Annotated in this window: 52 protein-coding genes (2 of these 52 running past the window's edge); 22 read left to right on the top strand and 30 right to left on the bottom strand. The window is 65.3% G+C overall.

Features of this window, described 5'->3' with window-relative positions; translation table 11 throughout:
• A protein-coding gene (locus tag GQY20_RS18555; RefSeq protein WP_157218605.1) for a 2-dehydro-3-deoxygalactonokinase crosses the window boundary here: on the top strand, positions 1–47 show its final stretch. The gene continues 835 nt to the left of window position 1, outside the view; the window shows 47 of its 882 coding nt (coding positions 836–882); its start codon lies beyond the left edge, outside the window; it ends in the stop codon at positions 45–47.
• On the top strand, positions 31–681 hold the full coding sequence (locus tag GQY20_RS18550; protein ID WP_157218604.1) for a 2-dehydro-3-deoxy-6-phosphogalactonate aldolase: 651 nt from the start codon (positions 31–33) through the stop codon (positions 679–681). Before GQY20_RS18555 ends, GQY20_RS18550 begins: the two co-directional genes overlap by 17 nt.
• Before the next feature lie 64 nt (positions 682–745).
• Here GQY20_RS18550 and GQY20_RS18545 read toward each other — a convergent pair whose 3' ends face one another.
• Entirely contained in the window at positions 746–1,546 is an 801-nt protein-coding gene (locus tag GQY20_RS18545) for an IclR family transcriptional regulator domain-containing protein (protein WP_157218603.1), read from the bottom strand.
• Positions 1,547–1,760: 214 nt separating this feature from the next.
• Between GQY20_RS18545 and GQY20_RS18540 the strand changes: the two genes are divergently transcribed.
• Positions 1,761–2,849, top strand: a complete 1,089-nt coding sequence (locus GQY20_RS18540; RefSeq protein ID WP_157218602.1) for an ABC transporter substrate-binding protein — start codon at positions 1,761–1,763, stop codon at positions 2,847–2,849.
• On the opposite strand, the gene GQY20_RS18535 is transcribed toward GQY20_RS18540, so the two are convergent.
• Positions 2,836–4,041 carry a M20 family metallopeptidase gene (locus GQY20_RS18535; protein WP_157218601.1) on the bottom strand — a complete coding sequence of 402 codons (1,206 nt, stop codon included), beginning with the start codon at positions 4,039–4,041 and terminating at the stop codon, positions 2,836–2,838. The genes GQY20_RS18540 and GQY20_RS18535 overlap by 14 nt on opposite strands.
• Complete coding sequence (locus GQY20_RS18530) at positions 4,038–5,216, bottom strand: diaminopropionate ammonia-lyase (protein WP_157218600.1); 1,179 nt, start codon at positions 5,214–5,216, stop codon at positions 4,038–4,040. Before GQY20_RS18530 ends, GQY20_RS18535 begins: the two co-directional genes overlap by 4 nt.
• Positions 5,217–5,464: 248 nt before the next feature.
• Here GQY20_RS18530 and GQY20_RS18525 point away from each other — a divergent pair, with 248 nt between their 5' ends.
• Complete coding sequence (locus GQY20_RS18525) at positions 5,465–6,490, top strand: isopenicillin N synthase family dioxygenase (RefSeq protein ID WP_157218599.1); 1,026 nt, start codon at positions 5,465–5,467, stop codon at positions 6,488–6,490.
• A gap of 56 nt (positions 6,491–6,546) precedes the next feature.
• Here the strand turns inward: GQY20_RS18525 and GQY20_RS18520 are convergent, their stop codons facing one another.
• Entirely contained in the window at positions 6,547–7,353 is an 807-nt protein-coding gene (locus GQY20_RS18520; protein ID WP_157218598.1) for an N-acyl homoserine lactonase family protein, read from the bottom strand.
• Between the two features lie 78 nt (positions 7,354–7,431).
• Between GQY20_RS18520 and GQY20_RS18515 the strand changes: the two genes are divergently transcribed.
• The 9 genes from GQY20_RS18515 to GQY20_RS18475 all read left to right on the top strand — a co-directional run bounded on the left by GQY20_RS18515 (position 7,432) and on the right by GQY20_RS18475 (position 18,149).
• Positions 7,432–8,076 carry a helix-turn-helix domain-containing protein gene (locus tag GQY20_RS18515; RefSeq protein WP_157218597.1) on the top strand — a complete coding sequence of 215 codons (645 nt, stop codon included), beginning with the start codon at positions 7,432–7,434 and terminating at the stop codon, positions 8,074–8,076.
• Between the two features lie 82 nt (positions 8,077–8,158).
• Positions 8,159–9,313, top strand: coding sequence for a mandelate racemase/muconate lactonizing enzyme family protein (locus GQY20_RS18510; protein ID WP_157218596.1), 1,155 nt, complete (start codon positions 8,159–8,161; stop codon positions 9,311–9,313).
• 2 nt (positions 9,314–9,315) lie between these two features.
• Positions 9,316–11,415, top strand: a complete 2,100-nt coding sequence (locus GQY20_RS18505; protein ID WP_157218595.1) for a hydantoinase/oxoprolinase family protein — start codon at positions 9,316–9,318, stop codon at positions 11,413–11,415.
• A complete protein-coding gene (locus GQY20_RS18500; protein ID WP_157218594.1) occupies positions 11,412–13,142 on the top strand; it encodes a hydantoinase B/oxoprolinase family protein in 1,731 nt (576 codons plus the stop codon). Before GQY20_RS18505 ends, GQY20_RS18500 begins: the two co-directional genes overlap by 4 nt.
• The gene (locus GQY20_RS18495) at positions 13,139–14,338 is read left to right on the top strand and encodes a cytochrome P450 (protein ID WP_157218593.1); all 1,200 of its coding nucleotides are present in this window, start codon (positions 13,139–13,141) and stop codon (positions 14,336–14,338) included. Before GQY20_RS18500 ends, GQY20_RS18495 begins: the two co-directional genes overlap by 4 nt.
• A 48-nt stretch (positions 14,339–14,386) precedes the next feature.
• Positions 14,387–15,127, top strand: a complete 741-nt coding sequence (locus GQY20_RS18490) for an SDR family NAD(P)-dependent oxidoreductase (RefSeq protein ID WP_157218592.1) — start codon at positions 14,387–14,389, stop codon at positions 15,125–15,127.
• A gap of 2 nt (positions 15,128–15,129) precedes the next feature.
• Positions 15,130–16,605, top strand: a complete 1,476-nt coding sequence (locus tag GQY20_RS18485) for a gamma-glutamyltransferase (protein WP_157218591.1) — start codon at positions 15,130–15,132, stop codon at positions 16,603–16,605.
• Positions 16,606–16,975: 370 nt separating this feature from the next.
• Positions 16,976–17,548, top strand: a complete 573-nt coding sequence (locus GQY20_RS18480) for a hypothetical protein (RefSeq protein WP_157218590.1) — start codon at positions 16,976–16,978, stop codon at positions 17,546–17,548.
• A 28-nt stretch (positions 17,549–17,576) separates the two neighbouring features.
• Entirely contained in the window at positions 17,577–18,149 is a 573-nt protein-coding gene (locus tag GQY20_RS18475; RefSeq protein ID WP_157218589.1) for a sensor histidine kinase, read from the top strand.
• Positions 18,150–18,182: 33 nt separating this feature from the next.
• On the opposite strand, the gene GQY20_RS18470 is transcribed toward GQY20_RS18475, so the two are convergent.
• The 3 genes from GQY20_RS18470 to GQY20_RS18460 all read right to left on the bottom strand — a co-directional run bounded on the left by GQY20_RS18470 (position 18,183) and on the right by GQY20_RS18460 (position 20,218).
• Positions 18,183–18,863, bottom strand: a complete 681-nt coding sequence (locus GQY20_RS18470; RefSeq protein ID WP_157218588.1) for a hypothetical protein — start codon at positions 18,861–18,863, stop codon at positions 18,183–18,185.
• A gap of 184 nt (positions 18,864–19,047) precedes the next feature.
• On the bottom strand, positions 19,048–19,875 hold the full coding sequence (locus tag GQY20_RS18465; RefSeq protein WP_232476142.1) for a reverse transcriptase family protein: 828 nt from the start codon (positions 19,873–19,875) through the stop codon (positions 19,048–19,050).
• 37 nt (positions 19,876–19,912) lie between these two features.
• On the bottom strand, positions 19,913–20,218 hold the full coding sequence (locus tag GQY20_RS18460) for a helix-turn-helix transcriptional regulator (protein ID WP_157218586.1): 306 nt from the start codon (positions 20,216–20,218) through the stop codon (positions 19,913–19,915).
• Between the two features lie 681 nt (positions 20,219–20,899).
• Between GQY20_RS18460 and GQY20_RS18455 the strand changes: the two genes are divergently transcribed.
• The 3 genes from GQY20_RS18455 to GQY20_RS18445 all read left to right on the top strand — a co-directional run bounded on the left by GQY20_RS18455 (position 20,900) and on the right by GQY20_RS18445 (position 23,864).
• Positions 20,900–21,682 (top strand): hypothetical protein, encoded by a 783-nt coding sequence (locus tag GQY20_RS18455; RefSeq protein WP_157218585.1) that lies wholly within the window; start codon positions 20,900–20,902, stop codon positions 21,680–21,682.
• 148 nt (positions 21,683–21,830) lie between these two features.
• Positions 21,831–22,460: a hypothetical protein gene (locus tag GQY20_RS18450; protein WP_157218584.1), complete on the top strand. Its 630-nt coding sequence runs from the start codon at positions 21,831–21,833 to the stop codon at positions 22,458–22,460.
• Positions 22,461–22,577: 117 nt separating this feature from the next.
• Complete coding sequence (locus GQY20_RS18445; RefSeq protein WP_157218583.1) at positions 22,578–23,864, top strand: hypothetical protein; 1,287 nt, start codon at positions 22,578–22,580, stop codon at positions 23,862–23,864.
• A 159-nt stretch (positions 23,865–24,023) separates the two neighbouring features.
• Here GQY20_RS18445 and GQY20_RS18440 read toward each other — a convergent pair whose 3' ends face one another.
• The 7 genes from GQY20_RS18440 to copC all read right to left on the bottom strand — a co-directional run bounded on the left by GQY20_RS18440 (position 24,024) and on the right by copC (position 33,609).
• Positions 24,024–25,697 carry an arylsulfatase gene (locus GQY20_RS18440; RefSeq protein WP_157218582.1) on the bottom strand — a complete coding sequence of 558 codons (1,674 nt, stop codon included), beginning with the start codon at positions 25,695–25,697 and terminating at the stop codon, positions 24,024–24,026.
• Positions 25,698–25,754: 57 nt separating this feature from the next.
• Positions 25,755–26,693: a TauD/TfdA dioxygenase family protein gene (locus tag GQY20_RS18435; RefSeq protein ID WP_157218581.1), complete on the bottom strand. Its 939-nt coding sequence runs from the start codon at positions 26,691–26,693 to the stop codon at positions 25,755–25,757.
• Between the two features lie 23 nt (positions 26,694–26,716).
• Entirely contained in the window at positions 26,717–27,592 is an 876-nt protein-coding gene (locus tag GQY20_RS18430) for a TauD/TfdA dioxygenase family protein (protein ID WP_157218580.1), read from the bottom strand.
• 19 nt (positions 27,593–27,611) lie between these two features.
• The gene (locus tag GQY20_RS18425; RefSeq protein WP_157218579.1) at positions 27,612–29,006 is read right to left on the bottom strand and encodes an MFS transporter; all 1,395 of its coding nucleotides are present in this window, start codon (positions 29,004–29,006) and stop codon (positions 27,612–27,614) included.
• A 9-nt stretch (positions 29,007–29,015) separates the two neighbouring features.
• Positions 29,016–31,409, bottom strand: a complete 2,394-nt coding sequence (locus GQY20_RS18420) for a TonB-dependent receptor (protein ID WP_157218578.1) — start codon at positions 31,407–31,409, stop codon at positions 29,016–29,018.
• A 958-nt stretch (positions 31,410–32,367) separates the two neighbouring features.
• Positions 32,368–33,231 (bottom strand): copper homeostasis membrane protein CopD, encoded by an 864-nt coding sequence (copD, locus tag GQY20_RS18415; RefSeq protein WP_232476141.1) that lies wholly within the window; start codon positions 33,229–33,231, stop codon positions 32,368–32,370.
• A 6-nt stretch (positions 33,232–33,237) separates the two neighbouring features.
• Entirely contained in the window at positions 33,238–33,609 is a 372-nt protein-coding gene (gene copC, locus GQY20_RS18410) for a copper homeostasis periplasmic binding protein CopC (RefSeq protein ID WP_157218577.1), read from the bottom strand.
• Between the two features lie 111 nt (positions 33,610–33,720).
• Here copC and GQY20_RS18405 point away from each other — a divergent pair, with 111 nt between their 5' ends.
• The 6 genes from GQY20_RS18405 (at position 33,721) to GQY20_RS18380 (ending at position 38,525) form a co-directional block, all read left to right on the top strand.
• Positions 33,721–34,017, top strand: coding sequence for a hypothetical protein (locus tag GQY20_RS18405; protein ID WP_232476140.1), 297 nt, complete (start codon positions 33,721–33,723; stop codon positions 34,015–34,017).
• Complete coding sequence (locus GQY20_RS18400; protein ID WP_157218576.1) at positions 34,014–34,460, top strand: periplasmic heavy metal sensor; 447 nt, start codon at positions 34,014–34,016, stop codon at positions 34,458–34,460. Before GQY20_RS18405 ends, GQY20_RS18400 begins: the two co-directional genes overlap by 4 nt.
• Before the next feature lies 1 nt (position 34,461).
• The gene (locus GQY20_RS18395; protein WP_157218575.1) at positions 34,462–35,019 is read left to right on the top strand and encodes an RNA polymerase sigma factor; all 558 of its coding nucleotides are present in this window, start codon (positions 34,462–34,464) and stop codon (positions 35,017–35,019) included.
• A 24-nt stretch (positions 35,020–35,043) separates the two neighbouring features.
• On the top strand, positions 35,044–36,783 hold the full coding sequence (locus GQY20_RS18390) for a copper resistance system multicopper oxidase (RefSeq protein ID WP_157218574.1): 1,740 nt from the start codon (positions 35,044–35,046) through the stop codon (positions 36,781–36,783).
• Positions 36,780–37,688 carry a copper resistance protein B gene (locus GQY20_RS18385; RefSeq protein ID WP_157218573.1) on the top strand — a complete coding sequence of 303 codons (909 nt, stop codon included), beginning with the start codon at positions 36,780–36,782 and terminating at the stop codon, positions 37,686–37,688. The genes GQY20_RS18390 and GQY20_RS18385 overlap by 4 nt, the downstream gene beginning before the upstream one ends.
• Before the next feature lie 123 nt (positions 37,689–37,811).
• The gene (locus tag GQY20_RS18380; RefSeq protein ID WP_157218572.1) at positions 37,812–38,525 is read left to right on the top strand and encodes a copper resistance protein B; all 714 of its coding nucleotides are present in this window, start codon (positions 37,812–37,814) and stop codon (positions 38,523–38,525) included.
• A 10-nt stretch (positions 38,526–38,535) separates the two neighbouring features.
• On the opposite strand, the gene GQY20_RS18375 is transcribed toward GQY20_RS18380, so the two are convergent.
• The 16 genes from GQY20_RS18375 to GQY20_RS18300 form a co-directional block, all read right to left on the bottom strand.
• Positions 38,536–39,462 carry a 2-hydroxyacid dehydrogenase gene (locus GQY20_RS18375; RefSeq protein WP_157218571.1) on the bottom strand — a complete coding sequence of 309 codons (927 nt, stop codon included), beginning with the start codon at positions 39,460–39,462 and terminating at the stop codon, positions 38,536–38,538.
• Positions 39,459–40,499: a PepSY-associated TM helix domain-containing protein gene (locus GQY20_RS18370; RefSeq protein WP_157218570.1), complete on the bottom strand. Its 1,041-nt coding sequence runs from the start codon at positions 40,497–40,499 to the stop codon at positions 39,459–39,461. Before GQY20_RS18370 ends, GQY20_RS18375 begins: the two co-directional genes overlap by 4 nt.
• A gap of 71 nt (positions 40,500–40,570) precedes the next feature.
• Entirely contained in the window at positions 40,571–42,733 is a 2,163-nt protein-coding gene (locus GQY20_RS18365) for a TonB-dependent siderophore receptor (RefSeq protein ID WP_157218569.1), read from the bottom strand.
• Positions 42,734–43,298: 565 nt separating this feature from the next.
• The gene (locus GQY20_RS18360; RefSeq protein WP_198351050.1) at positions 43,299–44,504 is read right to left on the bottom strand and encodes a DUF1624 domain-containing protein; all 1,206 of its coding nucleotides are present in this window, start codon (positions 44,502–44,504) and stop codon (positions 43,299–43,301) included.
• Between the two features lie 123 nt (positions 44,505–44,627).
• Complete coding sequence (locus tag GQY20_RS18355) at positions 44,628–45,806, bottom strand: M20 aminoacylase family protein (RefSeq protein ID WP_157218649.1); 1,179 nt, start codon at positions 45,804–45,806, stop codon at positions 44,628–44,630.
• A gap of 4 nt (positions 45,807–45,810) precedes the next feature.
• On the bottom strand, positions 45,811–46,314 hold the full coding sequence (locus GQY20_RS18350; RefSeq protein ID WP_157218568.1) for an Lrp/AsnC family transcriptional regulator: 504 nt from the start codon (positions 46,312–46,314) through the stop codon (positions 45,811–45,813).
• A gap of 17 nt (positions 46,315–46,331) precedes the next feature.
• Complete coding sequence (locus GQY20_RS18345; RefSeq protein ID WP_157218567.1) at positions 46,332–47,720, bottom strand: aspartate aminotransferase family protein; 1,389 nt, start codon at positions 47,718–47,720, stop codon at positions 46,332–46,334.
• Between the two features lie 144 nt (positions 47,721–47,864).
• On the bottom strand, positions 47,865–48,935 hold the full coding sequence (locus GQY20_RS18340; RefSeq protein ID WP_157218566.1) for a tartrate dehydrogenase: 1,071 nt from the start codon (positions 48,933–48,935) through the stop codon (positions 47,865–47,867).
• An 11-nt stretch (positions 48,936–48,946) separates the two neighbouring features.
• Entirely contained in the window at positions 48,947–50,410 is a 1,464-nt protein-coding gene (locus GQY20_RS18335; RefSeq protein ID WP_157218565.1) for an NAD-dependent succinate-semialdehyde dehydrogenase, read from the bottom strand.
• Positions 50,407–51,264, bottom strand: coding sequence for a GNAT family N-acetyltransferase (locus tag GQY20_RS18330; RefSeq protein WP_157218564.1), 858 nt, complete (start codon positions 51,262–51,264; stop codon positions 50,407–50,409). The genes GQY20_RS18335 and GQY20_RS18330 overlap by 4 nt, the downstream gene beginning before the upstream one ends.
• Positions 51,265–51,722: 458 nt before the next feature.
• A complete protein-coding gene (locus tag GQY20_RS18325) occupies positions 51,723–53,045 on the bottom strand; it encodes an NAD(P)/FAD-dependent oxidoreductase (RefSeq protein WP_157218563.1) in 1,323 nt (440 codons plus the stop codon).
• A gap of 125 nt (positions 53,046–53,170) precedes the next feature.
• Positions 53,171–53,680 (bottom strand): Lrp/AsnC family transcriptional regulator, encoded by a 510-nt coding sequence (locus tag GQY20_RS18320; RefSeq protein WP_232476138.1) that lies wholly within the window; start codon positions 53,678–53,680, stop codon positions 53,171–53,173.
• A gap of 45 nt (positions 53,681–53,725) precedes the next feature.
• Positions 53,726–55,069, bottom strand: coding sequence for an aspartate aminotransferase family protein (locus tag GQY20_RS18315; RefSeq protein ID WP_157218561.1), 1,344 nt, complete (start codon positions 55,067–55,069; stop codon positions 53,726–53,728).
• Positions 55,066–56,139, bottom strand: a complete 1,074-nt coding sequence (locus GQY20_RS18310) for a phosphotransferase (RefSeq protein ID WP_157218560.1) — start codon at positions 56,137–56,139, stop codon at positions 55,066–55,068. Before GQY20_RS18310 ends, GQY20_RS18315 begins: the two co-directional genes overlap by 4 nt.
• 33 nt (positions 56,140–56,172) lie before the next feature.
• Positions 56,173–56,838, bottom strand: a complete 666-nt coding sequence (locus GQY20_RS18305; protein WP_157218559.1) for a haloacid dehalogenase type II — start codon at positions 56,836–56,838, stop codon at positions 56,173–56,175.
• A gap of 136 nt (positions 56,839–56,974) precedes the next feature.
• Positions 56,975–57,195, bottom strand: the 3' end of a protein-coding gene (locus tag GQY20_RS18300) for an NAD(P)/FAD-dependent oxidoreductase (RefSeq protein WP_157218558.1). It continues 1,105 nt past the right edge of the window; the window shows 221 of its 1,326 coding nt (coding positions 1,106–1,326); its start codon lies off the right edge, out of view; the stop codon is at positions 56,975–56,977.

Below are 57,195 nucleotides of genomic sequence, written 5' to 3'. Positions count from 1 at the left end.
CCGGCATAACCCATATCTGGAGACTGGCCGATGACCGTGCATCCTGACTTTGCCGACGCCATGACACGCTGCCCGCTCGTCGCGATCCTGCGGGGGGTGAAGCCCGAGGAGATCGAAGGCGTCGCCGATGCCCTGGTCGATGCCGGCTTCACCATGATCGAGGTGCCGCTCAACTCGCCTGATCCGCTCACCTCGATCGCCCGGATCGCAACGCGCTATGGCGAGGACATATTGGTCGGCGCCGGAACGGTGTTGACCCAAGACGCGGTGGATGCCGTACGCGATGCTGGCGGCCGCCTGATCGTGGCGCCCAATACAGACGCCGGCGTCATCCGTCATGGCGCGACGCGCGGCTTGATCTGCCTCCCCGGCTTCTGCACCGCGACCGAGGCTTTCACCGCGCTCGATGCCGGGGCGAGCGGATTGAAGCTCTTTCCCGCCGAAGGGGCGAGTCCTGCTGTGGTCAAGGCCTTGCGCGCCGTGCTTCCCATCGAAATCCCTCTGCTGGCGGTGGGTGGCGTGACGGTCGAAACCCTGCCGCAATGGTTCGCCGCCGGCGCGGCGGGTGCCGGTCTCGGGTCCGCGCTCTACCGGCCCGGCAAGAGCGTGGACGCCGTCGCCGAGGCCGCCCGGGCCTTCGTCGCGGCAGCGCGCGCGCATGCTTCCCACGCCACGACCTGACGCATGAGCGCTGCTCTCAGCCGCAAGTCCCGAACCAGCGGGGCGAGTCTGCTTTGAAATCGCTTCAGATCAGCAAGCGACCAAGCCGGTCCGCTTCGGCTCGCAAAACCGGCAGGAACCGTTCGCGCGCGGTTTCCATCGGCATGCTCATCGAAGCCATGCCGACGTTGATCGCAAACCCGACCCGTCCGTCGCGGCGCCAGACCGGAACGGCGAGCGAGCGGAAGCCGAGCTCCGCCTCGTCCTCGACGATGGCGAAGCCCTGGGCGGCGATCTCGGCCATCAGCGCCAGCAGCCGCCCCCGGTCGGTTATCGTGCGCGACGTGAGGGCTTCGATCGGCGCTTCTTCGAGAAATGCCGTGCGTGCCGCCTCGGCCAGGGAGGAAAGCATGACGCGGCCGACTGCAGTGCAATGAGCCGGGATCCGCAGGCCGATGCCGCCGCCCAGCATGTACATGCTGCGCGGGCGGGCGTAGGCAACCATCACCGCGTCGCTTCCATGCATCACCGCCATCGAGAAAGTCTCGCCATGTTCGGCCGACAACCGCTCGCAGGCCGGCTGCAGGATCGAGCTGGCAGTGCTCGATTCGAGATAGGCACCGGCCAGGGTCAGCACGTCGGGGGTCAAGCTGAACAGCCGGCCGCTGGCCTCGACATAGCCCAGATGAATGAGCGTCAGCAGCGTACGGCGCACCGTCGCACGCGGCAGATCGACCAGGCGAGCGATATCGCTGAGCGAGAGCGTGCGGGACGTGGCGTTGAAGGCGCGCAGGATGCGCAGCCCGCGCGCCAGCGCTTCGGAGAAATCCTTGCCGACCGGATTCAGCGCACGGGCTGCGGCATCTTCGTCGCGCAGTGCCGGCATAGGCTCAGGCCGTCCCGCTCGCGCCGCCGCGCATGCCCGTCCGATCGCCTGTTCCCATCGCGCTTCCTTCCGTCCGGCCGCACGGAGCGGCAGCGGAGAGTAGCGCGACTGTCGTGGCGCTCAATGGCATCCCGGCGTAGCCGATTTCGCAACGAAGCCGCGCGGGTTTAGCACCTCCCGATCTGCAGCGGCCGGGTTAGCGTCGTCCCTGCCTATGTCCACCCTCGCCAGCCCCGCCGCCGCCGTGCTCACCCGCCGCGAAACGCTCCGCCGGATCGGCCTTGCCGGCCTTGCGACCGCGACCGCCGGCGGTGTCGCCACGCTCTGGACGCGCGCGGCGATGGACATGCGGGCGCGCGAACGCCTTCACGCCGGACGGCCGGTCAGCCACCAGCTCGGCTGGCTCAAGGGCGTGCAGTTCGGCGGCGATTTCATGGCGGAGGAACAGGGTTATTTCCGGCGCGAGGGGCTGGACGTCACCCTTGCCGCGGGCGGCGTCAGCACCGACTATCGCACGCTGGTCGCCAGCGGCAGCAGCCTGATCAGCGAAAGCAACGTGATCGGCATGATCAATTCGCAGCTTCAGAAGCAGCCGCTGATCGCCTTTGCCGCCATATTGCAGCGAGATCCCTCCTGCATCGCCAGCCTCGCGCGCAATCCGATCACCAGCCTTGCCGACATGGTGGGCAAGACGATTTGTCTGCCCAATTCGGTGCGCGGACAGCTATCCGCGCTGATGCGGCGGCAAGGCCTCGACCCCGACCGGGTCCGCTTCGTACCCGGCGGCACCGATCCCAGCATCCTGATGGCGGGACAGGTGGACGGCTATTATGATTGGGCCACCCGGCTGAAGCCCGCACTCGACCAGGCAGGCGTCGGCGGCCACTTCCTGCATTTTTCCGATATCGGCGCGCCCGGCTATGGCGAGCTGCTGTTTGCCCGGCGCGATCGGCTGGAGGCGGATTTCGATCTGTTCGTCCGCTATGTCCGCGCCCTTATCGGCGGCTGGAGCTGGATGAACGCCCATCCGGTCGAGACCGCGCGGATCGTCTGCGACAAATATGCCGCGCCGGGCACCGACCTCGCGCGGCAGACCGCCGAGGCAAAGCTGATGCGCGACTATGTCGTGAACGGCGACGGCACGACGCGGGGGCTCCTCTGGGTGCAGCCGGAGCCGTTCGAGCACGCCATCCGCCTCGCCTATGACTCGGGCGACATCCCGCGCGGCACGCCGATCGATCCTGGCCGTTTCGTCACCAGCGCGGTCGTCGAGGCCGCGCACCGGCCCGTCAGCCGGCCATGAGCGCGATCGCCGACCGGGCGTAGATTTTCGCACAATCCACCACGTCCTGCTCATAGGCGAAATCGTCGATCCCTGCCGAAAGCGTCGGCTGCGGCCCGAAGCAGAGCGACGGCACGCCCAGGTCGCGCCAGCGCCGCGCGTCGCTTCCGGGAAGCCTAACGACCGGACGCGGCGCGACGCCGCGCACCTGTTCCGCCGCCGCGGCGACGGCCCGCGTCAGCGGATGATCGAGGCTGGTCCAATTGGCATCCCACGCCTTCACGCGAGCGAGGGTGACGGGCAGGCCGTCGGGGATATGGGCACGCACGCGTCCCTCCGCCTCATCGGCGGCGATACCGGGTGGCAGGCGGATATCGATCTGCGCCGTGGCGCGGGTCGCGATCTGGCTGCGCACCGTGCCCGCATTCAGCGTGCCGGCATTGAGCGAGAGACGCAGGCCGACCTCTCCTTCGCCACCACTCACTCCCTCGAGCTCCGGCGGCACCATCGCGAAGACCTCGTTCAGCCCGTCGAGCGCGGCAAGGAAGGCAGCGAGGCGCATCGTCGCCGTACAGCCGGCAAGAGCGCCCGACGAATGCCCCCCCTCGCCGCTCGTCTCCGCATCGAGCCACAACAGCCCCTTTTCCGCGACGGCCAGTTCCATGAAGCCCGGTCCTTCGCCGCTGATCAGATAGTCGCCCGCCAGGTCCGGCCGCTGGGCGAGCAGGTAGACCGTGCCGCGATCGCCGAACATCACCTCGTCCGACACGGCGGTGAGACTGAGCCGGCCGGACAGCGCGTCGCGATGGCGGTGGAGCAGCACCGTGGCGAGGCACATCGCGGCCAATGCGCCCTTCATATTGCCCATGCCGAGACCATAAGCGCGCCCGTCCCGACGCGTGAGCGTCAGGGGCGGCACCGTCCAGCGCGCAAGATCGCCAGCCTCCATCGTATCCATGTGGGCGTTGAAGACCACATGCCGACCGGCACCGGCGCCGACGACGCTGCCGACGATGTTGGGCGCCGTTACGTCGGCGGCGACCGTTTCCACCGCGACGCCGGCCTCCGCCAGCCAGTCCCGGACAATCGCCGCGACGCCCGCCGTGAGGCCCGGCGGGCTCACGCTCTCCGCCGCCACGAGCCGGGCACATAAGCCAAAGAGCGGCTCGCGCGCCGCCTCGATCTCGGTATCGATCGTGTCGGCGAGTTTCACGCGAGCAGCGCCTCGGCCGATCGGCCGACGATCGCGCGGTAGACGTCGGGATCGGTGGCGCCCTCGGTGCCGAACAGCAGCACGACGCTGTCATCGCCGAGCCCGAGCAGACGCCTGGCCTCGGCGTCGTCCCGAAGCGCGCGCAGGCCGGCGAGACCCGCGACCGCGGATTCACCGGCGATGACGGGCGGCACCGTGTCGGCCAGCAGCCGCATCGCCTGCGCCGCCGCATCATCCGGAATCGCCATGAATGCGTCCGCTCCGGGAGACAATATGTCCCAGGCGAGCAGCGAAACCTCGCCGCATGCGAGCCCCGCCATGATCGTATCCAGCGCGCCCTCGACGGCGACCGGATGTCCTGCCGCGGCACTGCGGCAAAGGCAGTCCGCCGCGTCCGGCTCCACCACTACACAGATGGGACGGGCAGCGCCGAACCGCTCCCAGAGGGTCGCGCAGACCGCTGCAGCAAGGCCGCCTACGCCGCCCTGGACGAAGACGTGGCTGGGCGGCGCCGGCATCGCGGCCAGCGCCTCGTCCACCATCAGCGCATAACCCTGCATCACGTCGCGCGGAACATCGACATAACCCTCGTAGGAGGTGTCGGAGAGGACGTGCCAGCCGTGAGCAGCAGCATCGGCGGAGGCGCGGCGCACGGCATCGTCATAATTGCCCGCCACCCGCCGGACCTCCGCACCGAAGCGCGCGATCGCGTCGACCCGGCCCTGGCTCACCGTTTCGTGCACATAGATGACGCAGCGGCAGCCGAAATTCTGCGCGCCCCAGGCAACCGAGCGGCCATGATTGCCGTCGGTGGCGCAGGTGACGGTCACGCCCGCGCGCAGATCGGCATGGCTTCCCGCCATGAAATCCGCCGAACCGGGTGTCTCGCCGGTCGCCTTCCCGACGATCTTCTGCAGCAGGCGCAGCACGGCATAGGCGCCGCCGAGCGCCTTGAAGCTGCCAAGGCCGAAACGGCTGCCCTCGTCCTTATAATAGAGGGCACCGACGCCGGTCTCGGCCGCGAGCGTCGGCAGGCTTCGAAGCGCCGTTTCGGCAAAGCCGGGCCAGGATCGTATCTCGCGCCTGGCAATTTCGAAGGCGGAGCCGCTCAGGATCGTCTCGCGACGTCCATCGGCATAAGGGGCGGTGCGGTCGACATTGGGATTGGCGATCATGATCCTATCCCTAGTGGCAGAGCCGCTTCGGCGTCCACTTCGCCCCTTCGCCCAGCAGGGGCGGATCCGAATACTCGTTCGGATATTATTTCATATGTTTATCATATAGTTGAACAGAGGCTCTGCGATCATTCGAGCTGTTCGGCTCTGGGTGTTGCCGATCGCGCAAGGCCGCAGATCGGGAATAGCATTACCCTGTGCCGTCCCGGCCTGCCACCACCGTCCTGGAGATAGTGCGGGAAAGCTTCATGGTAACGGATCAGGTCAAGGATGACGATCGGCAGATCGCCGAAGCGATCGCGGTTTCGGAAGTGCCGCTCATCGATTTCGCCCCTTTTTTGAACGGCGGCGCGTCCGAACGCCAGGCAGTCGCCGAGCAGATTGCGCGCGCCTGCGAGACGATCGGCTTTTTCTACCTGACCGGCCATGGCGTCCCGCCCGAGTTGCGGGGCGCCGTGTTTGACCGGTCTGCCGAATTCTTCCATCTTCCGATGGCAGAAAAGGAGAAGGTCCGCGTCACCGACGAATGGAATCGCGGTTGGATCTACTCGGGCAATCCGGAGAAGCTCGACGCCAACAGCCGCGTGTTCGAACAATATCGGATCCAGCGCGAATTCGATCCGGACGATCCCGATCTGAAGACAGGCAATGTCTTCTTCCAGCCCAATCGCTGGCCGCCGCAGGTCGACGGGTTCGATCGTGACTGCATGACTTATTATGATGCGATGGCGCGGTTGTCCGCCGAGTTGCTCCATGCCTTCGCGCTGGGCCTGGGCCTGCCCGAGGACCGGTTCGACCGCTATTTCCAGAAATCGGTCTCGCAGATCAGCCTGATGTATTATCCGCCGCTTCCAGAGGGCGCCGGCAACGAGATCAAGAATCTGTCCGCTCATGCCGATGAGGGCCCGGTCGTCATCCTCGCCCAGGGCGAGATCGGCGGACTGGAACTCAAGACGGTGGACGGCCGCTGGCTGGCGGCTCCGCCGGTGCCCGGCGCCTACACGGTCAATATCGGCAACATGATGATGTGGTGGTCCAACGGACGCTACAAGTCGACGCTGCACCGGGTGCGCAACACCTCCGCGCAGGAACGCTTCTCCATCCCCTTCTTCTGGAATGCCGACCAGGACGTCGTGGTCGAACCCCTGCCGGAACTGGTAGAACGCGACGGCCAGGCCAATTTCCCGCCGGTGCACGTCGCCGCACTGCTCTCGCGCTTCTACAAATCCTCGGTCTACATCCCGTTCGAGGACAAGGATGCGAAGCCGGCTTGAGGTTGCGCCTCGCCCACGAGCGGCAGGCCGTCCGCCGGGGAGAGCCGCCGCGCGTGTCAGTCGTAGCAATCGGGCGCGAGGCGCATCGCCTGGATCGCGACGGGATCATGGAACAGCAGCATTTCGGCGTCATGCTCGGTGCGAAGCGCGTTGAGCCGGCGGATCGCCGCCAGCGCTGCAGCCTCGTCATGACATTCGCCGGGAAGCACCTCCGTCTCGAAATTCTCGGCAAGATCGCCCGCGTCGAACGGCAGCAGGATGGCCTTTCCGCTCGGCAAGTCGATCATCGCCGACTGATGCCCGGCGGTGTGCCCACGCGTGTCGAGCAGGGCGAGGCCCGGCATCGCCTCCCAATCCCCGTCGTGCAGATCCCAGTCCAGCCTCGGCGCGCCATAGTCGCGCAGCAGATAACCCGCCCCCGGCGCGCCGCCGAAGCCCCAGGCATATTCGCTGCGCTGGATCGAGATGCGGGCATGCGCGAAGCGGGCGAGGCCGGCGCAATGATCGTAATGAAGATGCGAAAGGATGACATGGCCGATATCGGTGCAGGTCACTCCGATCGTTTCCAGCTGCGCCTCGAGCAGATGCGCCGGCCGCACCACCGGCGGCGACCAGCCGTTCGCGAGGAAAAGAGTTTCCCGCAGGAGCGGATCATTGGAATAGCCGGGATCCACCCCGGTATCGAGCAGCACCCAGCCCCTGTCGGTATCCAGCAGATAGGCACAGACCGGCTCGGCCAGGATGAAACGGCCACCCCGATCACGGGTGGATACCGTCTTGGGCAATATCTCATAGCCGCACAGAAGCACATGGAGCCGTCGCACGGCCGTCCCGCCGCTCCTGCCCGCCTTGCCTTCGCCCATTGCCCGTCCTCATTTTTCACTTTGGAAAAATCGTCGCCCGGTTCATCGTCGATCTTCCCGCAGGAAGACAAGGCGAAAATGGTGAGCAACGAGGATGCGAAGCCATCCGAGGATATCGGGCGGCATCTGCGCGAGATCCGGCGCGAGCAGGGGCTGACGCTGGCGGCGGCCAGCGCTCGTACCGGCGTTTCGATCGCGCATCTTTCGAAGATCGAGAATGGCCAGATTTCCCCTTCCTTCGATATCATCAAGCGGATCTGCGACGGTCTCGCGGTCAGCATCGAGGAGTTCGTCCGCCCCGGCCGCAAGACACCGGTCACCGGCCGCAAGACGACCACGAGGATCGGCGAAGGCGCGCGCTTCACCAGCGGCCAATATGATTACCGCGCCCATGCGACCGAGATTTCGCGCAAGAGCATGACTCCGCTCGAAATGGTGATCCGCGCGCGCAGCGTTGAGGAATTCGATCACTGGAGCCGGCATCGCGGCGAGGAATTCGTCTACGTCCTGTCCGGCGAGATCGAGGTGCATAGCGAACATTATGCGCCTTTCCAGCTGAAGGCCGGCGAAAGCGCCTATTTCGACAGCAGCATGCGCCATCTCTTTCTGTCGCGGGGCAAGGTGGATGCGCGCATCCTCTCGGTTTCCCACGATCCCGGCGAACGCGGTGGCCTCGTCACCCCATTCATGCAGCCGGGCGCGCGTCCCGCACCGGAAGAATAGTGAAAGAATTTTTCGTATCTGAAAATTCTGCTAAAGCCTGCGGAGCGGCCACGAATCGCGCCGATCAATCCCAGGATCGCTCATGACCATCGCCTCCATCGAAGCCGTTCCCTTCCGCCTGCCGCCGCGCCGCGATTTCAAATGGGCCGGCTTGCAGGTCGATCTCGGCGGCTTCGTGCTCGTGCGGGTGACGACCGACAGCGGCATCGTCGGCTATGGCGAAGCGACGCCGCTGCCCGACTGGGGCGGCGATTTCGGCCGCCACGCCGGCGAGACGCTGGCGACGGTGACGGCGATGGTCAACGAGGTGTTCGCACCCGCCCTCGTCGGCACGGATCCCACCCAGGTGCGCCATGCGCGAACGATCATGGACCGCGCGGCGATCGGCAATGTCTACGCCAAATGCGCGGTCGACATGGCGCTGCACGATGCCTGGGGCAAGATTACCGGCCTGCCGGTCTACAAGCTGCTCGGCGGCTCCGTGCGTGCCAGCGTGCCCGTCGCCCACATGGTCGGCCTGATGGGCGAGGAGGATGCGCTTGCCGAGGCCGAGGGCGCCGTCGCCGACGGCGCACGCGCGCTGCAGATCAAGGGCGGCGTCGATGCCGAGCGCGATATCCGCCTGACTGCCGCGCTGCGCCGCTCGCTCGGCCCGGACGTGCTGCTGCGGCTCGACGCCAATCAGGGCTATGGCCATCCCAAGGCCGCGATCCGGATCGTGCGCCGGCTCGCCGAGGCCGGAGTCGATCTGGTCGAGCAGCCGGCCGCGGGCCTTGCCGCCATGGCCGAGGTGACCGCCGCCGCCTCCGTGCCGATCGTCGCCGACGAGAGTTGCTGGGACATTCACGACGCGCTCGATCTCGTCGCGATGCGGGGCGCCGACTGCATCTCCATCTATCTGGCGAAGGCCGGCGGCTTCGTCGGCGCGGCGAAGGTCGCCGCGATCGCCGAGGCGCGGCACATCGCCTGCGACGTCAACGGATCGATCGAATCCGCGATCGGCAATGCCGCCAACGTCCATTTCGCGCTCGCCATGCCGGCGGTGACGCTGCCCGCGGTGATCCCGATCAGCGCACCGGCCGGCACCCACCCCTATCGCATCGCCGGTCGCTATTATGAGGACGACATCGTCGATGCGCCCTTCCCGGTGAAGGACGGCGCGCTGCTGCCGCTCGACGCGCCCGGGCTCGGCATCGCGGTGAACGAGGCGAAGCTCGCCCGTTTCCGGTGCGGCTGACCATGGCCGAGCACGAGCCTGCGATCGGATACCGCTTCGCCGCCGATATCGGCGGCACCTTCACCGACATCGCCTGCCTGTCGCCCGACGGCGTGCTGGCGACACGCAAGCTGCCCTCCACGCCGGAGGACTATGCCCGCGCGATCGTCGACGGCATCGGCGCTCTCGCGGCGGAGCTCGGCATCGGGCTGGACCGGCTCGAGGAGGTGCTCCACGCCTCTACCATCGCCACCAACGCGATCCTCGAGGGCAAGGGCGCGCGCACCGCGCTGATCACCACCCGCGGCTTTCGCGACGTGCTCGAGTTGCGGCGCATCCGCGTGCCGCGCCTCTACGAGCCGCTTTACGAGAAGCCGGCGCCGCTGGTGCCGCGCCGCCACCGTTTCGAGCTCGCCGAGCGCATGGGACCGGCGGGCGAGACGCTGATCCCACTCGACCTCGACGAGGTACGCGCGCTCGCCGCCCGCCTCGCCGAGGCGGAGATCGAGGCGGTGGCCGTGTGCTTCCTCCACAGCTACGCCAATTCCGGCCACGAACGCGCGGTCGCGGAGATATTGCGCGAGGCGCTGCCCGGCCGGTTCCTGTCGATCTCCTGCGACGTACTGCCCGAGATCCGCGAATATGAGCGGACCAGCACCACCGTCGTGAACGCCTATATCGGCCCGGTCGTCGCCGACTATCTGTGCTCGCTGCAGCAGCGGCTGGGCGAAGCGGGTATCGCCGGGCGCCTGTTGATGATGCAGTCGAGCGGCGGCACGCTCGATGTCGCGCAGGTGATCGCCAGGCCCGCGACCGTCGTCGAGAGCGGCCCGGCCGCCGGCGTGGTCGGCGCCGCGCGACTGGGCGGACGCTCCGGCCATGGCGATCTCATCACCTTCGACATGGGCGGCACCACCGCCAAGGCCTCGCTGGTCGAGGGCGGCGACGTGGTCGCGACCGACGAATATGAGGTCGGCGGCGGCATCTCGCTCAACAGCCGCATGGTGAAGGGCGGCGGCTATGCCCTGAAGCTGCCGGTGATCGACGTGTCCGAGGTCGGCGCCGGCGGCGGCAGCATCGTGCGGATCGATGCCGGCGGCGCGCTCAAGGTCGGTCCGGACAGCGCGGGCGCCTCCCCGGGGCCGGCCTGCTACGGCGCCGGCGGCACCGAAGCGACCGTCACCGACGCCAATGTCGTGCTCGGCTATCTCAATCCCGACGCGCTGGCCGGCGGCAGCGTGCCGATCGACGCATCGCTTTCCCGCGCGGCGCTCGGCCGCATCGCGGATGCGCTCGGCCGGGACCTGCTGGACGTCGCCCATGGCGTCCACCGTCTCGCCAATGCGACGATGATGCGCGCGGTGAAGGCGGTCTCCACCTATCGCGGGCGCGACCCGCGCGATTTCACCCTCTTCGCCTTTGGCGGCAATGGCGGCGTCCATGCCGCCGCGCTCGCCGCCGAGCTCGGCATGACGCACATCCTGGTGCCGCCGGGCGCGGGCGTGTTCAGCGCGGTCGGCCTGCTCTTCGCCGATTTCGAAGTGTCGCACACCCTCGCCTGGCGCCATCCGCTCGGTGCCGACGCTCCCGCCCTGCTTGCCGGCCACCTCGCCGCGCTGGAAGAAAAAGTGCTGGCCGAGATGCGCACGCACGAGCCGGTGCGCCTGCGCTGGCGGGCAGATCTGCGCTATCGCGGACAGGGCTTCGAGCTGCCCGTCGCAATCCCGCGTGGCCCCGTCACCGAGGAGACGCTGGCCGCGATCCGCGCCAGTTTCGAAGCCGAGCACATCCGCAGCTACGGCCACGCCCTCGGCAATCACCGCGTCGATTTCGTCAGCCTGCGCGTGACCGGCACGCTGCCGCCGCGCGGGCCGAGCGGCATCGCGGGCGTGCGGCAGAGCATCGCGCCCGCGGCGGGCGATCGCCCGGTCTATTTCGGTGCGGGCCACGGATTGATCGCGACGCCGCTGATCGGCCGCACCGCGCTCGACGGAGTGGCGCGGGCCGGACCGTTCGTGATCGAGGAATATGAGGGCACCACGCTCGTTCCGCCCGGCGCCACGGCGGCGCGCGACGCGGATGACAATATCGTGATCAGGCTGCCAGACGGAGGCGCTTCATGACCCAGCTCGATCCGATCCTCATGGAAGTGTTCAAGAACGGCTTCGAGGCGATCGCCGACGAGATGGCGTTGATCCTGATGCGGACCGCCCATTCGCCGATCGTGCGCGACGCCATGGATTTCTCGACCGCGCTCTGCGATCCTTCGGGGCAGACCCTGGCGCAAGGGCTGACGACGCCGATGCATCTCGGCAGCTTCTACGACGCGATGCGCCACCTGATCGCGCAATATGACGGCGATATCGCGCCCGGCGACCTCTTCATCGGCAACGATCCTTATCTGGCGAGCGGCCAGCACCTGCCCGACGTCTATGTCATCAAACCGATCTTCGCCGCGGATCGCCTGGCCGGCTGGGCGGCGACGATCGCGCATCATGTCGACGTGGGCGGCCTCGTGCCCGGCAGCAATTCGATCGGGGCAACCGAGATCCATCAGGAGGGCCTGCGCCTGCCCTTCATGAAGCTCGAGGAAAAAGGCGTGCGCAACCGGACGCTGATGACGGTGATCGCCGCCAATGTGCGCGTGCCCGATCAGGTGCTGGGCGACATACAGGGCCAGATCGCCGCCACCCGCGCGGGCGAGATCGGGCTCGATGCGCTGGTGCGGCGCTACGGTGCGGACACCGTCGCCGCCTATGGCGAGGCGCTGCAGGATTATTCGGAGCGGCTGGCCCGTGCCGCGATCCGCGAGATTCCGGACGGCGTCTATCGCTTCACCGATCATATCGACGGGCTCGGCGAGAGCCCCGAGCCGATCCGCTTCGAAGTGGCGCTCACCGTCTCGGGCGACGAGGTCGTCGCCGACTGGACGGGCACCTCGCCACAGGTGAAGGGCGGCATCAACGCACCCCTCTCCTTCTGCAAGTCCAACGTCTATGCCGCGCTGCGCTCGGTGATGTCGGCCGACGTGCCCAATTGCCACGGCTATACGCGACCGATCACGGTGATCGCGCCGGAAGGCAGCCTGGTGAATGCCGTCTATCCCGCACCGTGCGGCGCGCGCGGCATCACCGGCTATCGCATCGTCGACTGCGTGTTCGGCGCGCTGGCCGAAGCCGTGCCGGACAAGGTAGCGGCGGACGGCGCCGGCGGCTCGACCTTGCCGAGCTTCGGTGGCCGGGTCGACGGCGAGACCTTCGTCTTTTCCGAATGCATCATGGGCACCTGGGGGGCCACCTCGACGCATGACGGACAGGATGGCGTGCCCCATATGGCCTCCAACCAGGCCAATGTGCCCGTGGAGATGATCGAGGCGGACTATCCCATTCGGATCGAGCGCTACGGCTTCGTCACCGACAGCGGCGGCGCGGGCGAGCATCGCGGTGGTCTCGGCCTCGCACGCGACTATCGGCTGCTCGCCGACGATGTCTATTTCGGTGTCCGGTCGGACAAGGCGGATCATCCGCCGCACGGCCTGTTCGGCGGCCGACCCGGTGCTCCCGCGGTCAATCGTATCGCCTCGGCCGGAGGCGAACGGCGCGTGCCGACCCTGCCGACCGAACCGATCACGCTCGGTCGCGGCGACGTCTTCCGTCACGTCATGGCGGGCGGCGGGGGCTATGGCGATCCGCTCGATCGGCCCGCGGAGCGTGTCCTCGACGACATTCTCGACGATCGGGTGAGCATCGAGCAGGCTCACGAGGCCTATGGGGTCGTGCTGACCGCGGGCCTTTCGATCGATCATACCGCCACCATCGCCCGCCGCGCCGCCTTGAGGGGAGCATCATGACGACCGTGCTGACCGACCGCCGCATCGTATCGGACATCGATCCCTTCTCGCCCGAATTCCGCGCCGATCCCTTCCCTCATTATGCGCAGCTGCGCGATCTCGGGCCGGTCGTGTGGCTGGAGAAATACGACATCTGGTGCGTGCAGCATTATGCCCAGGTGAAAGCGGTGCTCTCCGATTGGGAGAATTTCAGCAACGCCGGCGGCGGCGGCCTCACCAACTATTTCAAGACCAAGCCGTGGCGGCGGCCGAGCATCATCCTCGACGTCGACCCGCCGGAACATGGCCGCACCCGCAAGGTGCTGATGGGCGTGCTCTCGGCGCCGGCGCTCAAGGCGATGAAACCGGGCTTCGAGGCCGTCGCCGCGCGGCTGATCGACGCGGCGCTCGATGCCGGCACGATCGAGGCGGTGAACGATCTCGTCCTGCCCTTCCCGCTCACCGTCTTCCCCGACGCGGTCGGCATGCCGCCGCTCGACCGGCATATCATGCTCAAATATGGCGGCATGGTGTTCGGTGCGTTCGGCCCGACCACCGACTGGTATCATGAGCTGATGCGCGACGCCGAGACGGTCAGCGCGTGGATCGACGCCCATTGCGAGCGCGACGTGCTCGGCGCCGATGGGCTTGGCGCGGGCATCTATGCCGCGGCCGACGCGGGCGACATCACCCACGAAGAAGCGAAGCTGCTGGTGCGTTCGCTGCTCTCGGCAGGCGTCGACACGACGATCGATTCGATCGGCCTGGCGCTGCGCGCGCTCGTCGACTTTCCCGATCAGTTCGCGCTGCTGACAGAGGATCCCGCGCTCGCGCGCGGCGTGTTCGAGGAAGCGACGCGCTACGATTCCTCCAGCCAGTCGCTGTTCCGCACGACCCTGCGCGAGGTGGAGCTGGCCGGCCAGCGGATCGGCAAGCACGAAAAGATCCTGGTGCTGATCGGCTCGGCCGGGCGCGATCCCGCCAAATGGGAGGAACCCGACCGGTTCGACATCCGCCGCAAGATCGTCGGCCAGATCGGCTATGGCTGGGGCATCCATGGCTGCGTCGCGCAGATGATGGCGCGGCTGGAGGGCGAGGTCTTCTTCCGGACGCTCGGCGAGAAGGTCGGCAGCCTGGAACATGCAGGGCCTTCCGAGCTGCGCCTCGTGCCCGGCCTGCGCGGTCTCGCCAGGCTGCCGATCGCGCTGACGCGGTGATGAAGCCGTCGTTCGGATTGAACATAGATTGGGAAAGGTAGGCACATCATGGCCACGGTCATCGTAGCAGGCGGCGCGACCGGCATCGGCCGCGCGGCGGTGGAGGGTTTTCGTGCCCGCGGCGACGATGTGCTGCTGGTCGATCACCGGGCCGAGGCGGCCGAAGTGGCGGCGCAGGATGCGCCGGGCCGATGCATCTTCCTCCACCGCGATCTCTCCGATCCCGCGGCCCCGCGCGAAGCGGTCGAGGCGACGATCGCGGCGTTCGGGGCGCTCGACACGGTGCTGGTCACGGCCGCGGTGATGAATTCCGCCCCGCTTGCCGACTGGACCGACGCGATGTGGAACGATTCCCTCGCGCTCAATCTCAAAATGCCGTTCTTTTTCGCACAGGCAGCGGCTCCCTGGCTGGCCAAGTCGGACAATGCCTCGATCCTGTTCACCTCTTCCACGGCCGCGCTGCGGGGCAATGCCGGCATGCCCGCCTATCACGCCACCAAGGCCGGGCTCGCCGGGCTCGCGCGCAGCCTGACGGCCGAGCTGGCCCCGCTCGGCATCCGCATCAACTGCATCCTGCCCGGCTGGATCGACACGCCGTTCAACAACAGCTTCTGGGATTATCAGGACGATCCCGCCGCCAAGCGCGCGGAAATCGACGGCAAGATCCCCCTGAGGCGCCACGGCGAGCCCGAGGAAGTATCCGGCATGATCCTGTTCCTGACCTCGCCTGCCGGCCGTTATGTGGCTGGCACTTCCCTCGTCATCGACGGCGGCTATACGGCGGTCTGACCATGCATCTCGCCGACAGCTTCTCCTCCTATGTCCGCCCCGCGCTGCGCGGCCGCCTCGGCGCGGTCGCCGCCGCCCATCCGCTTGCCGTCGCGGCGGGCCAGGAGATGCTGACCCGCGGCGGATCGGCCGTCGACGCGCTGATCGCGGCGCAGGCGGTGCTCTGCGTGGTCGCGCCCGATGCGTGCGGCCTCGGCGGCGACATGCTCGCGCTGGTGCGCACGCCGGGCGCGGGCGTGACCGCCGTGAACGGTGCCGGTGCAGCGCCGGCCGGCCTGTCCACCTGGTCCGATACCGGCGCCAACAGCATCACCGTGCCGGGCATCGTCGACGGCTGGCAGCAGCTCGCCTCGCGCTGGGGCAAGCTCCCGCTGGCCGCGCTGCTCGAACCGGCGCGCCGCATCGCCGAGGGCGGTTTCGTCGTTCCGCCGGGCCTGGCGGCAGCGGCCCTGGCGCAGCGTGACCGTCTGGAGAAGGGCGGCGCAGGCCGATGGGCGCTGCTCGGACTGAAGGCAGGCGAGCGCTTCTTCCAGCCGGAGCTCGCCACGCTGCTCGCCGCGATCGGCCGGAATGGCGCCGATGCCTTTTATGCAGGCGAAACCGCTGCGGCGATCGCGGCGGCCGTCGGCGCGCTCGGCGGCGCCCTCTCCCGCGACGATCTTGCGGCCCATCGCAGCGTCGTCGCCCCGCCGGTGACGATCGCGTTCCGCGACGTGCGCGTCGCCGTGCAGCCGCCGATGACCCAGGGCATATTGCTGGCCATGGCGCTGGCCGGCCGCGAAGCGCTGGGCGAGCCGGCCGGGGATCGCGAGGATCATCTCGCCATCGAGCTGACCGAAGCCGCCTTCGCCTATCGCGAGCGGGCAGGAGAAGGTGCGGCGCTGCTCGCCGAGCCGCTGCCGATCGATCCCGAACGCGCGGCGCGACGCGGCGGCCCGCGCGCCTATCTTCACACTGCGGGCGTCGCCGTGTCCGACGCGGAGGGGATGGTCGCCTCCTCGCTGGTCAGCGTGTTCGACGATTTCGGTTCCTGCGTGTTCGTGCCCGCCTGCGGCATCGTACTCAACAACCGCGCAGGCGGCTTCACCGGCGGCGCCAATGCGCCCGGGCCGAGCCGCCGTCCGGTACATACGCTGGCGCCAGCGATGGTGCTGAGCGGCGGCGATGCCATTGCGCTGGCGACGCCGGGCGCCGACGGGCAGGTGCAGACATTGCTTCAGGTGATCGGCAAGGTGTTCGGCGGCGGCCTGGATCTCGCCGCGGCCATCGCCGCCCCGCGCTGGCGCAGCGAGGGCGGCGACATTCTCATCGAGGCGGCGCATCCCATGGCCGCGGATCTTGCGGCACGTGGGCATCGGCTTCGCACGCTGCGCGACGGGGAGATGCGCTTCGGCGCGGTGGTATGCGCGGGCACCGGGGGAGAAGGCCCCTTCGCCATTGCCGACTGGCGCCGGGAGACCTGGGCCGGCGTCGCCTGACGGTCGAGAGGCTTTCCGAGCCGCTCGACCTCGTCATCCCGACGGAAGGCGGGATTCATCGGGCCATGATGACATCGGGTTGAGCTTCGATCGTCATTCCCCGCGGAGCCTGGAATCCGCACATCGTCGGATACCGACTTACTGGAAAACGAGAAGTCGAGAGATGCCTGCCCCCCCGCGGTCGAGATGATCCCGAGGGCGTCGAAGGATTGAGGTGATGATGATTATTCGCCCGTCCTCATCCTGCTCCCCATAAAGTTTTCGGAGTGACACTTTGCCGCCTGGTAAAGTGTCATAGCCGACAAAAGATCGATCCGGCTTTGAAGGGGGATTCACATCGTCCGCTTTCTGTGCTTGATTCAATCCCGTTATGTTTCACACGCCGCTCGAGCGCAGTCAGTCTGGCCGGGGAGATGTCTCCTCCCTTCTGGATCAGCTCGCGCGCTGCAGCACCCGCCCCCGTTATGCCTTCATGCTGCTCACCCTGATCGCGGACGTGGCGCGTCCGGACGGCAGCGCAGGGCCGATCGTCCGGCGGGATGGCGAGCTTGCGTTGTTGCGCGATTGGCTGTGCGATGCGCTGACCCCGATGGGCCAGCGCGATCCACGGCGGCTCGCACTGGTCGAACGGGTGCGTTCGGAGCTCAGCAATACCGGTGACCTCCCCGCGGAGGCGGCCGCCGCCGACGAGCGCATCGATGAGGAAGTGCGAATGCGCGTCCGGGCGTCCGGCAAGACGAATTTGAGCCGGGCGGTGTCCGAGCTGGTGCAGGCCGGCCTGCTCCGCCGCCATTATCAGGGCTATCGCGTCGATCATCATAATCGCGGCGCGCAACGCCAGGCGGTCTATACGCTGGTGGGTCCGGCGCGCGTGCTGATGCATCGCGGCGCTCCCGCTCCTTCGCCAACCCCGCCCCGCCAGGGCGTGCTCGCGCTCGGCTGAGGAGCGCTCGCGCGCGACGGACGGCGGATTGCGCGGCCTTCGCCGTTGTAATCGATCAGATATTTGGTCCGTCCGTCTGCAGGGCGAGGTCGGCCGGCGGCGCGACGAGATCGCCGATCTCGCCCGCGTGGAAAGCGGCGCCGATCCCGGCGAGGATTATTTCGCTCCGATCGCCGTGATCGCGGAGCTGGCTGGCGATGCCGTTTTCGAGGCGCAGGCCTACGGCATCCTCTTCGCGCGATCTACCCGCGCTGCCCGGCCGAACCTGCGCGGCAACACCGCCCTGTTCCGCCGCGCGATCGAGAATATCGTCCGCAACGCCCTGCGCTTCGCCCCACCCGCCAACCTGGTGACCCTCGCCGCCGCGCTCGACGAGGCCGAGGGCGCCTATCACATTACGGTCAGCGACACCGGCCCCGGCGTCGCCGCGGCGGACCTCGGCACCCTCTTCGACCCCTTCGTCCGCGGCGACCCCTCCGACTTCGGCCTCGGCCTCGCCATCGCCCGCTGCGCGGTGGTGGCGCATGGCGGAACGATTGAAGCGAGCAATGTGCCGGAGGGTGGGTTCAGGGTGATCGTCACGGTGCCGACGATGCCATGAGCTTCGCCGCCTTACAATGACGCGAGATGGTAGTTAGCTTCCGTTCTCAAGATCAGGAAACCACTCGTCGATTGCCGACTCGCTTACACCACACGAACCTGTCCACCATTGGACCGGATAAGGCCAATCGTCCTTGTGCCAAGGTGTTTGCTCACGCTTCGCGTCGGGCACAAATCCGCGACGGAAGTCAGGTCGACCAGGATCGATCAGAATGCCGGCATAACCGAGAATGCCGATCAGCGTACGTCGTTCCGAACTATTCGAGGGGAACAGACCCGACAGCGCCCGTTCCAAATCGCCCAATCGCCCCTTCTGGCCAATACCCTTCGCCGTTTCAAAAATGGATCGCAGAATTTGCCGGTCCTCATCGGTCGGCGTGACGGCGCCTTCCGCCGCAAGCGCCTCTAGGTCGAGCGCGATATATCGAGGGTTATAGTGGCGAACTCCACCCCACTTAATTCGTTCGAAATTCAGGATGTTGGGATCGGCCGCATTTTGATATTCTCCGCAATACACGCAACGAGCGCCAGCGCTTGAATGCGCCTGCATGTGCCGACCAACCGCATAACTACCTAGAGCCGAACGAAGTTCGAGCCGCCTTGTCGAAAGGCTTGCGAGAAACGCGCGGGTCACGGCTCCGCTAGTTGTTCGAGCGACGGCATTGATTGCCGCGTCCACCGCCTCGTCGTGAGAGACTTCAACCGGATCGAACATCGATCCGTGCTCCTTGGCGTACGCGAGATCGTCCGGAGACACCGCTCGTTCGCGCTTCCAACCTGACGGAGACCAGAATGTATCTATGAGGATTTTACGAGCGCGTTTGTCGAGAGGCATACTTGATAGTCGCCTACATCGTAGCAGAACTCAATGACTGCAGTTGGGCGCTTGCTGCCCTCGTTCACCCAAGTTTCCCGTTGTGACATGCTACCTGTCGTATTTGCCCGTCCAGCCCTGCCAAGCGACCTTGCAAGACCTGAGTGTCGCCCTCGCCTAAAAGCAACTCTCTCTGGGCCGAACGCCGCTTGAGATGCTGACGATGGGGCACAGCGAGCTTGTCGCCCCTGACGATGACGCCGGTGATTTCGGCGGGGCGGTCGACGAACGTCTTCTCCTTATGATACCGAAGACCGTAGCCGTGGATCATCTGCTTCATGCGCCAGATGTCTGATAGAGGCACCTTCTGGCCCGAGACCGTCACATCGTCGATATAGACGGTGAGTTTGTAACCTCGCTCCCGGCAGAAGGCGTCCAGCTTCGCCCAAAGGTCGCAATAAGCGAAGTAGGCCATGATTGGGCTAAGTGGACTGCCGGTGGGTAGCCGCCCTTGATAGGTGGACAGCCTCGTGATGATCGAAGCGACATCCTTCCGGCATTTCATAACCGTTTCGAAGAACCAGAACACGCGGCGCGACGGTGTGCTCGGAAAAAACTTCTTGATGTCCAAACAATGCACCACCCTGCTGGCTCGGTGCGAGGCTGCGTTGGTGACATAACACCGACCTTTAACCGGGCAGAATAAGAAGTCGGGCGGATCGATGGCAGCGAGGAACTTAGCGAGCTTGGCCTGCACCGCCTTCAGCGGCGCTGTTGGATTCTCAACATGGCGCTTGCCGCCGCCTTTCTTCGCGATATCGAACTCATGGTAGACATCGGCCTTGCCAATCAAGGCAGTGAGCCCGTCGTCGGTGAGGCCAAGTATGTGAGCAAGCTTTGCTGGACTGCTCACCTTGAACAGCCGCGACTGGTGTAGCGGATGTGCCTTCCTACTCTGCATGGACCCGGCCCGACCGAGCCTCGAGGAACTGCATGAGGGCAAGCACCTTTCCCGCTACGAACGTGCGAGCATTGTCCATAGGACCTCCACGCTCCAATGTCTCCGAGAAGAACATGATCGAGGAAACCGGAATGTCAAAGGCTTTCGAATACCGATCGATGGTTTCCAACGTGGGCGTCTTGGTGCCCTTTTCGATCTCTGAAATGTAGGACGTCGAGACGCCTAAGCGCTCAGCAGCCTGCTTCTGCTTCAGATCGTGATAGACCCGTATGAGCCGTAAGGCTTCGCCTAGCATGTGATTGCCTTTCGATAACGCAATGCAGGGTGGCGGTTACTCCCGGAAGACCTTGATGATAGCCAGCGCGAGCCCGAGGACCTTGGCAGTCCAACGCCCGATGGTAATCAACGCCCTCAAAGTCTGCGGACGGACAAGGGACTTCGCCCAACGCCGCCGCGTCCTCGCTTTCTTCCGCCTGCGCTCCCCGTTCAGATCCAACTGTGACATTGGCTTGTTCCTTCTTCGCCGCCCGCACAGCCAATCTGTGAGGGCGCCGTCGCGGCTCTGAAGGATGGGGGAGGAACGCTTTACCCTGATCACCAAGGCGGGCCCCGGCCGTCCGGGGCACGCCCGTGCCGCCGCCGTGCCGCCACGACCGCAGCCATTGGGTAGAAGGCCCAAAGCCTTCCTGGAGGGCGAACCCTCAGTGAGTGACGACTTATCCCCTTTGATGCCTGAACAACACGGACCTGCCTCAGACACACGGGCCCGTCAAGGAAAAACTTCGCTCTCAGCGGATTTTCTAGCGGCACATTACGGTGACATTGCAGTTTTTCAGCAAGGAATCCTTGCACTTAAGCCTCCGATGCACCGCAGGCCCACAGTGTGCCATCCAATAGTCCTTCACCGCATTGCTCGGCTGCCTCTTCGTCGACTATCTGCATGTGTCGGCGATGAATCGAGAGGGGGGATGGCGAGATGCTACCACTGATCCTGCTGGCGGCGGCGCTCCCGCCCAGGCCCGTTTTTCACGCGTTCGTCCCGGCCACCCCCGCACCGATTACGATCACGCCCGACATTGTCGACCTGGATGGTGCGGGACGCTTCGATTTCGAGCCGGATTCCCGCGCTTTCAATGTCGAGCCCCCTGCCGGGGGCGATGGGCTGTCGCTGACCGTGCGGCTGTGGTTCGATGCCAATGGAAAGCCCGTCAGCTGCGACGTCGGTCAATCGCCGCTGCCAGACGCGGCGAAAACGGGCTGCGCGCAACTGATGCGCTCGGCCAGATTCAGCCTGTTTCCAGGCATGGCCATGCCATTAAGGCGCGGATTCGTCGATGTGGAGTTTAGTTTCTTCAAAAATCCACCCGGTGCTCCAGCAGCGAAGCAGATGTACGCTTTTGCATATCCCGGTTATGTCAATACCACGATCGATTATCCGCCGATTGAGACACCTGTCGATCAGCTTCTTAAAAAAGAAGATGGTAGTTTCAACGTATCTATCGGAATTGATGATTATCCGGCAATAGCGATGCGCTATCATTTGGAGAGCCATAGTGCCGCGCTGCTGGGTATCAGCCGCGATGGTCAGGTAAAGACCTGTCGCCCTGTGAGCACTAAAGGGCTACAAACGGCCTTTTTAGACAATCAGACTTGCATTTATTTCCTGCGACGCGGTCATTTCGATTTTTCACCCGGCGCACCAATCTATGATGGACTGCGTTATTTGCGTAAGGCAACCTTCTGGGTGAACCCGCAGTAAGTACTCGCTCGGTTCGCTAAAATTATGCAAAAAGTATACGTGTTTTTAACCGGGATACGCAGTGCAGCATGGCGGGTCGCAGATAGATATGCCACCTACAGAATTCCTACTCTACTATGCAAATCCAAGGCAAATAGGACGATGGAATATGAAAAGATGGATTGCCGGCCTATTGCTGCTGTTCACAGCAGCAAATTCAAAAGCCGATGTTGTTACCTTCAGCCCATCAAGCCCAAATGCGATGCTCCTAATAGACGGAAAACCGACGCCCGCAATGACATTTTACGTTTTTGTAAAAGTTAATTTAGCAGAAGGTCGTTCGGAAGGAATAGTTACAAAGGTAGAACAAGGCGGAGGATTAATAAGGTATGGCGATAGGAAGTGGAGTAAGGGAAGCTTCTTCATGACAAAGGAGATTCCTGAGGGAGACTATCTTCTGCTCAGATCTCATTTAGGATCCGGCGGGCCATTCCAAGTTGATGTCTGCTATGCCAAGCGGGCAGCTGTTTTTCACTTGAAGGCTGGCATGATAAATTTCATACCTAGAAAGATACTAATTGATTTTGTTCCCCCTGGGGCCATCTACAAAAAGGCTTATATCAGCCAAATCCTTTCTGAAAATGCTGAAGCGGACGCTGCCACTGCATTACGGGATTATGGGACCGTCACGGGCGAAATCAGATCTATTTCTCCTATCGGATACTATGAACTAGTTCAGAGTGACAGCCTTTTCAAAGGATGTGGGGCCAACGGTGATATCAGGCCACTACCTCAGTGACAATCGACAGGCGATTCTCTGTCGCCTCTGATTGGTCATCACGAGCGTTAGGCGACAGCACGCTTCATCGGTCCACCCCCCTCCCGGCAATCCCCCCGCTCATGCCACCGTCGCAGCATGAGCCCCCCGACCCGCTACAGCCCCGCCCTGATCCCCGCCGCACGCACGCTCGCCGCACGCGGCGCGCTCGACAAGGATCTCGCCGCCGCCTTCGGCGTCCATTTCAAGACCATCCGCGAGTGGAAGCAGCGCCATCCCGACTTCGCCGCCGCCTGCAAGCTCGGCCGCGATGCCGCCGACGCAGCGGTCGAGCGCGCGCTGTTCCGGAGGGCCACCGGCTATGACCGCGAGACCGAGCGCGTCTTCCTGCGCGACGGCACGCTCGTCCGCGTCGCCGTCACTGAGCATGTCCCGCCCTGCGACAAGGCCGCCACCTTCTGGCTGCGCGTCCGCCGTCCGGACTGCTGGGACCCACCGCCGGTGATCCAGCGCGCCGATGACGACGCCCTCTCTTCCACCGAGGTGGCCCTGCTCCAGATCGAGGAGGATGCCTATGAGGCGATGTGCGCCGCCCAGGATGGCGGGCCGGAGATGGACGGCGACGAGGATGCGATGGCCCGGATCGATGCGCTCGATCCCGGTCCTGCCGCGCCGGTGGACGATGGCGATCCGCTGGTGGGTCTCGAAACGGTCTCACCATTCCCGTCATCCCAGCGCAAGCTGGGATCGCTCTCCACATGCGAGCGGGTGGCTGTAGAGAGTGATCCCAGCCTGCGCTGGGATGACGGGCAATGCGCCGGCCCCGATACCCTCCCTCATCGCATACACCCCCCGCTGCCCGCCCTCACCGTAGCCATCCCCACCAAGCCCCTAGACGCCGAGCCGCCGCCCGCTACGGCCTCGAAATATGATCCCGCCTTCATCCCCCTCGCCCGCCGGATGGCGGAGCAGGGCGCGCTCGACCGCGATCTCGCCCGCGCGTTCGGCGTCACCCTCACCACGCTGCGCCAATGGACGCTCCGCCACGCCGCCTTCGGACAGGCGGTCCGCCTCGGCAAGGCGGTCGCCGATGATGCCGTCGAGGCGGCGCTCCTCGCCCGCGCCACCCGCTATTGCTATATGCGCGAGACGGTCTTCCTCACCGATGAGGGCGAGGTGCTCCGCTCCGAAACCCTCGTCGAGCAGCCGCCCTCGCTCGTCGCCGCCCTATTCTGGCTCGGCCGCCGCCAGTCCGAACGCTGGTCGCCCTACCGGCCGCAGCCCGACCTCGAACCCGCCGAGGCCGCACGCCTCTTCGCCGAAGCCCGCGCGCGCGTTGCGGAGTATGATTTCCACCGGCGGCATTGGCGTGATCACGGTTGTGCGCCACCTGGGCGGCGCGAGCCTGCGCCGCCCGATGAGTGAGCCTTCCCCTCATCCTCCCCCAAAAAGCGGGAGGATGAGGAAAGGCAGCCTCTCATCCAGCTATTTGACGGACTTCCGATACGATCTCGGTTGCCAGGTCCGTTTACGGATGCGCGGGGAAGGCGACACACATACAGGGCGTCGCACTTGCACGCCGCATCAGTCGAGAGCCGGCTCGATCGCGCGCCGCGGATTCCAGCTCCCTTCCCAATAAGCGGCATCGGCATCGAAGATGCTGATCGCTTCCTCGATCACCCCGAATTCCTCGACATAGCCGCGCCAAAGCCCGAGCAGCTCCGAAAGGATATCCGGATTGGATTCGGAAAGATCATCGATCTCGCCGCGATCGCGCGATAGATCATAGAGCTGCCAGCGCGAAGCTCCCTCCGCATCGGGCACGTAGACGGCCTTCCAGTCGTCCTTGCGGATCGCGCGGCGGCCGAACAATTCCCATCCGGTGCTGGTGCCAGGAGGATGAACGATCTCCGACTGCCCCGTCAGCCAAGGCACGAGCGACCGGCCGCGCAGATCGAATATCTCCCTCCCCCGCCACCATGTTCCCGGGTGGCGGACGCCGGCGAGATCGAGCAAGGTCGGCGCGACGTCCATCGCGGTGGCGAAGACGGTGCCGATCGTGCCCCCGCGCCTGCCCGCCGGATAGTGGATGAAGGCGGGCACGCGGATGCCGCCCTCGGTGGTGTAGGTCTTCACCAGGCGCGAAGGCGCGGTCGCGGCCTGCGCCCAACGCGGACCATACCAGACATAGGATCCGGGACGGCCCATATTGTCGAGGCTGTTGTCGCAATGCTGCGCGATGATCTTTGCGAAGACCGGCCCCATGATCGGCATCGCCTCGACGATCGCGCCTTCCGCGCCATTGTCCGACAAGAACAGGATCAGCGTGTCTTCGAAGCGGCCGGATCGCTTGAGTGCCTCGACGACGCGACCGACATTCTGGTCGATCCGGTCGACCATCGCGGCATAGACTTCCATGCTGCGCGCCGAGGCCGCCCGTGCCTCGTCCGACAAGTCGGTCCATTCAGGTTCTTCGGTGACCACCGGATGCGGTACGGTGTCGGGCGAGACGAGCCCCAGCGCGCGCAGCCGCTCGAGCCGGCGGCTGCGGAGCACGTCCGGCCCCCCGTCATAGACTCCGCGATATTTTGCGATCTCCGCATCCGGCGCCTGGAGCGGCCAATGCGGTGCCGAGAAAGCGAGATAGGCGAAGAATGGCCGATCATCCTCGGGCTTCTCGTCCAGGAAATCGATCAGGCGGCTCGCAAAATAGTCCGACGAGTAGAAATCCTCGGGCAGCTCGGTGACATACCGATCGTCCTCGGCGTAGATCGGCTTGTGCGGAGTGATGCGGTCCAGCGGCCCGCCGCCGAAATGATCGGCTCCACCGGGCAGCAGCGCGAAGGAGCGTTCGAAGCCGCGCGCGACGGGCGCTCGCTCCAGCGTGTCACCGAGATGCCATTTGCCGGACAAGAGGGTCCGGTATCCGCCCTCGCGCAGCAATTCCGCAACCGTCACGACCCGGTCGTTGAGATAGCCCTCATAGCCCGGCGCACCGGCGAAATCGGGGCGCAGGCATTCCACCATCGTGCCGATCCCGGCGATGTGGTGATCGGTGCCCGTCATCAGCATCGCGCGGGTGGGTGAGCAGGCGGGCGCGGAATGGAAATCGGTCAGGCGCACCCCGCCGAGCGCGAGCGCGTCGAGATGCGGCGTCTCGATCTCCGATCCGAAGGCGCCGAGATCGGAAAAGCCCATGTCGTCGACCACGACGACGAGGAAATTGGGGCGTTTGGACGGCGTGCTGCTGTCGGTCATGGCTGCTCTCCTGAGGCAATGCCGTCATCCCGACGAAAGTCGGGATGACGAACGAGTTTACTCCGCCGCCGCCGCATGCGGCTCCGGCGCGGGCGACAGCAGGCGGCCTTCGGTGCCGTCGATGCCCTTCGACACCGTGCCCTGGATCGTCACGCGGCGCAGATGGCGGCGCTGCAGGCCGAAGTCGGCGATGGCGCGGTGCTGGGTCGCGCGGTTGTCCCAGATCGCCACGTCGCCCTTGCGCCAGTTCCAGCGCACCGTGTTCTCGGGCTTGGTGATGTGATCCTGCAGGATCGCGTAGATCCGCTGCGAATCCGCGCTGTTGAAGCCCACGAAGTTCTTCACGAAATGGCCGACGAGCAAGGTGCGCTCGCCCGATTCCGGATGGACGCGGACGACCGGATGCTCGGTCTCGTAGACGGTCGAGCCGAAGATGGCGCGGTGCTTCTCCACCCGCTCGCGCGATCCGCCGAACGTGCCGGCATAATCGTAGAGATTGGTGTGGATCGCCTTGAGATTGTCGACGAGCAGCTTGAGCGCATCCGGCAGCTCCTCATAGGCGGTGGCGGTGTTGGCCCACAGCGTGTCGCCGCCCGCCTCCGGCACCTCGATCGCGCGCAGGATCGAGGCTTCGGGATAGGCCGGGACGAAGGTGACGTCGGTGTGCCAGCTCGACGCGGCATAGCCCTCGCGCGAGTCGAGCTCGAGCAAATAGCGCGAGCCATCGGCCACCGGCACGGTCGGATGGGCGATCGGCGTGCCGAGGCGGGCGGCGAACCCCTCCTGCGCGGCATCGTCGAGCTGGAACTGGCCGCGGAAGAACAGCACCTTGTGGCGGACGAGGGCGGCGCGGATCGCGGCAATGGTGATGGCGTCGAGATCGCCGGAAAGGGCGATGCCGCGCACCTCGGCGCCGATACGGCCGGCGACCGGGGCGATGTCGAGCGGGCCTTCGGCCTCGCGTGCATTCACGAAACGCTGCTGGAGGGCGGTCATGGATAGTCTCCTTCTTCGATCGGTCAGAGAGCGGAAGAAATGCCGCGCGGGCGGTCGCCGACGATGGTCACGCGCTCCATGTGGCGGGGCTCGTTATAGTCGGGCACGGCGTAATGCTGGGTCGCGCGGTTGTCCCAGAAGGCGATCGAGCCGGGCCGCCAGCTCCAGCGGACCTGGAATTCGGGCCGCTTCACCTGGTTGAACAGGAGGGCGAGCAGCGCGTCGCTCTCGGCCTTGTCCCAATCCTTGATCCGGCGGGTGAACACCGAATTGACATAGAGCACCTTTTCTCCGGTCTCGGGATGGACGCGCACCACCGGATGCTCGACCTCGGGATATTGGGCCCGCAGCGCGTCCTTCTTCTCCTCGCTGTCGAGGAACTGGATGAAGACGCTGGGGTCGTGGATCGCGGTGAGGCCGTCGATGCGCTCCTTCACCTCGTCGGACAGCGTGTCATAGGCGGCCACCGCATTGGCGAAGACGGTATCGCCGCCGAGCGGGGGCGAGACACGCGCCAGCAGCACGGACGCTGCCGAGGGCTCGGGCCGGAAGGTGGTGTCCGCATGCCAGTTGGCGTCGGTCGAGGCGCGATACTTGCCGACGAACTCGGCGGAGATCAGCGGCAGGATCTGCGGATAATCGGGCAGCGAGAAGACCGGATGGACCTCCAGCTCGCCGAAATTCGCGCCGAAGGCGATATGCTGCTCGCGGCTCAGTTCCTGGCCGCGGAAGAAGAGCACGCGATAGTGGAGCAGCGCGGCATGCAGCGCGCCGCGGGTGGCCTCGTCGAGCGGCTGGCTGAGATCGATGTCGGCAATCTCGGCGCCGAGGCTCGGCTGCAGCGGCGTGATGCGGAACAGCTCCTGGGCGGCGGCAAGGTCGGCCTGATAGGCGGTCATGATGCAAATCTCCTGAAGGTCAGAGTGCAGGGGCGGTGTCGCGGGCGTCGAGCGCGCGGCGGATGTCGCTGTGGGCGGCCTCGTCGATCGGGAAATGCCACACCAGCCAGGCCGAGAGCAGGTGCGCGATGGCGGGGCCGAGCGCGAACAGCAGCAGCAGCGCGCGCAGCGCCTCATGGCTGTTGTGCTGGCTGGCCGGATCGAATCCGGCCCAGGCGACGAGCGGCAGCGCGAGGCCGACGGCGGCGGCCATCCCGCCCTTCATCGAGATGCTGAACACCGAGAAGAACAGGGCGGAGCGATCCTCGCCGGTTTCCAGCCGATGGCGATCGGCGGCGTCGGCGACCATCGCGCGGAGCATGAGGTTGCCCGATCCCTGGGCGAGCCCCTGCGCGACGGTGAGCGCCAGCAGCAGCGGCAGTTCCCCGGGCACGACCAGCAGCAGGCCGAGGTTGATCACCACCTGGACGAGCTCGCCGATCACCGCGGTGCGGTGCTTGCCGAGGCGGCGGGCGATCGCCATCCAGATCGGCCCGGCGGTGATGCCGAAGATGAACTGGAGCAGGAACAAGCCGCTCGCCCAATGGGGCAGGCCCATATAGATGGCGACGAAGAAGACGAAGAGCGTGCCGCGGATATTCTGCCCGATCGTCACCGCGAAATCGGAGAGCAGGACGCGCATCAACGGTCCGTCGCGCAGCACGATGCCGATGGTGGCGAGCAGCGGCTGGCGTTCGGCGCGGACGGCCGGCAGCGGCGGTTCGGGAAAGGCGCGCAGGGCGAGCAGCAGGGCGAGAATGAGCGCGAGCAGGATCGCCGCGCCCATCGCGCCGAGCTTCAGCGGCGCGTCGCCGGGGCGGATCTGGTCGACGATCGTCGGCAGCACCAGCACCGCGAGCAGCGCGGCGGACCCGACCACGGTCTGGTAGGTCACAATCCGGGTGCGCTCATGATAATCGCCCGAAATCTCGCCCGACCAGGCCAGATAGGGGATCTGGATCATCGACCAGCCGAGATAGAAGACGAACAAGGCGGAGCCGAGCCACCAGGGGCCGACATCGGCCGGCGGGAAGAACAGAGCGACGCCGGCCAGGCCGAACAGGATGCCGCCTGCCGCGATCCACGGCTTGCGCCGGCCGATCCGCCCGGCGGTGCGGTCGCTGAGCGTGCCGATCAACGGATCGGCGAGCGTCCCCCACAATTTCTCGATCAGGAAGATCGTGCCGAGCAGCGCGAGCGGCAGGCCATAATGCTGGGCATAGATGGCCGGCAGGTAGACGTTGAGCGGCATCTGCGCGGCGTAGATGGGCAATGCGAGGCTGGAGAAGGCGACGAGTCTGCCCGCCGAGAGGCGCCCGCGCGGTGTCGACCGGAGGGCAGTGTCGGCAGGCAGTACGGACAGGATCGTGGCCATGGATTCACCTCACAGGCTGGTGCGGAGCGTGATGCCGAAGGTGCGTGGATCACCGGTCAGCCCCGTGATCAGCCCGGTGTTGCTCGGGCTCAGCGTGATGAAATAGTCCTTGTCGAACAGGTTGCGCGCCCAGACCGAGAAATCCCAATGACCGTCCTCGGTGCGCACGCCGATCCGGGCATTGGCCAGACCATAGGGCTTGATGATCGAGTAAACGGAGTTGCTGACGCTCGTGTAGAATTTCGAGCGGTGCGAATAGTCGGCATGGGCGTAGAGTATGGCGGTGCCGACCGGCTGCTCGACGTCTGCGCCAAGCGTATAGGTCCATTTCGGCACGCCGGCGAGCGGCTGTCCGCTGAGATCGGTGGTGAGGCCGGCGGCCGGATTCTGCTCCACGGGCGCAGGGCTGTTCTTGTAGTTGCGGTAGGTGGCGTCTGTGTAGGCAAAGGAGGCGTTCAGGTTGATGCCCTTGACCGGCTGGACCTGCAGGTCGCCCTCGACGCCGCGGGTGCGGACCTTCGGGATGTTCGCGATATATTGCTGCGTGAAGGGCGGGTTGACAGTGTCGAGGATGAGCGTCTGATAATCGCGCACATTGGTCTGGAAGGCTGCGAGGTTCAGCGTCACCTTGCGTTCGAGGAATTGGGACTTGAGGCCGATCTCGTAATTGTCGACCTTCTCGGGCTTCACCTTGGCGTTCGCGATGTCGAGCAGTGCCGTGAGGTTGAGCCCGCCGGATTTGGCGCCGCGCGAATAGGTCGCGTAGGCGAGCAGATCCGGCGCGATCGTGTAGGAGAGCGTCGCCTGGCCGGACAGGCTGTCGTCCTTCACCCGCGTCGTATAGGCGACCTCGCGGTTGAAATTGTTGCGGATGCCTTGGGCCGCCAATGCGAGCGCGGCCGGCAATGTCGAAAGATCGACGCCATCGACGGTGAATTGCGAATAATAGCCCTTCTTCTCCTCATGCGTGAATCTGAGGCCGCCGCTCAGCGTGAGCGCGTCGCTGATGTGCCAGGCCGCCTGGCCGAACGCTGCGTAGCTGTGGGTCTGCGGGATCGAGATCGCATCGGATTCAAAGCCGTTCAGCGCAGCGTTGCCCAGTACCGCCGGGACGCTGGGCGGCAGGTAGAAATTGGCGGCTGCCGATCCGTAGCGGGTGACGCCGTCGCCGCGGATCTTCTGGTAGAAATAATAGAGGCCGAGCACATAATCGAGCTTGCGCGAGCCGTTGGAGGCCAGCCGGATTTCCTGACTGAACTGCCGCTGCCGGTTGGCCATCTGCGCCTGCGTGAGGATCGGCAGGCCGATCGAATCGGCGTCGTTCGCCGGGTTCCAGTTCCAGCGGCGATAGGCAGTGATCGAGGTCAGCGTGGCGCTGCCGAAATCCCAGTCGACCTGGCCGGAAACGCCCCAGCTCGTCATGTTCGCTTGATAGGGCGAGTCCGCATCGGTCACGCGGTCGAAGGCGTTTAACGACACGATCGAATAACCTGCGCGCGCGATGCGATCGAAGAAATTGTTGGTGCCGCCGCCCGCCAGCGCCTGGACGGGCGTTCCGTCGCTATAGGTGGTGAACTTGCCGGCCAGCAGCTGGACGCAGCAATTCTGTCGCTGGCGGGACCAATCGCCGATCAGCCGGATCGAGAGCGCCTCGGTCGGCTTGGCGAGCAGCTGACCACGGATCGTGAAATTGTCGTAATTCTGCGTGTCCACACCGGTACGCACATTGTCCACGAAGCCGTCGCGATGCGTATCGGCGATGCTGATCCGGGCCGCGAGCTTGTCGGCGATGATCGGACCGGAGAGCGACCCGCGCACCTGGTGATAGCCATGGTTGCCCAGCGACGCCTCGCCCTTGAATTCGGTGTCGAAGCTCGGCGCGCGGGTCGCGATGTTGATCGCGCCTGCCGTGGTGTTGCGGCCGAACAGCGTGCCCTGGGGCCCGCGCAGCACCTCGATATGATCGAGATCGACGAGATCGAACTGGGATTGGCCGACGCGGCCGTAATAGACCTGGTCGATATAGACGCCGACGCCATTGTCGAGACCGTCGTTGGTGATCGCGATGTTGCTGCCGAGACCGCGGATGTTGATGTTCGTGTTGCGCGGATTGTAGCTGAAGATCTGCAGCGTGGGCACCAGCTGCTGCACCTGGCCCAGCGTGAAGTTTCCGGTCTTCTCCAGCGCCTCCTGCCCGACGACGCTGAGGGCGATCGGCACGTCCTGCGCCCGTTCCTCGCGCTTGCGGGCGGTGACGAGGATTTCCCCGCCGCTCTCCGCCTCGGCGGCGGCATAATCGGCCGATGCCGCCGTCGCCGCGCCTTCGGCATGTGCCGTCCCGGCGAGCATGACCGTCAGCGCGGCCAGCGAGATCGTTCCTTTCGCAATTCCGAACCCGTGCATTCTATCCCCCAATCGGGCGCGCGCCGCAGCGCAGGCGCCAGCCATCGACCGCGCCGGCGAGGGCGCGCGTCCGTCGTCCTTGAAATACTGCTGGGTCCGCCGTCAGGCGGTGACCGTCTTGCAGAAGCGTCGCATCGTCCTCGTTCCTCCTTCTCGGGAACACGATGCCCGGAGGCCTCCGGACGGTCGTGCGCTTTAGCCGTTGGTGACGCGGAGCAAGCTGCTTCCCATCAAAAGCCGCGGGTCGATTTCGTTTCGTGACAGGGGTATCGACCGCCACCTGTCTATGTAAGTCTATTGACTTAGTAGAGATCGAGTCGTCAATCCAAGTTCCACTTGGGCCGTCGCAACAAAGGCTTTCGACCGGTGTCGCAGCGGTAGTGCGCCGCGATCAGGTCGCCGTCTGTCGGCTCGTTGATTTTGGCGCGGTTTATGTCCGCGCGCGAAGCACCATCGGAGCCGTCCATGACGAAAACCGCGTCCCCGATCGGGCTGCACTCATCTCAGCGTGGAAGATCGAGGCACTCGGGTGCGCCTGCTCTCGTTGCTTCACACCATCCGTTGAGGATCGGAAGGAGAGACAGCCGACGGTCTCGACAGCGAAAGACCTGCAGATAGCTCCGCGCGGCGGCAAGTCCGCGAAAGGCCGCGCGCACACGGGCAACCACCATATCGCCGCGCCGCAATCCGGGCGCGCGCACGACCGTATACAGAGCCCGCGCGGCACGCTGGCGCTCGCATTCCAGACCAGGCATCGACTGTTTCAGCCGGGTGTTCCGGCTGCTCGATCCCGAGCAGCGCGGCACCGATGCCTTGCCGCCGTCCGCAGGCATATCTGGACACGGCAAGCTTTCGCAATGTCGCCACCAAGATCGGCCCCCGAAGAAACTCCCGCAGGCGCCTTCGACCACCTGGTCAATCTCATATGCTACGCTGCCTGAATTGCGGAAAGTCGCGCTCAGATTGACGGGTCGAGCGTGCCGAACCAGGCGACCAGCGCCACGATAGCTGTCGCAGCGCCCGTCTCGATCAGGAGAGACAAACGCAGGCGCCCTACAGCGCTCCCTGCCGTCGTGCCATCGAGCGCGGGTGTCAGCGTCCAGCGGTTGATCGCAGCCAGGCCAAGCATCAGGCCGAACAGGGCGAGCTTGATTCCGAGCAGCATCCCGTAGCGGCTGGCGGCCAGTGCCGGCAATTGCTCCCAGCCGACGATCATGATCATGTTGATCGATCCGCTGGCGGCCAATGTCAGGACCACCATCGTTCCCATCGCGGAGAAGCGCGTCAGCATCCTTGCGACACGCCGCACGTCCGCCGTGCCGGCTCGCAGCGTCAGCAAGCTATGAAGAAGCACCGCGAGAGCGCCGATCCAGGCCGCAGCCGCCCAGACATGCGCGACGTCGGCGATGCGGTGCAGCGAGCCGGTCATATTCTCGGTCGCTCCGGCATGCCCCGTCCAGGCCAGCGTCGCCGCGGCGATCAGCGCGGGAATGAGGGTCATTCGAGGCCGGTGTGTCGCCGCACACATGCAGGCGACCAGCAAGGCAACGCCGCGCACCGCCAGCACAAGGCCGATCGGGGTCAGCGTCAGCAGGATCCACGCAGTCGTCCAGTCGGGAGGCGCCATCGCGGAGCCTGTCATCGACGCCGCACTGGCAAGCAACCACAGCGCCGACATCAGGATGCCGCCAAGCGCCAGCGCGATCATGACCCACCGTTGGCCGGCCAAGCCCATGACCCACCAGAAAAGTGGCAGGCCCATGAGCAAGGCAAGATCCAGCATCAGCGCGAAGCGCGCCGCGATGAGCACCCCCTCGGTCACGATCCGTTACTTGACCTTGAAGCCGTAACCGCCTTCCATCCTGTGCTGATCGGCGCCGACGATATGCCATTTGAGTTCGTAGCTGCCGGTGGGCAGTGCGCGGGGAAGCGTGACGACCATGGTCTTGCCTTCGACGCTGGTCTTGAAGCCCGCGATCGGCATCGGCGGATGATCGGCCATGCCGGGCATCCCGGTCATGACAATCTCGACACCGCTCATCGGCGCGAGGAAGGTTTCTGAGAAGGTGAGCGTAAGCTTCGTGGGCTTGGTGACGGTGGCGTCGGCGGCCGGGCTGGACGAGAGCAGCTTGCTGTGCGCGGCGGCGACACCGGGCAGGGCGATGGCGGCGGCGATCAGGGGGATGAACAAACGCTTCATGGGACAATCTCCGGCAAGGGTGGCTAAGCGGCTTTACGCACGACCTTGCCCGACCCCTCGTCTGCTGCGCATAATTTCCGGAGACGCCGATGCGAGGGGATAGACGCACCAGTGCGTATTCCGAGCGTGGACGTGGAGATGATGACGATGAGCGAGCTCGACCAGATGCTGGACGCGATGCGTGCCATGCCGACCGACGCCCGGCTGACGGGAATCGACGGTGCGGTGATCGCGGGCGTCGCGCAGCGGCGTGAGCGGTCGATGGCGCGGCGCAGCCTGGCGCTGGCTGGGCTGCTGGCGATCGGCATCGGCTGGGCGGGTAGCGTCCTTCCCTCCGCGCCGGCACAGGCATCACCGATGCCGATCGGCATGTCCGACTATGCGCCTTCACGCTTGCTCGGCCAGTGAGCGGGGCGCGCTATCTGCTGGTGGCGCTGGTGGCGTTTGCCGCCGCGCTGGCCGCCGTACTGGTGGCACGTACCTGGCTCGCCCCGCCCCCGCGCGTCGAGAGCCAGGTTCATGCGCTGCTCCATGAACGGATGACGCTCGATCCCGCGCAGGAAGAGCGCATCCACGCGCTGGAGGCCGCCTTCGCCAAGCGCAGGGCGGCGCTGGAGGCGGAGATGCGCGCCGACAACCAGAGTTTGGCGGACGCCATCGCCGCCGAGCATGGCTATGGCCCCAGGGTCGGAGCGGCGGTAGACCGGTCTCATCATGTGATGGGCGAACTCCAAAAAGAGACGTTGCGGCACATCTTCGCCATGCGCGGGGTGCTGCGGCCCGATCAGGCGGCGCAGTTCGACGCCGCCATCGTCAAGGCGCTGACCCAGCCTTCACAGACCCCGCGATAAAGTGAGCGCCGCCGATCCCGAGGATCGCGCGCTCGTCGCCCGCGCCCTGTCGGGCGACCAGTCGGCCTATGCCGGGCTGATGCAGCGTCACCGCGATGCTGTCTGGCGGCTGGCGCGCGGCCACATCGGCGACGCGGACGAGGCGCTGGATATCACGCAGGAAACCTTCGTCGCCGCCTTCGCCGCGCTGGCGCGCTATGACGGCGCGCGTCCGTTTCGCGTCTGGATCGCGCGGATCGCGCTCAACAAGTGCCGCGACTGGGCACGGCGGCGCGCTGTGCGGCGCTTCTTCACCGGCGCGCGGCAGATCGACGAGGCGCTCGATATAAGCGATGACGGCGCGACACCGGAAGAGGCACTGGAGTCGACGCGCGCCCTCGCCCGGATCAATGCCGCTGTCGCCGCCCTGCCCGCACCCCTGAAAGACCCGCTGCTGCTCTGCGCGATCGAGGGGATGAGCCAGATCGAAGCAGGCCAGGTGCTGGGCATCACCGCCAAGGCGGTCGAGACGCGACTCTATCGCGCGCGCGCGAAGCTGAGCGAAATGTTGAGGGATTGATCGGCCCGGCGCGTAAAAGGCGGCATGGCTTCCCTGTCTCTCGATCGCCGCGCCTTGATGAAGGGCGCCGCCGCGCTCACGCTGGCGCACGCCTTTCCCGCCTGGGCGCGCAGCGGATCGGCGGGCCTGCACCCCACGCCGGACGTGCTGTCGGGCGAGACGATCGCCCTGACCGTAGGCGAAAGCCATTTCGCCACTGGCGGCCGGTCGGCCCATGCCATCACCATCAACGGCACGCTGCCAGCCCCGCTCATTCGCTTGAAGGAAGGACAGAGCGTCCGCCTCGCCGTGACCAACCGGCTGAAGGAGGATACGTCGATCCACTGGCATGGGCTGATCGTCCCGTTCCAGATGGACGGTGTGCCTGGCATCAGTTTCCCGGGCATCCGGCCCGACGAAACCTTTACCTATGAATTTCCGATCCGTCAGTCGGGCACCTACTGGTATCACAGCCATTCGGGGATGCAGGAGGCGATGGGCCATTATGGCCCGATCGTCATCGACCCGATCGGTGCCGATCCGGTGCAGGCGGATCGCGAGCATGTGATCGTCCTGTCCGACTGGTCGCCGGTCCATCCGCATATGATCTTGAAGCGCCTCAAGCAGATGGGCGGCTATTACAACATGCAGAAGCAGACGCTGACCGGGCTGCTGAAGGGTAAGGACCAGGGCCTCAAGGACCGGATGGACTGGGGCAAGATGCGGATGGACCCCACCGACATTTCCGATGTCACCGGTTCCACCTACAGCTTCCTGGTAAACGGCCACGGCACGCCGGAAAACTGGACCGGCCTGTTCGCGCCGGGCGAGCGGGTGCGACTGCGGATCGTCAACGCATCAGCCATGACCAATTTCAACGTGCGGTTGCCCGGCCTTCCCATGACCGTCGTCCAATGCGACGGCCAGCATGTCCAGCCGGTCGAAACCGACGAGTTCCAGATCGGCATCGCCGAAACCTACGACATCCTCGTCCAGCCCACCGAAGCGAAGCCCTATGGCCTCATCGCCGAGGCGATCGACCGTTCCGGCCTCGTCCGCGCGACGCTGGCGCCGCAGATCGGCATGGTCGCGCCGGTCCCGCCGCTGCGCCAGCGCCCGCTGCTGACCATGAAGGATATGGGCATGGACATGAGCGGCATGGACATGGGGCAGAATGGCGTCATCGACCTCAGCCAACCCGCCAATGAAAGCATGGGCGGCCATAGCATGAAGATGCTCGATCCCTCGGTGGCGCCCGATGTGGCGATGGGGCCGGGCGTCGCCACCCTCTCCGCCATGCCCGCCGACCGCATCGCCGACCGACCCACGGGCCTCGAGGATGTCGACCATCGCGTTCTCACCTATGCCGACCTCAAGGCGCTGGAGCCCAACAGCGATACACGCCCGCCGACCCGCGCGCTCGACATCCACCTGACCGCGAATATGGAGCGCTATATGTGGTCGTTCGACGGAGTGAAGCTGTCGGACGGAGCCGAACCCATCGCCTTCCGCCATATGGAGCGGGTGCGCGTGACGCTCATCAACGACACGATGATGCCCCACCCCATCCATATCCACGGCCATTTCTTCCAGCTCCGGACCGGCGAGGATGCGGCGACCAACCCACGCAAGCATACGGTCAACGTGCTGCCGGGGGGCAAGGTCAGCTTCGATCTGACCGCCGACGCGATCGGCGACTGGGCCTTCCACTGCCATATGCTGATGCACATGCACGCGGGGATGATGCGGGTCGTGACGGTCCGGCACGAAGGCGGCGCGGCATGAGGCGCGCGCTTGGCATAGCCCTGCTTGGCGTCGCGCTGCCCGCGCAGGCGCAGACGATGGACCACAGCCAGATGGACCATGGCGCGCATCAGATGCCCCAGGGCGAAGCGCCGCCGGCCGCCGACCCTCACGCGGGCCACACGGTGGAAAGCACGGACGCCACCGTTCCCAAAGGCACGCCGCCGCCCGCTCCCACCGATCATGCCGGCGACGCGCTCTACGATCCCGCCGTCATGGCTCGCGCCCGCGCCGCGATGACGAAGGAAAGCGGCGGCATGACCTTTTCCCAGCTGATGATCGACCGGCTGGAGTATCGCGCGCAGAAGGGGCGCGACGGCTATTATTGGAAAGGCGAAGGCTGGATCGGCGGCGATATCAACCGGCTCGCGATCAAGTCGGAAGGCGAAGGTGCGGCGGGCGGCGGGCTCGAAAGAGCCGAGGTGCAGGCGCTTTACAGTCGCGCTATCGACCCTTGGTGGAACATCGTCGGCGGCGTGCGGCAGGATTTCCGCCCACAGCCGCAGCGCACCTACGCCACCATCGGGATCGAGGGGCTCGCTCCCTACTGGTTCGAGGTGGAAGGCCAGCTGTTCCTGTCGAACAAGGGCGACGCGCATCTGCGGCTGGAGGGCAGCTATGACCAGCGCATCACCCAGCGATTGATCCTGCAACCCGCGTTGGAGGTGAATGTCGCGGCGCAGGACGTACCCGAACTCGGAATCGGATCGGGTCTGTCGGACATCGAGCTGGGCCTGCGGCTGCGCTACGAGATCGCGCGCGAATTCGCGCCCTATGTCGGTATCAATTGGGAACGCAAGTTCGGCGACACGGCCCGATATAGGCGCGCGGAGGGGGAGAGCGCGTCCGCGACAAGCCTGGTCATGGGTATCCGTTTCTGGTTCTGACCCGGGCGGCAGAAGATGCCGCCGTCTCGCTCCATTTCGTCATATCAGCGGCGGCCAGGACAAGGCTTTGCACGATCGCGCCGCCCGCGCGGCCCTAGGTTCGGTACGAACGGAAAGGGGTCGATGCTGCGCGTCTCTGGTCTATGCCTGTCGCTCCTTGCCTGCGCGGCGCTGCCCACCGGACCCGCCCGAGCGCAGGATAGGGAAGGCGGCGCAACGCTGAGCGGCGGCTTCGACCTGATCGAGATGCGCGCCGACAAAGGCGACGACATTTTTCTCTGGGACGCGACCTTCTCCTACGGAGACGCGACCGACCAGCTGATGCTCGTCACCACCGGCGGCGGCCCGTTGGCAACACAGATCGACCAGTCCGAAATCCGGGTCTTCTACGGCCACACGGTCGGGAATGTGACATGGCTGGCGGGCATCCGCCACGATATCACGCCGGCCCCGCGCGACACCCATGCGATCATCGGCGCGCAGGGATCGGTAGGCACCCGTCTGAGCTGGGAGACCTATATCTTCCTGTCCGATCGCGGCCGGCTGAGCGGCGAGGGGCAGATCATCTACGCCATGCCGATCACCGGGAAACTATACCTCGAACCGCGCGTCGCCGCCGGATGGGCAGCGCGCGACCAGATCGACCAGGGTGCGCGCGCCGGGATTGGTGAGGCGGAGGGGTCGATCCGGTTGCGCTACCGGCTGACGCCGAAGATCAACACCTATGTCGGCGTCGCGCACGAGCGGCTGCTGGGCGGCACACGTCGGCTGGCGAAGGATCAGGGGGAAGCGGTGCAGGCGACGTCGGCGGTGATCGGCTTCGGCTTCAGCCTCTGACCCGCCTGCCTCAGTAGCCCCTGCCCCGCGCCACGAGCCCATCCATCGGCTCGCCCGCCTGATGCCGGCGGATATTGGCAATGAGCGCGCGCGCCGCGCTGTCCGCACGCGTCATGCTGGCGACATGGGGGGTTAGCAGGATGCGCGGATGGCTCCAGAACGGGTGACCCGGCGGCAGCGGCTCGGGATCGGTGACGTCGAGCATCGCGGCGGAAAGATGCCCTTCGTCCAGCAGGTCCAGCAGATCCTGGGCGACCAGATGCCCGCCTCGCGCCGCGTTGATGAGCATCGCGCCCTGGGGAAGGCGAACGAGAAGATCGCGGCACAATATACCACGCGTGTCTGGCGTGAGCGGCAGCAGGCACAGGAGGATGTCGCACTCGGCGAGAAAAGCGTCCAGCTCCGCCGCGCCGCTGTGACAGGTCACGCCCTCCACCGCATGCGGCGAGCGGCTCCAGCCGGACAGCGCGAAGCCGAAAAGGCGAAGCGCGCCGAGCACAGCCTTGCCCAACTGGCCGAGGCCCATCACCCCCACCCGCCGCTGCTCCGCGGGAACGAGCTTGATCGGCGCCCAGCGTTGATCCGCCTGTGCCGCGCGATAGGGGATGAGGTCGCGATGCAGCGCCAGCACCGCCATCGTCGCATATTCCACCATACCCGCGACGATGCCCGGCTCGATCATCCGCACGACATCGACATGCGGCGGCAAGCCGGCCATGTCGAACTGGTCCACCCCCGCGCCGATCGAGAACAGAATCTTCAGATTGGGCAGGCTCGCGATCAGCTCGGCGGGCGGGCTCCAGGCGGCAAGGTAGCGGATGGCAGCGGGATCATAGGGTTCGGGTGGTTCGATAAAGCCGATGTCGGCCGCCTCCTGCGCGAAAATGGCGCGCCACACGCGGCCGCGCACGGCATCGGATGTGTAGAGCAGGGTCATGCGAGAGCCTTTCTTCGCGCACGGTGGCGTTGGGCGGCGATATGCCACCACATGATCGGACCGGTGATCGCCAGCGCGGCCAGCGAGAGTGCGACGAGCAGCCAGACGGGCGGGCCCACGGGCGCGAGGAAATCGCCCGTATGAATTGGCAGCAGCGGCATCCAGAGCGCGGGGCTGCGCTCCGCCGGCGTCACGCTGATGAGATGCGGGTCGGCAAGCGCCACCACCACGACATGAACCGCCCGCGCGTTGCGCTCAGGGGCGTGGAGGTTGACGGTCAAACGGTCGCCGCCGATCCTGATGTCACGCAGCGCGGCGCCGGGAAAGGCGCTGTGCGCGAGCGCCAGAGCGCGATCGGTCTGAACGGCGGTCGGGACAGCCGGCGGAGCCCCGCCACCACTTTCGAGAAGATCGGGAAAGACGAGGAGGAAGCCGGTCGCGGAAAGGAGGATGAGGAAGGCGGCCGCGATCACGCCGACCGTGCGGTGCGCCTGCCGCAGCACCAGCCGGGGAGACAGGCTCCAGCGTATCGCCAGCGCCCTGGCCGGATTGCGCTTCGGCCACCAATAAGCGAGGCCGCTGACCGCCATCAGCAACAGCGCAAGGCCGTTCATCGCTATCACCGCCATACCGGCGCGGCCGGACAGCAGCCGATAATGAAGTTGCAGCGCAGCCTCCATAGGGAAACGCGACAGGCCGCCGATGCGCAGCACCGCCCCGCCCGCCGGATCGACCGTGGCATAGGCGCTTCCGCCGTCGCGCCGCACCATCTGTGCGAACCAGATCGCCCTGCTCGCATCGGGCGCGAAGAGTCTCGTGACTCGCGCGCCGGGGACAGCGGCACTGGCTGCCGCCATCGCCCGACCGGCGCTGACGATCGCTCCCTGGCTGCGGCTGGTCTGTCCCGCTGGGTCGAGCCACCGCTCCACCGGTCCGCGATAGAGCAGCAGCGCCCCGGTCATCGCCTGCACCAGAAGAAAAAGCGCCATCGTCAGGCCAGCATAACGATGAAGGCGGAGCCATTGCGGCCGGGACATGGATCGGGCCTCGGTGAGAAGAAAAGGCCATGCCGCCGGCGCGCGAACGCCGGCAGCCCGGTCTCACTGTATCAGAAGTTGAAGCTTGCCCGCACGGTGAACTGCCTGGGTGTGCCTGGCGCGATCCACAACGCCGCATAGGAGCTGGCATAATATTTCTTGTTGAACAGGTTGTTCACATCGGCCGACAGCTTGAGCTGGTCGGTGATGTTGACCGATCCCAGCACCTTCGCGATGGTGTAGCTCGGCAGGAAGAAGGTCGTCGCCGTCTCGCCCAGGCGGCGGTCGACATAGGAAACGCCCGCCCCCAGCATCGCGTCATGGTCGCCGATCGAGAAGTTCTTGAATAGCAGCACATTGCCCTGGTGCTTGGGAATGTTGATCAGCGGATCGCCCTTGCGGATCGGTGCGGCGAAATTGGGGTCAAGCGCATTGGTCGCCCATTCCGCGTCGGTATAGGCGTAGGTCAGGAACAGCTCGAAGCCGGCGGGCAGCTTGGCGTTGAGGTCGAACTCGACGCCCTTGCTGCGGGCGGAGCCGACCGGCTTGGAGAAACCGGCATTGACCGGGTCCGTCGTCAGCACATTGTCCTTCTTCATCGTGTAGAGCGACAGGGTGCTGGTGAGGCGCCCGTTGAGCGTCATCAGCTTGGCGCCGATTTCGTAGGATTTGCTGGTTTCCGGCGCGAAGGGCTGGCCGTCGAAGCCCACACCACTGTTGGGGCGGAAGCCCTTGCCGTAGCTGGCGTAGAAGGACAGGCTACTCGTCGGCTCGAACACCAGACCGGCCATCGGGCTGAACTTGGTGTAGGATTTGCGCGGGTTGGTGTTGTTGACGCGCAGGTCGATATCCTGGCTGAAATCGTCATAACGCCCGCCGAAGCGTATCTTGAACTGCTTGCTAATCTCGATCTGGTCCTGCGCGTAGATGCCCCAGGCCTTCTGGATCTCGGTGGCATTCTGGATCACCACGCCGGGCGTCGGCGCGGGGATGTTGTAGTTGGGATTGAAGATGTCGATCGAATAGGACTGATCGGCGGCGCTCGGACGGTAACGGGTCTGGTAGGTGTCGATCTTGAAACGATCCCAGTCGGCGCCGATGCGGATATTGTGAATGATCGATCCCGTGCTGATCTTCCCGCTGATTTCCCCGCGGAACACCATATTGGTGGTGCTGTAATCGCGATAACGGCGCTGGCGGCTCAAGGTTCGCCCGTCATTGTCCAGGCGCTGCCGGCTGAGCACCAGTTCCGGATCGCTGGAAAAGCCCTTGAACGTGGTGTCCTTATAGCCCGCGCCCAGCATCAGCGTCCAATCGTCGCTGAAATCATGCTGATATTGTACTTGGTGACCCAGCACCTCGACCCTTGTCGGGCCGTCATTGGGATTGCCCAGAAACCGGCTGTTGGGGATCGCGCCCAGATTGTAGCTGATCGAGCCGTTGGGGTTGACGGTCGGGATTGCCACCACGCCGCGCTCGAACGGCACTTGCTGGTTCACATATTCCAGTTCGTAGGTGAAGATGTCGGCATCCGACAACTTGGCAAGGAAAGACGGGGTGACCGTATATTTCTGCGTCTCCACCGTGTCGCGAAAGCTGTGCGCCCGCTCGGACGATCCGTTGATCCGCACCGCGACACTGTCCGACAGCGGCAGATTATAATCGCCCTCGACCCGATACGTCTCCCAACTGCCCGCCGACACGGCGAAGCTGCCGCCTTCCTTGAAGGTCGGCTTCTTGGTCACGATGTTGACCGTGCCGCCCGGCTCGCCACGACCGAACAAGGCCGAATTGGGGCCTTTGAGGATTTCGATCCGCTCGATATTGGATGCGTCGCGCGGGCCGCCGTAGCCGCGCCCGCCATTGAAGCCGTTGACGAGAAAGCCGCTCGGGAAATTCTCGTCGCCGGCGAAGCCTCGGATTGCGAAACTGTCCCACAAACCGCCGAAATTATTCTGCCGCGACACGCCGCTCGCCAGCTCGAGCGCGGAGTCGAGGCGCGTGATGTTCAGATCGTCGAGAAGCTTGCCTTCCAGGAACTGCACCGCCTGGGGAATTTCCTTCACCGGCGTGTCGCCAAAATATTGCCGCTTGAGACCCGTGACGACGATGTCGCTTTCGGCGGCGGGCTCGACTGGCGCCTGCGCCGACGCGGCCGGCGCGAGGGCGGCGGACAGAGCAGTGATGGTGGAGCCGGCGAGGAAGCCGAGCCTGCTGACCGATGACATGCGCATGATATGATACCCCTTATATGATCGCTGTTACCTGATGTCCTGCGAAACGGGGCTGGCTTCCTTATATTCGCGCGGGCCGCTGCGGCCCGGTCGCGGAAGCCTTGCCAGGGTGGTTCACCACCTCTTGTTACAGATGAGGCTATGCGGCGATCCAGAAATATTACTTCAAAATCGTATCACGTGCCGGCGCAATATTGTGAATAGGGGAGCCTGTACGGCACGAATATGCGGGGCTTTGGATGGCCCACCAAACGGGCGCTGAATTCCGAAACATCGCTCTTTTCGACGTCACTGAACCGCGACAGCCGATAGGTCTTGGGATCGAAGCTAGGCGTGTGGCCTGACGCGATGTCGGCGTCAAGATGCCCCGCGCCGGGGCCAATGCCGCAGCCGTCGTGCCGGCATTTGCCATCAGGCTTGCCAGACCGGGACAGCTGAAGATCATCCCTACGAAATCGCTCCTCCGAACAGATAGGACAAGCAGGCACCACGCATCGACGATGGGACCGACCGCCTCGGGGAGGACGCGGCGAAAGATGAGCCAGCGACGCCGGCCCCGACGGCCCTAGAAATATTTGAGCCACGCAATGTCCCGTCGGCGGCGCTTGAGCCGGGCGAACCAGGCGGTGGGGATATAGAGCGGCACGATCATCGCGACGTACCAGAGGAACACCCAGTTATAATCATCGAAGCCGAAATTGAGGCCATGGTTCGGGCCCCAGACCGCGAGCGCGCTGTGGTAGAGGATGCGCAGCACCGACAGGTGGAGCAGGTAGAAGAACATCGGCGCGCCGCCGAACACGGCGAGCGCCCCGATCAGTGCCGAGTCCTTGATCCGCTCGAAGAACGCCAGCAGCAACGCGCCGCCGCCGAGTGTGGGCAGGAGGAACAGCAGAGAAGGAGGATATTTGGTCATCGAGATGAAGCTCACCAGCGTCCGCACGGGATCGCCGTCCACCACATACCATGGCTTGTCGCCATAGATGTTGAGCAGACGCAGAAGCACGAACGCCAGGATCATGCCGCCGCCCAGCAGCAGCAGGCGGCGCTGCCGCGTGGCCGGATCGACTTCAGGCCGGAACCAAGGTCCGATGCCGAAGCCCAGCGATATGACGCCCAGCCAGGGCAGGATCGGATAAGTGGTCTTCGCCACGAAGCCCAGGGGCAGCATTATCGCGTCGCGCTGATGCAGCAATGCCCAGATCGGGAAGAAGGGATCGTCCTGCGTCAGGCGGATCGGATCGAGCAGATTGTGGAAGCAGACCAGGACGAGGCCGAGACCGACGAGCACCGGGCGCGGCAGACGCATCAGCGCAGCAAGCGCGATCATGCAGATGCCGATGCACCAGATCACCTGAAGCCAGAATGTCGGCTGCGGCACGATTCCCCAGTAGAGCGGCGAGAGAAAGCAAAGCTCTATCGCGATCAGCAGCAGGCCGCGCTTCACGAGAAAGCCGGTCGTTTCCTGCACGGTGTGATGAATGCTGAACAGATAGGCTCCCAGCCCCGTCAACGCGACGAAGGTCGGGGCGCAGAAGCTGACGATGAAACGCGCGATGCCCATGGCGGGCAGGCCCGTGCGCGCATCGAACGGATCGGTGACGTTGATGTACACGAACCATGTCTCGCGCAGATGATCGAGCAGCATCAGCACCATGACGAACCCGCGCAAGGCGTCGATATTCTGGAGCCGGCCGGCGACAGTCGCCGCCGGCGTCCTTGCCGTGCTCGTGGTCACCCGTCCCTGCACCATCGAAGCATTGCTAGCCATCCGCCATCCCCATCGCCTAACGGCATAGATCCACGCCGATCATGCGGATGCTACGAAGTGGCGTATATCGAGTTTCGTCCGCAACCGGCGCTTCCTGCCGGCGCGGCTCCCTCGCGTGAAACATTATAGCGTCGCGCTGTCCGGAGCCTCTTGACCGGCCACCAGATGCCGTTCGACCAGCGCGACGTGCAGCCGGACGCCCAGCTCCAGCACATCGTCGTTGAAGTCATAATGCGGGTTGTGCAGCGGCGAAGAGCCTTCCGGCTTCCCCTGCCCCAGCCATATATAGGCGCCCTTGCACGCCTGAAGCATGAAGGCGAAGTCTTCGGAGGTGAAGGCGGGGTCGGGGGCCAGCCGCGCTTCGCCCACGGTCGCGGCCGCGGCGAGCGCTTCATGCGCCGCCTCGGCATCGTTGATCGTCGCGGGGTAATAGCGATCATAGACCACGGTCGCGGCGACCTCCGTCGCCAAAGCCACGCCTGCCGCCATTTCGCGCAGCGACGCCTCGATGCGATCCTGCACTTGGGGGTCGAAGGTCCGCACCGTGCCCGAAATCGTCACCGTATCGGGAATGACGTTATGCGTGTGCCCGCCATGGATCTGGGTGATCGAAAGGACGGCGGACGCCGTCGGCGCGACGCGGCGCGACACGATATTGTTCAATTGCTGCACCAGTGCCGCGGCGGCAAGAATGGCGTCGGGCGTATCCTGCGGGATGGCGGCATGGCCGCCACGCCCTTCCAGCTTGATCTCGAACTTGTCGGCCGCGCCCATGATCGGGCCGGGCCGCGTGGCGATCGTGCCGGCGGGAAGGTCCGGCCAGTTATGGAGCGCGAAGACCCGGTCGCAGGGGAAGCGCTCGAACAGCCCTTCCCGCACCATCTCCCGCGCGCCGCCATGGCCTTCCTCGGCCGGCTGGAAGAAGAAATGGACTGTGCCGTCGAAACGGCGCGTCCGCGCCAGAAGCTGCGCAGCACCCAGCAGCATGGCGACATGGCCGTCATGGCCGCAGCCATGGAATTGCCCCGGCGTGCGGCTGGCATAGGAAAGGTTGGTCTGCTCGTCGATCGGCAGCGCATCCATATCGGCACGCAGGCCGATGCTGCGACCGGACTGCCCGTTGCGCAGCACCCCGACGACACCCGTGCGTCCGATCCCCTCATGCACCTCCAGCCCCAGCGATCGCAGCTGCTCGGCGATCCGGCCGGCGGTGCGATGCTCGCGGAAGCCCAGTTCCGGATGGGCATGGATGTCGCGGCGGAAGGCGACGAGCAGTTCAAGGAAGTCCGCCATGTCGGTCATCATGTCATGCCCCCCGTCCCTGTTCGCCGAACAGATGCTGGATCGGGTAATGATGCTTGATGAAGGGCGATTTGATCACGACATAGCTGAAATATTTCTCGATCCCATAGTCGCTTTCCAGCATCCCTTCGATGATGGACTGATAATGCGCTACGCCGCGGGTCACGAATTTCAGCAAATAATCGTAGCCGCCGCTCACCAGATGGCATTCGACGATCTCGTCGAGCTTGCGGATGCGCGCCTCGAACCGGGAGAAGTCGCCAGAGCGATGCTCGGTCAGCGTCACTTCTGTAAAGACGGTCAGATATTCGCCGAGCTTGTGCAGGTTGATGTGCGCGCCATAACCAGTGATGTAGCCCGCCGTCTCCAGCCGCTTGACACGCGTGAGGCAGGGGCTGGGCGACAGGCCGACCGCATCGGCCAACTCGACATTGGTGACCCGGCCCGACCGCTGAAGCTGCGTGAGGATCTTGAGGTCGATCCTGTCCAGTCTAGGTCCGCCCAACATGCCCTTTTTTCCCTTTCTTATCCGACCACCGCGCGAATATCCGCCTCTTCCAGCAGGTCGTCCAGCGTTTTGCGGATGCGCGCGAAGATCATGTCCATCTCCTCGTCGGACGCGCAGAGCGCCGGAGCGAGGCCGATGATATTGTCGCCGAAGGCGCGGAAGATGACACCGTTGGCATAGGCGTTGGCGAACAGGCGATCGGGCAGTTTGAGCGCCGGATCGAACCGCGCCTTGCTATGCTTGTCCGCGACCAGCTCGATCGCGCCGAGCAGGCCCCGCCCCCGCGTGTTGCCCACCATCGGATGATCGGCGATGGCAGCCAGGCCCGTCGCGAAACGCGCGGCGACCTTCTGCCCGTTCGCCAATATGCCGCCCTCGGTATAGAGGCGCAGCACCTCCAGTCCTACCGCCGCGCTCACCGGATGGCTCGAATAGGTCGCGCCATGGCCGATCACCACATCGGCCGCCGCGCCGTCGGCGATGCCCTGATAGAGTCTGTCCGACATGAGCAGCGCGCCCATCGGCACATAGCCCGATGTCAGTCCCTTGGCGACCGTCATCAAGTCGGGCGTCACCCCTTCCGCTTCGCAGGCGAACATCGGCCCGGTGCGGCCGAAGGCGGTGATGACCTCGTCGGCGACCATCAAGATGCCGAGCTCATCACAGGCTTCCCGGATCGCCTTCAACCAGCCGACCGGGGGCACGATCACGCCACCCGATCCCTGGATCGGTTCGCAGAAGAAGGCGGCGACATTGTCCGCGCCCAGTTCCGCCACCTTGTCCTTCAACTGCTGCACCGAGCGGGCGATGATCGCGGCGTCATCGCCTTCCAGATCGCTGCGATAGGGATAGGGCGACGGAATATGATGCTGCCAGCGCAACGGCAGGTCGAAATTGCGATGGAAATTGGCGAGCGCGGTCAGCCCGGCCCCGGTGCTTGTCGAGCCGTGATAACCGCGATCGAGCGCGATGCACTGCTTCTTCTGCGGCTTGCGGATCGCGTTGTAATAATGGGTGATATAGCGGATCGCGGCATCGACCGCGTCCGACCCGCCGAGGGTGAAATAGACATGGTCCAGCCCCTCGGGGCTCAGCTCCACCAGCCGCTGCGCCAGCCGGGCGGCGGGCTCGTTGCCGAAATGGAAATAGCCTGTCGCATAGGGAAGCCGGCGCATCTGCTCGGCCGCCACCTCGACGATGCTGTCGTGCCCGTAGCCCACATTGACGCACCAGAGGCCGGCGAAGGCGTCGAGCAGCTCGCGCCCGTCCATGTCGGTCAGCCACATGCCCTTGCCGCTCTGGAGCATGGTCGCACCCCGCGCCTCATGCGCGCGGAAGGAGGTGACGGGGTGGATCAGATGGTCGCGGTCGATATCCAGGATCGACCGGTTGGAATGCAGCGTCATCAGTGGGCTCGCCATTGTGTGGTCATGCCGACCAGACTAGCCGCGCCCCGCGGAGTGAAAGGCTAAGTTGCGCCGGACGGCGGCGCGCTGCGATCCTTCAGGGCGAAGGACGCGGCATAATCTGCCGCCGCCGGTCTTGCAGGCTCAGGCCAGTGCGTCGGCGATCGCCCTGCCGGATTGCTCGGTCGTCGCCCTCCCCTTGAGGTCGGCGGTGCGCAGCGCCGGTTCGGCCAGCACCGTCTCCACCGCACGCATGATCGCGGCGGCGGCTTCCCCCTCGCCCAGATGCTCCAGCATCATCGCCGCCGACCAGATCTGCCCGACCGGATTGGCGATGCCCTTTCCGGCGATGTCGGGGGCGGAGCCGTGGACCGGCTCGAACAGCGAGGGCGCGGAGCGGTCGGGGTTGATATTGCCGGAGGGCGCGACGCCGATCGTGCCGGTGCAGGCCGGGCCGAGATCGGAGAGGATATCGCCGAACAGGTTGGACGCCACCACCACATCGAAGCGATCGGGGTTCAGCACGAACTGCGCGGTCAATATGTCGATATGATATTTGTCGTGGGTGACGTTCGGATAGTGTTTCGCCATCTCCTCCACCCGCTCGTCCCACCAGGGCATGGTGATGGCGATGCCGTTGGACTTGGTCGCGGAGGTGACGTGCTTGCGCTCGCGGGTCGTCGCCAGCTCGAAGGCATAGCGCAGCACCCGGTCGGTGCCGTGACGGGTCATCACCGTTTCCTGGATGACGACCTCGCGCGGCGTGCCGGCGAACATCTTGCCGCCGACCGCGCTATATTCGCCCTCCGTATTCTCCCGCACGACCCAGAAGTCGATGTCGCCGGGCTCCCGACCCACGAGGGGACAGGGCACGCCGGGCATCAGACGCACCGGCCGCAGGTTGACATATTGATCATATTCGCGCCGGAACTGGAGCAGCGATCCCCAGAGCGAGACATGGTCGGGCACTGTGTCGGGCCAGCCGACCGCTCCGAAAAAGATGGCGTCCGGAGAGCCGATCCGCTCCTTCCAGTCGTCCGGCATCATCTGGCCATGTCTGGCATAATAGTCGCAGCAGGCGAAATCCTGCCATGTCTGCTGGATCGAAAAGCCGTAGAGACTCGCCGCGCGCTCCAGCACACGGATGCCCTCGGGCATGACCTCCTTGCCGATGCCGTCGCCCGGAATGACCGAAATAGAATAACTGCGCGCCATAACTTCCCCGTCTACAATTTCAGCCCGCCGATATGGAACGCCTTGGTTTCGAGATATTCCTCGATCCCCGCATGAGCGCCCTCGCGGCCGAGGCCTGACTGCTTGACCCCGCCAAAGGGTGCCATCTCCATCGCCATGCCGCCGGTGTTGAGCACGACCATGCCCGCTTCCAGCCGTTCGCCGACGCGAAAGGCGCGGTGCAGGTTTTCGGTGTAGAAATAGCTGGCGAGGCCGAAGCTGGTGTCGTTCGCGAGCGCGATGCCTTCCGCCTCGTCATGGAAGCGGAACAGCGGCGCGACCGGGCCGAATGTCTCCTCACTGGCGAGGCGCATGTCGCGCGTCGCCCCGGTCAGGATCAAGGGCGTGGCGAATCGTTCGCCGGTCGCGCCTTCCGGCGCCTGCGCGAAGATGGTCGCACCATGGGCCAGCGCGTCCTCGACATGGGCGGAGACCTTGTCGGCAGCCGCGCGGTTGATGAGCGGCCCGATCGTCGCGCCCGGTTGGTCGCCCGGCGCGACCTTCAGCGCCGAAACCGCTGCGGCAAGCTTCTGCGCGAAGGCCTCGTACACGCCATCCTGCACCAGGATGCGATTGGCGCAGACGCAGGTCTGGCCGGCATTGCGGAACTTGCTGGCCATGGTCGCGGCGACCGCGAGGTCGAGGTCGGCGTCGTCGAACACGATCAGCGGCGCGTTCCCGCCCAGTTCCAGGCTGAGCCGCTTGATCGTATCCGCGCTCTGCCGCATCAGCAGAGCGCCGACGCGGGTCGATCCGGTGAAGGAGAGTTTGCGGACGGTCTCGCTGCCGGTCAGCACGCCGCCGATCGGCGCGGCCCGACCCGTGACGATATTGATGACCCCCTTGGGAAAGCCGGCCTCCTCTGCCAGCTTGACCAGCGCCAGCGCGCTGAAAGGCGTGAGCTCCGACGGCTTCACCACCACCGGACATCCTGCCGCCAGCGCCGGCGCGCATTTGCGCGTGATCATGGCGGCGGGGAAGTTCCACGGTGTGATTGCGGCCGATACGCCGACCGGCTCCTTGAGGATCAGGATGCGGCGATTGGCCTCCGGAGCCGGGACGATGCTGCCGTCGATCCGGCGGCCTTCCTCCGCGAACCATTTAATGAAGCTGGCCGCATAGCGAATCTCGCCCTCGGCTTCGGCGACCGGCTTGCCCTGTTCGGCGGTCATGATGCGGCCGAGATCGGCGATATTATCCATTACCAGAGCATACCAGCGCTCCAGCAGGGCGGCCCGATCCCCCGCCGTCCGGGCGCGCCACGCCGGCCAGGCGGCCTGCGCGGCATCGATTGCGGCCTGAGTCTCGGCCTCGCCGCAATCGGGGATCGTGCCGATGACCGCGCCGGTCGCCGGATTGTCGACATCCATCGTCGCGCCGGACCGCGCGCCGCTCCATTCGCCGTCAATATAGACGCGCTGGACGAAAAGGTGGGGGTTGGTGAGGGAAATCGTCATCCGAGGGCCTGCGTAGTGAGAGTGAAAATCCGGGCCATGGGATCGACATCGGGCGTCCGGCCGCGCACCATGCGCCTTACCTGCCCGACCCGTGGCAGGCCGAGTTCCTCGAGCCATTCACCAAGGCCACTTTCTTCCGGAATGTCGATGCGGCAGAAGATGCCGGCATTGGAACCCAGCCAGTGGGAAATAAGCGCCTTCGCCCCGCCCGTATCCGGCGCGATCGTCGGTCCTACGACATGACCCCGGCCGAACCGGCGAAACAGCGAAAAGCCCACCGGCTCATTGTCGCGAGTGAGGACGACACCCTGCGCGCCGGGCACCAGTGCGTTCAGCAGCGCGTCTCGATCCATGCCCGTCGCGCGGCGGGCAAGATCATGCAGCACCGGCATGTCCCTGCTTCCCAGCGGACGCACGCGCTCGTTGGGAATGAGTTCGGCGATCGGTACGGCGAAGGCAGCTCCCTGATGCTGGAAAACGGCGTTGCCGGCCTCGAAACCCATATCGGCATAAAGCGCTTCGCCCTCTGCCGTGGCGTTGAGCATGGTCGTGCGTTCGCCCAGATCGCCGAGTACCGCGTTCATCAACCGCCGGTCGATCCCGGCTTCACGCGCGGCCGGCGAGACCACCACCATCCCCAACGTCGCCGCATCAGCGCCATAGAGCCACGCCATTGCGGTCCCCACGATGCGGTCTTCGTCCTCGGCGACATAGCCAAAGCCCAGCCCCAGAAGGATTTCCCAATCCTCCACGCGGTGCGGCCATCCCCGCGCATGTGAAAGAGACTGCGCGGCGACCAGATCGTCCATCGTCATTCGCCGCAACGTCGCCATTGTCTCTACGCCTGTCGCCATACCTTGCTCCTTGGCGGAGTGGAATTACCGCCCGATACCTGCTCATGCCATGACATGTACCCGCACAGCCAAGCATTGGCTGCTGCCTTCACCGCCTTTTCGGAAGATTATCTCGCGTAAATTCGGTCAGCTCCCGCTCAAACTGCCGTAACTCACCCAAGACAGCAGCGGACTGGACAAGCATGGAGGCCGGGACTCAACCACGGCCGGTAGCGGCCCGTCCCCGCGTTTGACTGGTCCAGAGACTATGATCGTCTGGATCAAGAAAGGGATGATGAAATCATGACGCTCCTGCTGTCCGGTGTCGATGCGCTCGGCGCAACCTTATGGACAGTGCGGCGGCGCACCGCCGAGGAAGGCAGATCGTCCAGATACGGGATGTCGGACCGCCTCATTGGTGAACTGATATCACCCTCCGGTCGAGTGATCCCGTGGCTACGTTCAACCGTCGCGGATGCTCAAATCGCAGCAATATCAAGCTTCGAACCGTCAACCAGCCGCGACAGGCGAAAGGGTGTGGGATCGACGCAGGGCGTGTCGTTGACGAGCAGCTGCGATGCGAGCAGACCGATGCCCGGTCCTAGCCCGAATCCATGCCCCGAACAGCCCGCAGCCAGTACCAGCCCGCGCGCCTGCTCGACCTTCGAAATCACGGGCACCGCGTCAGGTGTGCAATCGACCAGCCCGCCCCACATGCTGTCGATCACCGCGTCGACGAATTGCGGATAGGCGGCGCGGACGTTCGCCATCACCTGCCGTGCCAGCCATTTCTGCGGCGCGGGGTCGAGCACGCGATTCTGTTCGAAAATCCGGTCGTTGTCGGTCAACATCGCCGGCAAGGATTCCGGGCCGGAGAAGAACGAGTTGCCGAAACCGAGCCGCACATTCTTCAACCGGCGCGCGAATTGCGGCGCGAACTCGCGGAAGTAGCGGATCCCCTGTGCGGTGACGTCGATCGTCGCCTTGCCGCTGATCGCCAGCGTGTAGCTGCCGTCGAGGCGCCGGGTGATCGAGAAGTCGGAGGTATAGATCGCTTCTCCGATATTCTCCATCGGCCTGGTACGCAGCGCAGTCTGCCGGACTCCGGCCTGCGGAAAACTGATGCCGTGGGGACGCAGGAAGCGGGACGCCCATGCGCCGGCCGCGCACAGCACCGCGTCCGCCCTGACATATCCCTTCTCGGTATGGACGCCGACGACCTGGCCGTTTGCCAGATCGAGTCCTCTCGCCGCGCATTGCTGGTGGATCGTCGCGCCCAGCGCCCGCGCACCCTCCGCCAACACGGGCGCGGCAAGGGCCGGCTCAGCCTTGCCGTCGTCGGGCACCTGCAAGCCGCCGCGCCACGTGCGCTTGCTTTCCGGGATCAATGCGGCGGCCTGCGAACTGCTGAGGATATGGCTCCTCACACCGAATTCTTCCCCGATCGGGCGCCAGCTTTCCCATTGCTGAAGTGTGGATTCAAGATGTGTGGCAAAGGTTAGCCCACAGCGCCGGAAGCCCAGATCGCGACCGATCTCCAGTGCGAACCTGTCCCACAACTGCATCGAGATTAGCGACAGCGGCAACTCGCGCGAGTCGCGATTCTGCCGCCGCACCCATCCCCAGTTGCGGCTGGACTGTTCGCACCCGACATACCCCTTTTCCAGCAGCGCGACCGCGAAGCCGCGCTTCGCGAGGAGATAAGCCGCTGCGCTTCCGATAATGCCCCCACCGACAATGACGACATCGACGGCGGACGGCAGCGATTCGTCACTGGAAATGCGCGCTACTACAGGAGACATGCTGCGACCGACCCTCTGGCAGGATGAATTGCCTTCAACCTATCGCACCGCCCGCTCAACAGATTTGACCGAATATGGGTGCCGATTGAGCGATGTTTCCGTCCGGCATCACCGATTTGGCAAGTTCAGCCAGCGGAACGCTGTTGTGAGGAAGGCACGACCGGATTCGGCTCCGCGTCGCCGAACAGCCGGTCCAGCGGCAGCTCGTGCTTCACGAACGGGACACGCAGAACAATGTAGCTCGAGAATTTCTCGATGCCGAGATCGGCCTGAAGCAGCCCGTCCATAATGCCCTGAAAATGCGACACGCTTCGGATGACGATACGCAACAGGAAATCATAGCCGCCGCTGACATTATAGCATTCCATGATCTCGGGCACCGCCTCGGCAGCTTCCTCGAAGCGGCGCATATGATGTCGCCGATGACCGCTGATCGTGATCTCGCTGAACACGATCAGGTAATCGCCCAGTTGCGCCAATGCGAGGTGCGCCCCAAACCCCTCGATGACGCCGATTTTCTGCAAACGCTTGACCCTCGCCAGACAAGGACTGGCGCTGAGGCCCACCATATCGGCGAGTTCGACGTTGGAGCACCGGCCCATGCGTTGAAGATGGTCGAGGATCTTGAAATCCATCCGGTCAAGATCGAACCTTGAGCGCATTCTCGATCGACTTTCGGCTCAGTCTATCATCGCTTCGGCGAAGGCCTCATCGAGCGCCTGTACCACCATATTCACCTGCTCATCGTTCAACACAAGCGGCGGACGGATCTTGAGCACGTTATGCCCCATCGCGCAGGCGCTGAGCAGGATGCCCTTGTCGCGCAGCAGATTGACGACGCGACTCGTCAACGCACGGTGGGGCGCCCGCGTCGTGCGGTCCGACACGATCTCGACGCCGACGAACATGCCGACCCCCCGTACGTCACCGATTGCCTCATGGCGCTGCGCCAGCGCGGCAATTCCCTCGCGCAGGGCGGTCCCCGTCTTTCCGGCGTGCGCGATCAGCCCTTCCTCCTCGATCGTGTCGAGTACCGCCACCGCCGCCGCGCAGGAGACAGTGTTACCCGCGAAGGTATTGAAGTAGCGCGATTCGCGGCCGAATTGCGCCACCGCGTCTTGCGTGACGAGCAGGCCGGCGATCGGCTGGCCATTGCCCATCGGCTTGCCCATGGTGACGATGTCCGGCGCCACGCCGTGACGCCGAAAACCCCACATATCCACGCCAGTCCGCCCGAATCCGGGCTGCACTTCGTCGGCGACGAACAAGCCGCCGGCAGCCTTGATCGCGGCGACCGCGCCCTGCAGAAAACCCGCGGGATCGGGCAGGATGCCATCGCTGGTGAAGAGCGAGTCGACGATCAGCATCGCTGGCTTGATGCCGTGGCGCTTGAGATCGGCTACCGCCGCCTCGACATCGCGTGTGAAACGCTCCGCGAGATCGGCCCCATCGGCATGATAGGCACGCGGCGCCGGGACCAGACGGACATGCGCGCCCAGATCGACGGTGACGCCTAGCGAAGGCGAGAACTGCGACACCGCGTCGGTGAAACCGTGATAGGCAGTTTCGGTTACGATTATTCCCGTCCCGCCGGTCCGCACCTTGGCGATCCGATAAGCGAGGTCATTCGCCTCGCTGCCGGTGCAGGTCAGCATCAGGTGCGCCAGGTCAGTGCCTGGCACTGTGGCGAGCAGCCGCTCGGCCAGTTCGAGGATCGTGTCGTGGAGATAGCGGGTGTTGGTCTGCAGCGTCGCTGCCTGGCGGGCGATCGCTTCGACCACGCGCGGATGGCAATGGCCGAGCGAAGTGACATTGTTGTAGATGTCGAGGAAACGGCGGCCGTCGCTGTCGATTAGCCACGCGCCCTCCCCTTTCACGATATGCAGCGGCCGCTCGTACATCAGCCGATAGGCCGGGCCGAGAAGGCGGTCGCGCCGCGCGATCGTCGCCGCCGTCTCGGCGCCGACATCGGCGCGCCCCGGGATATAGGCGTTGACCATGTTGAGATCGATCGTGCTCGTCATCTGTCATCTCCGCTGCGCACGCCGTCCAGCATCCGATCGCGCGCGTCCTGTCGGGAAAATCCGGCCATCAGGTGCAGCCCGTCCCAGGCCCCCGCATTATGGCGCATGATATAGGCGTGATTCTCGGGATAGCGCCGCGAGCGCCATTCCGAGATCAGCACGGTGATCAGGTGACGGGTGGCGACCAGATCGGCGAAGATCTCCTGCTCTTCCGGCAGCAGTGGCAGGACAGCATGATAGGCGCCGACGAACTCAGCCGCTGCCGCCATCGGATCGTCGGTCTGTGCCATCTGGAATGCGGCCGCAGTCGCGACTTCGCCGACCAGCGGTGCATGCACGAGATCGCCGAAATCGATCACCCCAGTTACCCGATCGGTATCGGCAGTGGCGACCAGCACGTTGTAGAGATTGAAGTCGTTGTGGATGACCTGCGCACGGAGGCCGCCGAGGCGCGGCAGCGTGTCGGCCAGGAAGCAGTCCATGAAATGCCGCACGAGCTTGCGCCGGCCGCCGCCCGAAATCTCGTCCACCAGATGCGTGAGGCGATCAGCGCGCGACACGTTCCACAACAGATCATGTACCGCCGCCCGGTGAGTGAAGCCGCGCAAGGCGATGTCCAGTTCGGCCAGCACCGCGCCGATCTGGATTCGCTGGGTGCGGCTCCGCGGCGTGCCCTTGGCCGGAACGCCGGCGAGATAGGTCAGCAGCCTCACCGTACATCGGCGGCGATCGGCCAGAACGGTTTGCCCTCGCTTGGCGCCCTCGCGCGTGCGAAGGACGCGCGGTACCGGCAGCGTGGGATCGACGCCAGCGATATGGTCGAGACAAGCGGTCTGAAGATCGACTATATCCTCGGCTTCCGATGGATTGCTGACCTTGAGCAGATATGTGCTGCCATCGGTCGCGCCGAGGCGAAAGTTGCTGTCGCGTTCGCTGGTGAGCAGTTCCGCCGTGCCGTCAATGCCATAGCAGCGCGCCGCGATTTTGGCCGCCTCGGTCGGCGACAGTTCCGGCGCGCTGGTGGACAGTTGCGAGCCGTTAAACGGCAGGTCGCTGAGGTTGGCGGACATACCCGTTCTCAAGGCTGGAGGTTAAGGAGCCGCTCAAAGGCCTAACAGGCCGGGCAACTGCCGAATGTCGGACAGCCGGCTGACGCCATATTCGGCTGAGCTCGGCTCATGCCCCCGATCAATGAACCCCTTCGCCATGAAGCCAAGGTCCGATGCGGTCATATGGTCGTAACGGAAACTCGACGAGACATGCATCATGCGGTCCGGCGTCGTGCCGAGCCGGCCGAACATATATTCGAACGCCTGCATGCGCGGCTTGTAAGCCTGCGCTTCCTCTGCGGTGTAAACCGCATGGAACGGCGCCCGGAGATGCGCGACGCTCGCCGGGATCAGATCGACCATCGAGTTGGACAGGATCACCAGCGGATAGTGCGGTGCGATTACCTCGAGCGTCTCGACCACATTGGGATGCGGCTGCCAGGTCGGCACGGCGTTGTACAGCGCCTGCGCGTCGCTCTCGCGATATTCGACGTGATGCGCCGCACATGTGCGCCGGATCGAGTTGGCGACCACGTCGAAGAACGGCTTGAACGCACCCAGCACTTCGTCGAGGCGGTAGGCCTTGAAGCTGGCGAGAAAAGCCGCCATCCGCTGCGGATCGACGCGATCGGCGAATAATTTCTCCGCCGTCGGCCCCATCTCGAAATTGATGAGCGTGCCGTAACAGTCGAAGCTGATGAAGTCAGGCCGGAAGGTCATGGGTCCTCTCGCTGCTGTGCAATCCGAGGATTTTCTACGGGCAGGACGGCGTGGAGAAATGCGGTTATCGTGGCCGAACGGAGCAGATATGGTTTCTCCCGACCATCGGAACGGCACAGCCGGCCATCGTCTGCCGTCAGAATTCTGAAACGTCGATCTTCTCGCCCGCGGAGAAACGCGAAAGACGGTAGGGACGCGGATCGACGATCGGCTCATGCCCAGTCGCGATATCGGCAACGAGGTGCCCCGCGCCGGGGCCTATGCCGAAGCCGTGCCCACTGAACCCGGCGGCGAGGATCAGGCCCGGAATGCCGGGAATCTCTCCCATCACCGGCACGCCGTCGGGCGTGCTGTCGA

This window comes from Flavisphingomonas formosensis (assembly GCF_009755815.1).
In the GTDB taxonomy this organism is placed as follows: Bacteria; Pseudomonadota; Alphaproteobacteria; order Sphingomonadales; family Sphingomonadaceae; genus Flavisphingomonas; species Flavisphingomonas formosensis.
This window is presented reverse-complemented; position numbering and strand designations above follow the sequence as displayed.

What these genes read in the sequence shown, in the direction of transcription:
- GQY20_RS18455 (WP_157218585.1), top strand. Translation starts at nt 20,900, where the DNA reads ATGCTACCACTGATCCTGCTGGCGGCGGCGCTCCCGCCCAGGCCCGTT.
- GQY20_RS18525 (WP_157218599.1), top strand. Translation starts at nt 5,465, where the DNA reads ATGGTAACGGATCAGGTCAAGGATGACGATCGGCAGATCGCCGAAGCG.
- GQY20_RS18530 (WP_157218600.1), bottom strand. Translation starts at nt 5,216, where the DNA reads ATGATCGCCAATCCCAATGTCGACCGCACCGCCCCTTATGCCGATGGA.
- GQY20_RS18490 (WP_157218592.1), top strand. Translation starts at nt 14,387, where the DNA reads ATGGCCACGGTCATCGTAGCAGGCGGCGCGACCGGCATCGGCCGCGCG.
- GQY20_RS18425 (WP_157218579.1), bottom strand. Translation starts at nt 29,006, where the DNA reads ATGGCCACGATCCTGTCCGTACTGCCTGCCGACACTGCCCTCCGGTCG.
- GQY20_RS18495 (WP_157218593.1), top strand. Translation starts at nt 13,139, where the DNA reads ATGACGACCGTGCTGACCGACCGCCGCATCGTATCGGACATCGATCCC.
- GQY20_RS18335 (WP_157218565.1), bottom strand. Translation starts at nt 50,410, where the DNA reads ATGACGATTTCCCTCACCAACCCCCACCTTTTCGTCCAGCGCGTCTAT.
- GQY20_RS18505 (WP_157218595.1), top strand. Translation starts at nt 9,316, where the DNA reads ATGGCCGAGCACGAGCCTGCGATCGGATACCGCTTCGCCGCCGATATC.
- GQY20_RS18440 (WP_157218582.1), bottom strand. Translation starts at nt 25,697, where the DNA reads ATGACCGACAGCAGCACGCCGTCCAAACGCCCCAATTTCCTCGTCGTC.
- GQY20_RS18420 (WP_157218578.1), bottom strand. Translation starts at nt 31,409, where the DNA reads ATGCACGGGTTCGGAATTGCGAAAGGAACGATCTCGCTGGCCGCGCTG.
- GQY20_RS18550 (WP_157218604.1), top strand. Translation starts at nt 31, where the DNA reads ATGACCGTGCATCCTGACTTTGCCGACGCCATGACACGCTGCCCGCTC.
- GQY20_RS18345 (WP_157218567.1), bottom strand. Translation starts at nt 47,720, where the DNA reads ATGACGCTGCATTCCAACCGGTCGATCCTGGATATCGACCGCGACCAT.
- GQY20_RS18390 (WP_157218574.1), top strand. Translation starts at nt 35,044, where the DNA reads ATGGCTTCCCTGTCTCTCGATCGCCGCGCCTTGATGAAGGGCGCCGCC.
- GQY20_RS18435 (WP_157218581.1), bottom strand. Translation starts at nt 26,693, where the DNA reads ATGACCGCCCTCCAGCAGCGTTTCGTGAATGCACGCGAGGCCGAAGGC.
- GQY20_RS18520 (WP_157218598.1), bottom strand. Translation starts at nt 7,353, where the DNA reads ATGGGCGAAGGCAAGGCGGGCAGGAGCGGCGGGACGGCCGTGCGACGG.
- copC (WP_157218577.1), bottom strand. Translation starts at nt 33,609, where the DNA reads ATGAAGCGTTTGTTCATCCCCCTGATCGCCGCCGCCATCGCCCTGCCC.
- GQY20_RS18340 (WP_157218566.1), bottom strand. Translation starts at nt 48,935, where the DNA reads ATGGCGCGCAGTTATTCTATTTCGGTCATTCCGGGCGACGGCATCGGC.
- GQY20_RS18360 (WP_198351050.1), bottom strand. Translation starts at nt 44,504, where the DNA reads ATGGCTAGCAATGCTTCGATGGTGCAGGGACGGGTGACCACGAGCACG.
- GQY20_RS18480 (WP_157218590.1), top strand. Translation starts at nt 16,976, where the DNA reads ATGTTTCACACGCCGCTCGAGCGCAGTCAGTCTGGCCGGGGAGATGTC.
- GQY20_RS18545 (WP_157218603.1), bottom strand. Translation starts at nt 1,546, where the DNA reads ATGCCGGCACTGCGCGACGAAGATGCCGCAGCCCGTGCGCTGAATCCG.
- GQY20_RS18350 (WP_157218568.1), bottom strand. Translation starts at nt 46,314, where the DNA reads ATGTTGGGCGGACCTAGACTGGACAGGATCGACCTCAAGATCCTCACG.
- GQY20_RS18540 (WP_157218602.1), top strand. Translation starts at nt 1,761, where the DNA reads ATGTCCACCCTCGCCAGCCCCGCCGCCGCCGTGCTCACCCGCCGCGAA.
- GQY20_RS18515 (WP_157218597.1), top strand. Translation starts at nt 7,432, where the DNA reads ATGGTGAGCAACGAGGATGCGAAGCCATCCGAGGATATCGGGCGGCAT.
- GQY20_RS18330 (WP_157218564.1), bottom strand. Translation starts at nt 51,264, where the DNA reads ATGGCGACAGGCGTAGAGACAATGGCGACGTTGCGGCGAATGACGATG.
- GQY20_RS18460 (WP_157218586.1), bottom strand. Translation starts at nt 20,218, where the DNA reads ATGCTAGGCGAAGCCTTACGGCTCATACGGGTCTATCACGATCTGAAG.
- GQY20_RS18325 (WP_157218563.1), bottom strand. Translation starts at nt 53,045, where the DNA reads ATGTCTCCTGTAGTAGCGCGCATTTCCAGTGACGAATCGCTGCCGTCC.
- GQY20_RS18380 (WP_157218572.1), top strand. Translation starts at nt 37,812, where the DNA reads ATGCTGCGCGTCTCTGGTCTATGCCTGTCGCTCCTTGCCTGCGCGGCG.
- GQY20_RS18470 (WP_157218588.1), bottom strand. Translation starts at nt 18,863, where the DNA reads ATGTTCGATCCGGTTGAAGTCTCTCACGACGAGGCGGTGGACGCGGCA.
- GQY20_RS18510 (WP_157218596.1), top strand. Translation starts at nt 8,159, where the DNA reads ATGACCATCGCCTCCATCGAAGCCGTTCCCTTCCGCCTGCCGCCGCGC.
- GQY20_RS18445 (WP_157218583.1), top strand. Translation starts at nt 22,578, where the DNA reads ATGAGCCCCCCGACCCGCTACAGCCCCGCCCTGATCCCCGCCGCACGC.
- GQY20_RS18450 (WP_157218584.1), top strand. Translation starts at nt 21,831, where the DNA reads ATGAAAAGATGGATTGCCGGCCTATTGCTGCTGTTCACAGCAGCAAAT.
- GQY20_RS18385 (WP_157218573.1), top strand. Translation starts at nt 36,780, where the DNA reads ATGAGGCGCGCGCTTGGCATAGCCCTGCTTGGCGTCGCGCTGCCCGCG.
- GQY20_RS18500 (WP_157218594.1), top strand. Translation starts at nt 11,412, where the DNA reads ATGACCCAGCTCGATCCGATCCTCATGGAAGTGTTCAAGAACGGCTTC.
- GQY20_RS18355 (WP_157218649.1), bottom strand. Translation starts at nt 45,806, where the DNA reads ATGACCGACATGGCGGACTTCCTTGAACTGCTCGTCGCCTTCCGCCGC.
- GQY20_RS18320 (WP_232476138.1), bottom strand. Translation starts at nt 53,680, where the DNA reads ATGGATTTCAAGATCCTCGACCATCTTCAACGCATGGGCCGGTGCTCC.
- GQY20_RS18375 (WP_157218571.1), bottom strand. Translation starts at nt 39,462, where the DNA reads ATGACCCTGCTCTACACATCCGATGCCGTGCGCGGCCGCGTGTGGCGC.
- GQY20_RS18430 (WP_157218580.1), bottom strand. Translation starts at nt 27,592, where the DNA reads ATGACCGCCTATCAGGCCGACCTTGCCGCCGCCCAGGAGCTGTTCCGC.
- GQY20_RS18485 (WP_157218591.1), top strand. Translation starts at nt 15,130, where the DNA reads ATGCATCTCGCCGACAGCTTCTCCTCCTATGTCCGCCCCGCGCTGCGC.
- GQY20_RS18365 (WP_157218569.1), bottom strand. Translation starts at nt 42,733, where the DNA reads ATGCGCATGTCATCGGTCAGCAGGCTCGGCTTCCTCGCCGGCTCCACC.
- GQY20_RS18310 (WP_157218560.1), bottom strand. Translation starts at nt 56,139, where the DNA reads ATGTCCGCCAACCTCAGCGACCTGCCGTTTAACGGCTCGCAACTGTCC.
- GQY20_RS18370 (WP_157218570.1), bottom strand. Translation starts at nt 40,499, where the DNA reads ATGTCCCGGCCGCAATGGCTCCGCCTTCATCGTTATGCTGGCCTGACG.
- GQY20_RS18315 (WP_157218561.1), bottom strand. Translation starts at nt 55,069, where the DNA reads ATGACGAGCACGATCGATCTCAACATGGTCAACGCCTATATCCCGGGG.
- GQY20_RS18305 (WP_157218559.1), bottom strand. Translation starts at nt 56,838, where the DNA reads ATGACCTTCCGGCCTGACTTCATCAGCTTCGACTGTTACGGCACGCTC.